We start from the raw sequence: 54,037 nt of genomic DNA on the forward strand, positions 1-54,037 counted from the left end.
CATCGCTGGTCTTGTTCCACGCCACGCCTCAAGACCGGCACCGCAAGGTGCGGCGGGGGCGTTCTCGCCTGTCATTGGGTGGTTGACCTTGCCCGCGTCAGTGGGCGAGCCGGAGAAGCCTTCGGGCGGGGATGCCGAGTCGGCTCCATCTCCTTTCGGAGCGGTTCGTCCCAAGGCGTCCTTGTCTCGTTGTGAATCCTGGCGGGGGCGCGGCTGCGCCTCGGGCTTCATGGCTGCAACCGTCCGGCGAAAACAATTTCCCCGCTGCTGCGCGGCTTCCTCGCGCAGCAAATTGTTTTCGCCTCCCGGCTCTCCACTGCGTTTCGACCGCAAGCGGTGCAGCCAGCCCGTCCCCCGCTGGCCGGATCACAACAAGGACGCGATGGGCGCGAACCTTGTTCCACCGAAAGGAGAAATCATCATGGCCAACATCGGCACCTTCACCGCAGACAAAGACGGCTTCACCGGCACGCTCCGCACCCTGACCCTCAACGTCAAGGTCAAGCTGGTTCCCAACGACAAGGGCAGCAGCGAGAACGCCCCCGACTTCCGCCTCCAGGCCGCCGGCCACGACATCGGCGCGGCGTGGAACAAGACCAGCGAGGCCGGGCGGGAATACAAGTCCGTGACCCTCGACGATCCTTCGTTCCCGGCTCCGGTCTATGCCCGCCTGATCGAAGGCGAGGACGGCACGCACGACCTGATCTGGTCGCGCAGCAAGCCCCAGGCGGCGTGACCGCCGCAGCGCCCCGTCCATTGCGGCGGGGCGCTGCGCTATCACTACGTCCCATACCAGACCGAGATAGGCAGTGGCCTTTTTCGGGTCGCATCTTCATGTTGGGAAGCCAGCACCAGCGGCTGCGATCAAAGCATGGCGTTTCGGCGCGTTGCGCCACCGGGCTTTGCGGGCTGCGCCCCGTGCCGTCTTTGCCGTCACGGCCATTCGACTCCAATCCCTCACGCCTTCGCGCCTGCGGCGCTGCGCGCTACGCTTGCCTCCAGGGGATCGGCGCAAGGCCCATCCCCGCCGCGCTGCACTTGGCGCCCCTTGAACACCGCCGAACCGGCCTGCGCCGGATCGACCCCGCCCAGCCTACGGCAGGGCTGCCGCTGCGAGCTGGCTTTCAGCCTCGCTCATCAGCACCGCCGTGCTGCATTCGAGCGCGCCGGCAATCTTGAAGATGATCGCCAGCGTTGGCATGTGCTCGCCGCGCTCGATCTTGCCCATGTGCGAACGTTCGACGCCAGCCAGGTGCGCCAGCGATTCTTGCGCGATACCGCGCTCTATCCGCAGCGCACGCACCGCAGCGCCGAAGGCGTGAGCCAACTCGGCGTCATGGGTGGTGGAGCCAGCCGGTCGGCCGGGCTGGACGGATCGCTTCTGCATGGACAGAAGCGTCGATTCGCCGCACAATTAAAACCACGTTATCTTTAACTCATTCATCAAAACCCCACCGTTTTACGCTTCTGCAGAAATCCGTATTTACGGACTCCGACAAAGGCGCAGACCCACGGAATCACAATCGTGTTCATGCCCAAATCCGCCGATACGGTTTTGCGCCTTCACGCTTTGGCGGATTCGTGCAGCCGACGGGAATCGCCATGAATCCGCTCATCACCGAGGACGACCGTGTGTGCCTGCTGGCCCACGGCCAGGCCCGCGCCGCTGGCCGGGCCATCGACCCGGTGCCCGTGGTCCGGTTGTTCACGCCGGACGCGCATGTGACTTGGCTGCTGGCCGCGCTCGATCCCGCCGATGGCGACACCGCCTGGGGACTTATCGACCTGGGGATCGGTATACCGGCGCAAGGCACCGTCAAGCTATCCGAGCTGGCCGGCATCGTCGGGCCGCGCCAGCAGCCCGTGATGCGTGACCTCTATTTCTGCCCAACGCGCACGCTGTCGGAATACACCCGGCTGGCCCAGCGCGACGGGGCTATCCCGGACTGAACAAGGCTGACTGTGATTTTTTCAGTCTGGTGTCATGCCGGTCAGGTCTCAATCGGCATTCTTGCGGCATACCCCGGCCAGTCTGATCGAAACAGTCATGATGCGTGGCGCGGGTTGCGGCAGGCTGGACAATGCAGCGCTCCAAGTTCGGAGTGCTGCCGCCGCCGCATTGAGACAAACACTGCTACGCATCGGAGCCATTCGGTCTTGACCCCTTCCACCTATCTTGAACCTCCAAATTTTCCAACGATGGCGATGTAGCGCGTAGTCCCTTCCGTGACGGCGAATCCTGTTCTCAGGGAGGAGGCGCCATGGTCAATCCCCATCACCTCGCGCACTGGTATCCCACTGCGGCGTACCTGTTTGTCCTGTGGCTCGATGCGCTCGCGCTGGCTTGGGAATACCTGCGCAGGAATCCCGACTACCGGCTTGACTGGCTGCGCCATCATCGCCGGCTGCAAGCTGCGCAGCAGGCGGCTCAACGCTGGGGCTTGCGCTTGCTGGAAGACCCAGCCCTGGATGCGCGCGACGCGCATCCGGCCTGGCTGCCCGGCTCCGATGCCGTGGTGCAGCTCTACCCGGATGCCGATCCACCACTGGACGCCGCCGCGTTCGCGTTCTGGCACATCCCCGGCCACAAGCACCTGCTGCATGATGGCAAGGGCCTGGCGCTGATCGCGCGCAGTCCTGGTCGCTGCCTGCGCTTCGCGCTGGCGCCCGGCCTGCAAGACGGCATGGCCGTGGTCCATGCCTATCGCGGCGGCACTACCGCGCCTGCGCGCGGCTATGCGCCGGGCGCAGCCATTGCCGATGCCAAGCCCAGGCCAACACCGGCCGCGCTGCTGGAACTGCATACCCTGCAAGCGCTCGACGCCACCCTGGCGGGCGCGTCCTTGCGCGAGGTCGGTGAAGGCTTGTTCGGCGTGGATGCCTTGGCCGATTGGTACAGCGACGGTGGCCTGCGCTCGAAGGTGCGCCGTCTGGTGCGGCGAGGCGATGCAATGATGCGCGGCGGCTATCGCCGGATAGCACAAATTTCGCCGCTTGAGAAGGGTCGTTCTGATGATGGCGCAAAACGACCCTGAGCAGAACAGCTTGGTTTTCTGAGACTGCCTCCATCCGGTTGCGCTGTGTGGCCGGAGCTTTGAAAGCTATGGAGGTTTACACCATGCGTCCCGCTCCCTTGCGGCCTGCCGCCACTGCTGTCGCTGCGTCCATGCAGCCTCAACGCTACCTGACCAACGACGAAGCTGCCGAGTACCTGCGCCTGTCGCCGCGCACCCTGGAGAAACAGCGCGTGATCGGTGGTGGCCCGCGCTTTCGCAAGTTCGGTCGCCGCGTCATGTACGCCGTGGCCGACCTCGACATATGGGCGGCCGACCGCAGCTTCGAGACGACTTCCGATCCCGAATACGCCGAGCATCATGCGGCGGACAGCCGTGCGCGCTGAACGCTGGCGCGCAGGTGGCCTTTGCCATGTCCAGCCCTGCGCTGCCGCACCGGCAGCAGCCGATGCAGGAACGCGAACAGCTCGACCTGTTCCGCGCCTTGCCCGGCGACATGGCGCCGCGCGACAGCCAGGATTTGATGGCCTATCCGTTCTTCTCGCTCGGCAAGTCCAAGCGGGTCAAGCCGATCGACTTCCGGGCGGGCAACATCACGATCCGCGTGGAAGGCACGCAGGAGCACGGTATCGCCACTATTTGGGATGCGGACGTGCTGATCTGGGCGGCCTCGCAGATCGTGGAGGCGAAGGACGCGGGCCTGCGGCCCTCGCGGCTGATGCGCGCCACGCCCTACGAGATCCTGCGCTTCATCGGGCGCGGCAAGTCGCTGCGCGACTACCAGCGCCTCAAGGCCGCGCTGGATCGCCTGCAATCGACCACGGTGGCCACGTCCATCCGCGAGACGACCGGGCGGCGCCTGAACCGCTTCTCGTGGATCAACGAATGGAAGGAACTGGCCGATGCCAATGGCACGCCGCTGGGCATCGAGCTGATCCTGCCGGACTGGTTCTATGCCGGCGTGCTCGACGCCGCCCTGGTGCTGACCATCGACCCGGCGTATTTCCGGCTGACGGGTGGCATCGAGCGGTGGCTTTATCGCCTGGTGCGCAAGCATGGCGGCAGGCAGGCGCACGGCTGGCAGTTCGACTTTCGCTACCTGCACCAGAAATCGGGCAGCACCGCGAAGCCTTACGACTTCGCCTGCGACCTGCGCGCGCTGGTCGCGCGGCAGTCGCTGCCCGGCTACGTGTTGGGAATCGAGCGGATGCCGGACGACGGAACGGAATTGCTGACCTTCCGGCCCGTGCCGCAAACGGCACGGGGATAACTCCGGGAGAGCCTGTGAATGGTGTCGTGCTATCAGGCGTGCGGGGTATCGTGCTATCGGGCGTGGGACTATCGTGCTATCAGGCGTGCCGATCGGCCGCAAACCCGCGCCAGCATTGGGTTTGCGCGCCCTCTAACTTCCCTAACTTAATCTCTCTAACTTTTAGTAGGGAAGCGCCGCTGCGGTGGACAACCGCCACGCGGCCAGAAACGGCAGGCAATCACGACCACCAGATAACAGGTTTTGCAAGCGAATGGAAGCAAGGCTTTCCAGCACGGAGGGCCGCGCCATGATCGTCGCTCTGCTCAACCAGAAAGGCGGCGTGGGCAAGACCACGCTCGCCACGCACATCGCTGGCGAGCTGGCGATGCGCGGCCAGCACGTCGTGCTGCTGGACGCCGATCCGCAGGGTTCATCGCTGGATTGGACGCAGCGCAGAAGCCAGCAAGGCTTGCCACGGCTGTTCAGCGCCGTGGGCCTCGCACGCGAAACGCTGCACCAGGAAGCGCCAGAACTGGCCCGTCGCGCCGATCACGTCGTCATCGACGGCCCGCCGCGCATCGCGGCGCTGGCGCGCTCCGCGCTGCTGGCGGCCGAGCGCGTGCTGATCCCCGTGCAGCCCAGCCCCTACGACCTGTGGGCCAGCGCCGAGATGGTGGCGCTGATCCGCGAGGCGCAGGTGTTTCGGCCTGCATTGCGCGCGGCCTTCGTCATCAACCGGCGCGTCAGTACCACCGTGATCGGGCGTGAAGCACGCCAGGCGCTCGCTGACCAGCCGCTTCCTGCGCTGCGCGCGGAAGTGCATCAACGCATCGTGTTCGCCGACAGCGTGGCCGCTGGTCGGCTTGCACGCGAGACAGCGCCGGACAGCGCCGCCGCGCGCGAAATCACTGCGCTGGTGGACGAACTGCTGCGGTGGACGCCATGAACGCGAAGCCGCCACCGAACGGCAAACGCACGGCCAAGCGCGTCGGCATCGGCGCGCGTCCGCCCGCGAATCCACACGCCGAGGCTTGGATTCGCCAAGGCGATGCCGATGCGCTGAGCAGGGGCGACCTCTACACGGCTCGCCTGACCCTCGACATCACGCCCGCGATGCGGGCGCGCATCAAGGTATCTGCCTTTACGCAAGGCGTGACTGTGGCCGACCTGCTGCGCGGTCTGCTGGAGCGCGAGTTTCCAGAACACCGCAGGGAGAACACCCCATGATTGCATTCGCTTCGTCTGCCGCTGTCGCGGTCACGGCTGCGCCGCTACCATCACCGGCCGCGCTTGCTGGCCAGCCTGCCAGCGCACCGCTGACGCGCGTGGCGCTGGCCTACATCGAGCCACGCTTCAAGCTCTATCTGCGCTTCGGCGAGCCGGCGCGCATCATCCGGCTCGACCGCTGGCGGCGCTGCGCCGTATTCCTGCCGAACGCGGTTCTGTGCCGTGTCCGCTGGCAGGCCAACGACTACGGCACCGTGCGCTGGCAGCTCATGATGATGCAGGCTTGCACGCCGCTCGATGCGGCGCAGCGCATTCCTGGCGTGCAGCCGGGTGCGCGCCTGCTGCTGCACGCCGAGGGCGAGAACCAGGTCCGTGCCGTGCTGGAACGCATCGACGCCATCGAGGCGCTGGGCATCGCGCTCGTCGCTGTCTCGCCCGCGTACTGGCGCACGCTCGCCAACCGGCTCGCTGCGCGCCTGCCACTGCCCGAATACACCGCAGAGCGGCACGCCGCCTGGCTCATAGGGAGGGCACTGCCATGACGCTTCCATCCGCCATTGCCGGTGCAGCGGGCATTCCGCCACGTCCTCGTTCGCGCCTGCGCGCTCGCCTCGTGCTGGCGGGCATATCCACCTGCGGCCTCGCTGCGCTGGCCTGGGCGTCCTTCGTGCATCCGCTGCCGCGCCTGATCTACAACCCGTCCGATAGCGTGGCGGTCGGCTGGTATAGCGTCGATCCGCTGGGCCACGGCACCGGCTCGCAGCCACGTTCCTTGTCCGTGGGCAGCATCGTCCTGACCGCGCTGCCGCCAGACGCCGCCGCGCTGGCCGCGCAGCGCGGCTACCTGCCGGCGAGCGTGCCGCTGCTCAAGCGCGTGGGCGCCGTTGCGCCGCAGGAGGTGTGCATCACTGGCCGCATCGTCCGCATCGACGGCGTGCCTTCGGCCGCCGTGCTGCCCGCCGACCGCTGGGGCCGGCCGCTGCTATCCTGGCAGCAATGCCGTCACCTCGAACCCGGCGAACTGTTCCTGCTCAGTGTGACCAATCCGGCGTCGTTCGATAGCAGGTATTTCGGGCCGGTCAGCGCATCCGTCGTGATCGGCGTCGCGCATCCGGTCTGGCTGGAGTCCCGCCCATGATGGCCGCCGACTCGCTGCACGTTGCCGTGCAGTTCATCGTGCCATAGGGCGTGTCGTTCTGCTGGCCGTCGCCGTGTCGTCGCGCGTGCAGTGCGGGTGCCAATACTTCGCATTGGGCACCGCACTTCGCGCTGCCTCCGGCGCAGCCGTCCAACGTGCAGGCGTCTTGCCACGAACACGGCTGGCCTACGGCCATCGCCGTGTTCGCCGGCGCGCTGGTTGCTCGCGCAACAGCGCTGCCTGGCCGCCGCTGCCCGGAGCGCCAGCGAGGGGCAAAGGCGGAAGGCAAGACAAAAGGACGCGGCACCGGGCCGCGTCGAAAGCCAGTCTGCACGTGGGGGTGGCGCGGCACGCATCGGCTTCGCCGCCGTGCCGCGTGGGGCGCGGGGCCCGCGCCGATGCAGGCATGTCCGCGTGCTTCGCACGCCCGGACACGCCATAGCTTGCAGGGAGAGCGGCCATGACCGACCGCCGCGACGACGATTTCCGGGTGCGTCCGAGCGCCCCAAAGAACCGAGGCAAGGGCCAGGGCCAGGGCTTCGTCTCCAAGGTGCTCAAGCAGGCGGGCAAGGCCAGCGGCGGCAAGTCTTCAGTGCGCCGTCCTGGCGGCAGTGGCAAGGGCTCCGGCCAGCGGCCCGGCTCGCGCCTGGGGCGCGGCCATACGGCGGCGCGCTTCGCCGGCGCGAAGCTGACGCCCATGTCGCGGCGCGTGACCATCAAGACGCTGCTGGTCAATCAGCGCAACGCCAGCCCCCAATCGCTGGCGAAACACCTGCGCTACATCGGGCGCGACGGCGCGGGCCGCGATGGTGAACCGGGCCGGGCCTACGGGCCGCAGACCGACGAAGCCGACCTTGACGCCTTCAAGGAGCGGGCCGCCGACGACCGGCACCATTTCCGCTTCATCGTCTCCCCGGAAGACGGCGCCGAGCTGGACGACCTGCGCACCTACACCCGGCATCTGGTGAACCGCATGGAAGCCGACCTGGGCACGCGGCTGGATTGGGTGGCAGTCGATCACTGGAATACCGACAACCCGCACACCCACCTGATCGTGCGTGGGCGCGACGATACCGGCAAAGACCTCATCATCGCGGGCGACTACATCGCCCACGGCTTCCGCCATCGGGCCGCCGAACTGGCGACCGAATGGTTGGGGCCGCGCACCGAGCTGGAGATCCAGCAGACCTTGACACGCGAGGTGAATCAGGAGCGATGGACGAGCCTGGATCGCACGCTGCAACGCGAGGTCGGCGAGGGTGGCCGAGTGCAGATCGAACACTTCAACGAACCCCGGCTGCAACGCCAGCGCCTGCTGCTGATCGGCCGCCTGCAACACTTGCAGTGCCTGGGCCTGGCCGACGAGACGCAGCCGGGCACTTGGGCTGTCCATGCCGATGCGGAGAAAACCTTGCGCGCCCTCGGCGAGCGTGGTGACATCATTCGCACCATGCAACGGGCCATGCGCGGCGAGCTGCGCGAGCTGGCGGTGTTCGAGCCGGGAGACGATGGCCGAACCATTCTCGGGCGCGTAGCCGCGAAAGGGCTGGCCGACGAGCTGCGCGACCGGGGCTATCTGGTCATCGACGGTGTGGACGGCAAGGCCCATTACGTCGCGCTCAACGCCCGCGACGAGCCGGCGAACTATCCGGCCGGCGCCGTGGTGGAAGTGAAGGGGGCGGCCGACGTGCGTGCGGCCGATCGCAACATCGCCGCGCTGGCAAGCGGTGGCCTATACCGCACCGACCATCACCTGGCCGTCGCGCAGGGTCAGGCCGTACCGGGCCGTGATCCGCAGGAGGTCGTGGCAGCCCACGTTCGCCGGCTGGAAGCCCTGCGCCGCGCCGGCATCGTGGAGCGTGTGGCCGAGGGGCTATGGAAGGTGCCTGGCGACCTGCCAGAACAGGGTCGCCGCTACGATGCGCAGCGCCTGGGCGGCGTGGCCGTGGAGCTGAAATCGCATCTGCCCATCGAGCGGCAGGCCCGTGTCATCGGCGCCACCTGGCTCGACCAGCAGTTGATCGGCGGCGGCTCGGGCTTGGGCGACCTGGGCTTTGGTGGCGAGGCCAAGCAGGCGATGCAGCAGCGTGCCGACTTCCTGTCCGAGCAGGGGTTGGCCGAGCGGCGAGGGCAGCGCGTGATCCTGGCGCGCAATCTGCTGGGCACGCTGCGCAATCGGGAACTGGCGCAGGCGGCCAAGGACATTGCTACCGAAACCGGCCTGGCGCATCGCCCGGTGGCTGATGGCCAGCGCGTAGCCGGCATCTATCGGCGCTCTGTCATGCTCGCCAGCGGGCGCTATGCGATGCTCAATGACGGCATGGGCTTCAGCCTCGTGCCGTGGAAACCCGTGATCGAGCAGCGGCTGGGCCAGCAGCTCGCCGCGACGGTACGTGGCGGCGGCGTGTCATGGGAGATTGGAAAACAGCGCAACCTCACTATTTGAAAAATTCTCTCGCCCTCGGATTCAGCGTGGCCCTTCTGCTTCAATCGGGCGTTTTCAGTACCTCAACGTATCCAATCAGCTCGGCCGAATAGCTGCCATCTCCATTGGCCGCGCCCTTGTGTTTCAACTCACGTTGCAACGTTGGCTCCACGGTGTGGGCAAACAACGCCAGCCGCTGCTCCGGTGTAAAACTCGGCGAGATCGCCGATGCTTGCAGATACCGTTCGCATTGCCGCTCAATAGTCGGCACCCGTGTCCCGTCCTGCTTGACTGCGATGGGCTGCACCACCACACGGCGCTCACCGTTGCCGGCAGATGCCTCCACCATCCACAAGGACAGCAGCACCGGCTCGTCAACATCCCCAGCCACCGCAAAGCCGATGTCTTCGGGCGTCACGCTGCGCCAGCGGCCCAGCTCTTCCTGTACCAAGGGGTGATCCAATCCAATCAGTTCCAGATCGTCCCTGCTGGTGGCGGTATCGCGGTTCAGTGTGAACCGTGCACGGCGCGTGCCATCCACTGTCACAAGGTCGTAGGTTTCTTCGTCCACCTTCAGCAGCTTCTGCTGGCGGTCTGCCACGGCCGCCGACAGAAAACGCACCAGCCGATCCAGGCTGGAGGACACATCCGAGAAGGGCTGGTAGTCATCGAGGCTGAAACCGTCAAGGTCTTGAAACAGGTCGAACACCACCTGCCGTGCCTCGCGGGAATTGGACAGTGCCGCTTCCAGCTCCACCTGTGTGCGTTTCAGTTCAGGGTCAGACAGCGCCTCCTGGTACAGGCGGTCGTAGTTCAACCGTTCGGAAAGCTGTCCCAGAATCTGCGCCCGAAGGTCTTCGGCCACATTGCCCTGGTCATCGACTTTGCCGACCGTGCGTGCAATTTCAGTCAACTTCTCGTCCAGCAGCAGGAAGATGCGCCCCTCGATGGTGTCCGACAGCACGAGGTTGTAGACCTGCGCCGTGTGGTTCTGTCCATAGCGGTGAATGCGCCCGATGCGCTGTTCCATGTCCATCGGGTTCCACGGCAGGTCGAAATTGAACAGAATGCGCGCAAATTGCAGATTCAAGCCCTCGCGGCCAGCCGCTGTACACACCAGCACACGTGGCCCGTCTTTCAGGCGGAACTTCCGCTCTGCTGCCAGCTTGGCACCGTGATCGCCGCCACGCAGCACCACCACGCCCTGGCCGGGATAAGCCTGTTCAATTTCGCGGGCAATCAGATCGACCGTGCCGAGGTAGGTGGCGAAGATCACGATCTTTTCATTGGCGTTCTGCCGCCACAGATGCCCCAAACCATCGAGCAGCTTTTGTGCCTTGTTCTCGCGCTGCTGCGGGAAGATGCGCAGCAATTCACCAATGCGCAGGCGCTCCTCGGGCAGATGCAAATCCACCACAGCAGACGCTGCCTCCTCGGCGTGCGTAGCCGAATACTCGCTGCCATAGGGGTCGGAGGCCATTTCCAGCGCCTCTTCATCCAGCTTCTTCACCAGCCGGTACTTTAGGTCCGCCAACACGCGATCCACCTCGCTGCGCCCAACGCTGTCGCGCGGCAAGCCAAATTCCTCGTGAATCAGCTCGCGTGCTTCCTCGGTCAGGCGTTCGCGGCCTTCGATGTCCAGCTCCTTGTCGCGCAGAAATGCCTCGTGCAGCGTCAGCATCAACAAGCGGCGCTTGAGCGTGCGGCGCACGGCAGCAAAGCTCGATGCCGCGATCTTCTGGAAGATCGCCATCAAGAAGCCCAGTGCGCGCCCCTGGTTGCCCTGGCGGCGGGCCAGATCGAACCCGTCTTCCAGGTATTCGCGCAGCTTCTCGTAAAACAGCCGCTCCTCCTGATTCATCAGGAAGGACTCGGTATGCACCCAGCGCCGGGCAAACAGCGGTGAGCCATCGGGCTGGCAGGCATCGGCCTTGGTACGGCGGAACATCACCGTGTTCAGGCGATGGCGATTTTCCAGCATGTCCTCGGGACTGCCAAACAGCGTGGGGTTCAAAAGCTGCGCCAGCATCCAGAACTGGAAGTGATTGCCTTGGTGCGGCGTAGCAGACAGAAGCAAGAGATCCCGCGCGTGATCCTTCAGCGCTTCGGCCAGCTTGTAGTTTTCCGTCTTGCGCACCTTGCCGCCCGTGCGGTGGGCAGTCAGGTGATGCGCTTCGTCAAACACCACCAGATCCCAGCGTGGCGCATCCAGCAGGCGCTTGATACGGGCAGGGCGCTTCAAGGTGTCGATGCTGGCAATCAGCCGGTCGTGTTTGGCGAAGGCATTGGTCTTGCGGTCGGTGACATCGCCTTCGGAGCCAAACACCTCGAAATCGAGGTTGAACACCTCGTTCAATTCGCGGTGCCAGTTGTTCACCAAGCCTGCGGGCACCACCATCAGCGCCCGGGTCAACTCGCCCCGGCTGGCCAGTTCACGCAGAATCAGCGCGGCCTCGATGGTTTTGCCCAAGCCCACCTCGTCGGCGATCAGGTAACGCCGTGGTGATGCAGTCGCAATGCGGTGCGTCAGCACCACCTGGTGCGGCAGCAGGTCAATGCGCGCCGAGGTGAGTGCCGAGGCGCTTTCCATCACCGGCAGTGCGTGCGCCTCGAAAGACAGCCAGGCCTTGCGTGCCCGGTCTGAGCCGCCTGCTACCGATTGCAGAATGCGCTCGGTGCGGGTGCGCTCACGGCGTACCGAACTGGCCGGCACGCGGCGCTCGCCCACCACCCCGAAGAACGCGCGCAGATAACCATCGTGCGCGGGTTCGAGCACCACGCCTGGACCGAATTCAGTGTGGGTGATGCGCTCGCCGGGCTGAAACGAATCCTGAAAATCGTCTGCTTGCACGCGCTGGCCTCAAGTAATCCGCAGGTGAAACAGGCCGGCCGCTTTCGCGCCCTCGCGCAGCAAAATTTCCTGCGGGTACTCGTTGGCCTCACCCCACAGAAGGCGCCCAAAGTCGAGTAGTTGCCCCCGATGCGGCGCTTCGCACAGCCAGGTCACTGCGTCGGTGGAAGCCTGCACGCGCAAACGGCCTTGGCCCTGCGGCAGCCAGAAAATCAAGGCGGCTTCGCCTGCGTATTCATCCTGAAATGACAGGATGGCGCGTTTGATCGTGTCGCCCAGCCAGATTTCGCCTTGATCGGGTGCCAGCAGGTCCAGGCTGCCTTCCAGCCCGGCCACCACCAACGTCTGCCCGCCGTTGCTGGGCAGATCATCCGGCCAGCCCTGCGCACCGGGGGCGGCGGCCTGCAAAAACTGCCGCAGGCTCCAAACCTCGCCCGCCGCGCACACCGTGTTGCGTGCCTCCTCATCCCACAGCCAGCTGGTGCCGCGCCGTTGCCATACCGTATCGAGCACCTGCCTCATTGCGTGTACTCCTCATCGTCATCGAACAGCGAAACCTGCTGCGGCTTGGGCGCCTGGCTGGCTTGCCAGGTGGAGAAGATCGCCACCGCGCGCGACGCCGCGTTGCGGGTGGTCTGATCCGAGCCGTTCTTTTGCAGCCATTCCAGCAGCGGCTTGAGCGCTATGTGCGGCTTGAAGTTGTCGTTCGTTAACGTGTCCGAGGCATTGATGCCGCTGCCATCGACACAGGCACCGATCAGCACCATCGCCTGATCGAGATCAGAGGTGAGCTTGCGCCTGTGCTTACCCGACCAATCGCGGGCGAAATCGAGCGGATTGGTGCGCGTAAACACCTTCTTCTCTTCGATGCACCAGCCACGCTGTACAAATTCATCCGGCGTGGTGATGGTGCCGCGCAGAAACTTCTGCAACTGGTCGCGCTTCATTTCAGTCGCAGCCCCGAAGGTGCGCAGGAACTGTCGTGACATCGGTTCGGCATTGACCGGCGGCGGTTCCTTGCCCTTGTCGGCGTCTTCGTCGATGAGTTGGTTGATACCGACCAGCGCGTCGCGGACGGAGATGGTGCGGCCTTCATCCACATAGACCTTGCCGTAGTGGCGAGAGAAGTATTCCAGAGCCTTGCCGCGCCGGATGACCTGAATGTCGGCGGCGGGCAGACCTTCCTTGGCGTGATTCTCCAGCATGGCTTGCAACTGGCGCACATCGGCCATCACCTCGCGGCGCATGCGACCCCAGCTCACCGGCTTGGGCTCCTCGGTGCGCTTGCGGCAGACGTGGATGATGTCGAATTCAATTGTTCTGGAACCGAACTCACCATCGCCCTTTGTTTCGTCGGAGCGGATGGGATAGGTTGCTTCGAGGTAGTACCCTGCGTCGAACAGCGACTCCAACACCGCCACCCAGGGCTCATCCTCGCTGTGGTGGAAGGTGAAAGCTAATATGCCACCGGGTTTAAGCGCGCGATGTGCCTCACGCCAGCACTGAGTCAACAACCGCTGATAAAAGCCATCCGGATCTTCGGGCTCGCGGGCGCGATTGGCGACGGCCTCCAGCGATTTTGGCGTGTATTCGGCGCTGAAATATTCCGGGTATTTACTCTTCAGCACCAAACGAAGCCAGACGTAGAAAAAATCAGACAGCTCCGAGTAATGGAGCAGTCCTCCGAAAGGAGGGTCAGTAATGACTAAATCAAGGCTGGATTCGGCGTACTGCTGGAGATCTGTTGAGGATCTGCACAATACATCTGCACCTGTAAGTACATCGCCAAGAGCCAGTTTTGTCGATTTCCCTGATGTTTGCGAACCAATGCTGGGAAAATTGATGTTAAGTCTCTCGTTGCTCACCAGTTCAGTCGGTGAGGCCAGCCAATTTAGTGCGTCCAGCAATGAATCGAGTGACGAATTCCAGTTACCTCGCCCGAGATGGGCGAAAACGCTGTTCTCTACAACCGTAGACTTTGGGTGGAAATTTTGATTGCTCAGGCTTGGGGCAACACAGTCTTGCTGAATGTCCCAAAAACACATCATATTCTGATGCTGGAGGTATCTGTGAAACGCACCGAGGACGAACTCCCGCACACCCCATTCGTGGTCTCCTGCTGTTGCGATAGCCTTTAACAGTAAGGCATGAACCAAACGCTGCCGTGGGCTGAACATCGTCCACCAGTGGGTGAAACCGTGGTTCGGCACACCTCCTTGCAGGTGATGGGTCATAAAACCGTAAGGAAGCTCGGATCGCGGCCAATAGTCCTTCAAATCAGCGTCCTTGCGCTCCTCCCATTCCGCTAAAACTGCGTCGTACTGTCGAGCATGTGTTCTATCGTAGGCTGCGAAAAAGCGACCACTGTAGGGCTTTCCTGCCGCATCGCGCTTCGGTGCGTAACCCTGTACTGCATAGGCCGCCATCGGCCCCGTCTTGCCAGTGGCCTTGATGGTGGTCAATACGTCCTGCACCGTGCCGCAAGCCGCGCAGGCGTAGTGCGATTTCTTAGGCACCGTGCCCCTCGACGGCGCGAAGGTGGCGCCCGTTTCCGGGTCGGTCACTTCATTAGGCAACGCGCCGCGCACTTCCAGTAGGCGAATATTCGCAGCGCGTGCCGCATCCCACCGTGTGGTCGCCGCCACGTCGTCCTGCGCCGAACCGCCGTAGGGCTGGCTATTCGCATCCTGCTTGGCTTCGCCCGCCAGCCATTGCGGATGCACCAGCAAGCTCAGTTCCACCTTCTTGTTCTTCCCCTTGCCCAGATTCGCAAGCTCAGCGTGCCCACAGTGCGGGCAGATCACACCGCGCCTTTTGTCGAGCACGGAGAAAGGGTATTCACTTGGAGCGACAACCAGCGGCGCATCCGGCGCCATCCGTGCGGCTTCCTCCTCAACGTGGAATTCACCGCCGCATTGGCCGCAGGTGTGTTCCCAGTGCTTCACACTGATGGTCTTCACCGCCATCACCGGACTGGTCATGATCGGCGTGCGGTGGCCACAACCGGTGACCTGGCAAGGGCCATGTTTGGCCCAAAAGGAGTAGATGACCTCCGGGCCTTCGTAGCGGTAGTCCTTGCGCTCGCCCTGCGGAATGGTCAGCGGGTCGAAATCGGCAGGCATTGCCTTGTTCGACGGCAGGTGCGTCCATGTGCCTTTCTCGCCTTCCGGGCCGTCGCAGTAGTAGTACGGCATGATCTGTGGCTTGACCTCAGCCTCGATGTCGGCGAGCAGCTTCTTGACTTGCTCAAGATCGACGTTGGCCAGCTCTTGCTTGACCACGAACCACGCGACCGGGTTGAGGTCGTTGCCGAACATCTGCATGCCCAGGCGCGATCCCTCCACCAAAGTGGTGCCGCCACTTTGAACCGCCCCGGGATTCCTGGAGGCTCCAACTCTTGAGAGGATGGAGTCATGAACAAGCCAGTGAAATATTCCCCGGAAGTTCGGGATCGGGCGGTGCGGATGGTGCTGGAGCACCAGGACGGTCACGGTTCGCAGTGGGCTGCGATCGAGTCGATTGCCGGGAAGATCGGGTGCACAGCCGAGACGCTGCGGTTGTGGGTGCGGCGTGCCGAGCGTGATCAGGGGAAGCTGCCGGGCCTGACGACCGATGAGCGGGCGCGGATGAAGGCGCTGGAGCGGGAGAACCGCGAGCTGCGGCAGGCCAACGAGATCCTGCGCAAGGCGTCAGCATATTTTGCCCAGGCGGAGCTCGACCGCCACTTCAAGCCATGACGAGGTTCGTGACCGAACACCGTCACGCCTACGGAGTCGAGCCGATCTGCCGTGTACTTCAGATCGCTCCGTCGACGTACTACAACCATGCGGTCCGTGAGGCCGATCCGGAGCGCAATCCGAACCGCTGGTGGCGGGACCAGGGACTGGAGGTGGCGGTCCGCCGGGTCTGGGACGAGAACCGTCAGGTCTACGGGGTGCGCAAGGTGTGGCGGCAGTTGCTGCGGGAAGGCTGGCAGGTGGCCCGGTGCACGGTGGAACGGCTGATGCGTCGGCTGGGCCTGCGTGGCGTGATCCGCGGCAAGGTGGTGAAGACCACGGTCAGCGACAAGGCGCAACCGTGCCCGCTGGACCGGGTGAACCGGCAGTTCCATGCCGATCGACCCAACGCGCTATGGGTGAGCGACTTCACCTATGTCTCGACCTGGCAGGGCATGGTGTACGTGGCGTTCGTGATCGACGCGTACGCACGTCGGATCGTGGGCTGGAAGGTGTCCAGTTCGATGACGACCGACTTCGTTCTGGACGCACTGGAGCAAGCCCTGCACGCCCGGCAACGGGAGGGCGAGTTGATCCATCACTCCGACCGCGGGTCGCAATACATGTCGATCCGCTACAGCGAGCGACTGGCCGAAGCCGGGGTCGAACCGTCGGTGGGCAGCGTGGGCGACAGCTATGACAACGCGCTGGCCGAGACGATCAACGGGCTGTACAAGGCCGAGGTGATCCATCGGCGGTCGTGGCGCAACCGCCAGCAGGTGGAACTGGCCACGCTGGACTGGGTGCACTGGTACAACCATCAACGACTGCTGGGGCCGATCGGATACATCCCGCCAGCAGAAGCCGAAGCAGCTTACTATCGGCAACAAGCCGGTCAGGCCAAAGCGGCCTGACTCAAACCAAATGGCCTCCAAGAAAGTCGGGGCGGTTCACCCATAAAAATGTCGGCCACCTTTAGGTGCTTGAATGCGCCTTTCTTCTGGTGGTTGGCGTAGTAGTTGTCCCAGACTAATTTTGCCGATTCCGATGGATCGTCCGGGGCTTTCGTCGCTGCTGCGATCAGCAAGCTCCGAAACACGCTTGATGGACGTCGCGCCCACCACTTCGTCATCGTGTATATCGGTTTTCTGCCTGCTCCTGATGCAGTCTCGACCTTCGCAATCTCATTGATTGGGAGGACAGGGAAATCCACCTCAAGGCAGGTCTTGGGGCGGTTGGGGTCGTTGAAATCGACGGTTTCCAGCGCGACTGCCTTTCCTGCACCGACGGCTTTGGCGACTTGCTGTGCAAGTAGTTCTTTTTTGGTGGCCATTCAAGCGTCCTTAATCTTCTTGTGCGCGCGACTGCCTGCGCATGTTTTCTACCGCAGCAACCAAATCAACTTCTGCTTTGGGCGTGGCCCAGCGCGACCAAAAGGGAATCGTTGCACTGCGTGGTTCGTGTTTGGGCTTGGACATCTTGATGCGGGTCGGAAGCAAGGTGGCGTCGCCCACCACTACAGCCTCGCCCACGTCCAGCGTCGGCAGCACCTCCATCAGCCCCTCCAGACTTTCAGGCAGGAGCTGCCTGACCACTGCCTGATCGGTTTTGTTGGCCAGGCGCAAGCTGATGATGTTGCTGCACTGGCTGAGGATAGTTGTACTGACGTCCGAGGGGCGTTGGCTGACTACCATCAACCCAACACCGTACTTGCGTCCCTCTTTGGCGATGCGCTCGAAGTTTTCCAGGGCGCGCTTTTCCATTGGGCCAATGGAGGCAGCACCGCTTGGCAAGTAGAGATGTGCCTCATCACAGACGAGCACGATAGGATGGCGGGCATCACCATCCGTCCCTGGTGAGCTCCAGAACTGGATTTGGTAGACGATTCGCGCAACCAGACCAACGACGACCGGTAGGATGTCCGAGGGCACCTCCGAAAAATCGACAATCTTGATGCCGGGGTTGATGCCATCTTGCTGGATGCCGGTGCCGAGCAGCTTTTCGGCTAGCTGGTGCAGCGCCTCGTAAGTCTCGTATTCTGCTGGAGCTTGATACATGAAGGCATAGCGACGGTCTTTCGTTTTGACACTGATCCTGTTCAGAAATCGCGTCAGTTTTCCGAAAAGCGGCCCCTGCTTTTCTCCCTTGCTTCCTTGCACCATCTCCTTGTCTTTTTCTGCGATAGCCTCAATAAGATCGGCCAACCGATAGGGCACCGGAGTATCCACTGTGAATCCATCGAGCAGATCATGCTTCCCCAGCCCTTCGATGGATTTCTTCTTCAGCTCCACGACCTGCTTCATCAGTTCACTGGCCTGATTGGGGGCGCTCTCTTCAGACCGATCCACGAACAGTGATTGCATTTCGTCGTAATTCAGCAGCCAGAAGGGCAGGAAGATGGCGCCGTCCTTCTTCGCTTTCAGATCGCCGATGCCTGCGATGCGGTAGTGGCTGGCGAATTTCATGCTCGAATATTCGCCGTGAAGATCGAACACGACGATATTCGCGTGCGGCAGTTGTGCAGACTGCTCAAGAATGGAGGCGACGGTGAAGGATTTGCCCGAGCCCGTACTGCCCAGCAACGCGGCATGGCGCTGGAAAAGCTTGTCGCCATCAATGTAGGCGCTGGCCTTGCCATCCAGGGTATAGGTGCCGACCTTGAGCGGTGCAGCCGCGTCCGCCTTGGATGACGCGCTCAAGATGCCCATGAAGTCTTCGAGAGATTTCTCCTCGATAGGGAACACAGGCCGGTTGATTTCCGGCAGGATGAAAACGGCGCGCGTGAAAGTGTCCTTGCGCTGCCCATCCCGGGCGCGATAGGTGCCGACCAGGCTGATCGACACGCCGTTTTCCTCTTGAGGCACGGCAGCCAGATCCGCTGACGGGTCAGCTTCGGGCAGCGTCGGCAGCTCCACTGGATGCCGCCACACCCGCTCGATGATGCCGATCAGCCATTCATCGCCCATCAACTGGATGGCGACCAATCGACCGACGCGCGCCTTTTGCAGGCGTTGACCGTCCGTCACCCGCACGGTGATCCGTGAGGTTTCAACACTGCGGACTTCGCCCAATGACTGCTCGTCGGTGAAATTGAAAATGCTCATCCTCGCCTCACTCCACAAATTTTTTCAGAAAGTCATCCAACTGCCAGAGCGGCTCTGGTGACCGCAGTGCATTCCCGTTCCAGCGACAGACTGCCCCATCCCCATCTTTGAACACGGCAATCACATGGGGGTGTTCGCCGAGGAGTTTTTCAATGTTCGGGGTCGGATCGCGCGTGACAATGATGGCCGGCATGCCTGCGGCCAGACGATGCTTGATGACGCCTTGCAAATGGTCGTCGTTGAAGCCAAATCCGATACACAACAGTGCCTGGGCATCGGTGAGTACCGCATTCATCGCGGTACGCATTTCGTCGAACAACCTATTGACCAGTGCGTCTTGGTACTTTGACGGGCCGGGGACGACAATGGCTCGTTCCGCGATGGAAACATCGTTGAGGGCTTCCACTGGCCCATCGTCCGTTGTCAACCAACTGATTGAGCCATGAGGCTTATATAGACGAACTGTTTTGCAGATGCGGTGATCGACCTGCTGCTGGCGCTTTTCGGCCACCAGAACACGGCTGTACTGCGTTTGGAAGAGCGGCCTGGCACGCGGCTTACGCCGACGGAACCCCGTAAATCCTGTGTCTAGGGGAATTTCTGCCAGATCACAAAACAACTCCAACAACGTGTCGTAGTTGGTTGTAATGACATGGATGCTGTCCGTGTTCTGCGGAGAGCCACTAAACAAGCGGTTCAAGAGGCGTGACGGCGCATGGCCACCGGCGACCTTTTCGCCAAGAATTTCCGTCTCTGCGGCGATGGCTCTATCAAGAATCAGCTTCGCGGTTTCTCCGCGTATGGCTGATACGATCTCTGTCCACTCCGCCATGCCAAGCGGAATGCCGTTCAGGCCAGCTTCCAGATTTGTCTTGATTGCTTCGACTGATTGCGCCCAGGCGTTCCTTGCCCCATCGGTGGACAGGGCATCGTGCACAGCGGTTGCCAAGTGCTCCGCCAAAGCGCCCATACCGGGCAGGCCATAGCCACAGGAGAAGCCAGAGCCGACGAGCAGCACCGGGGTTTTGCGAAAAATCCCTTGGATGTCTGCGAAGAAATCTTCTGGCAATTCGGCCGCTGTCATATCGGCCTACTTCGATAGTTCAACGAAGGGCGACAGCACTTCCAGCAGCGAGAGACCGCCATGCGTCAAGGTTGGGTAGCCGCCTTGGCTGCGCCACTTTCTGCGCCCCAGCGCCAGCAGGTGTGCGCCATGCGGGCTGTCGATTTGCAAGGCGACGGGAGGAACGAAGGGGCCTGCGTCGCCATTGCCTGCCTTGCTGCGACCGCTTGAAAAAGTCTGCTTGAGGTGCGAGGCAACCTCACCATCGGCATCGGGGAAGTAGCCCGTGGCGGCGTAGCCGTGATCGGATGTGATGACCAAGCGCCGCCCAGTGGCGAGGCGCTCAATAAAGCTCCAAAAGTCGTCACTGGAAAGTTGCTGCGCGGCATCTCTGGTCAGCAGTTCCAGACCTTGGCCCGCGCCGTAGTCGTGCAGCTTGGCGTCTGGCCAGTGGTGCCAGAACACCCAATTCTTCGCACCCGAGGCGTTGTCCACCAAGCCCTCGCAGTCCTTCCACGGCAGGTCGATGGTTTCGGTCTGCGCCGGTTGCAGCTTGTGGGCAAAACCGCCGCCATTGGCTTGTAGCTGGCTGCGGCTGGTCAGCCCCAATGCGCGGGCGAACGGGTTGGTTTCACTGGGCAGTTCGGATGCTGTGGCGCCTACTGTGTGCAGGGTGAATCCACGCTCTTTGGCCCCTTGCAGCAGCCAGGGCAGTTCGCGCAGCGAGAGGGCATCCAGAATCAGCACGGCGCGCGCGACGCTGTGGCCATAGCCGGGTTCGCTCCACCAACGCGCAAGCCGGTCTGAGGTACGTTCCACACCACAGATTTCGGGTTGGCCAAAGACCCGCCACAGATCCCAGCCGCTGGAGGCCAGGAACAAATCGAGCTCGGCAATTTCGCGGTCTCGCTTGACCACCTCGCTGGGGGCATTGCTTTCGGCCAGCGGTTTCGAGGCAATCTCCAACACCCGATCGGTAATGATGCGCCACGCTTCTTTGGGACTGTCCTGGGTCAGGCGCTGCAAGATTTGAGCATCCAACGCCATCAGTTGTCCTCCTTCTCAAGACTCAGCTCAAAAGTCATGCCATCAGGCAGCTTCTTGAGCAGTTCCTTGAGTTGCGCGCCCGTAATCTGCGTGTTTTGGCCAGCAGACACCTTGATCGAGACTTCTGCCACAGGCGTGGCCGGGCCAATGCCCCAGCCTTCGAGCTTGCCGATTAGGTTGAGCGGTGAGGTTGGCGGGTTAGAGAGCGGGGTGCGTGATTTGGCGGTGGTACTTGTGCCACCACCAAAGATGTCGCCGCCATTCGGCGATGTGCCACCGCCGGGAGTGTTGTCGCCACCGGAAGGGGTGACGGGCGGAGTGGTAGTGCCGCCACCAAAAGTATCGCCGCCCGATCCACCGTTGCCGCCTGCAGGCGGCTGCGGCGCGGGTGGCGGGGTGCCTCCGGTCGCGAGCACCGCCGAGGGTTCCATCAGGAACACTTCATCAAGCTGACGCCCCGTGTAGGAGAGTTTGGGGCGCAAGCGCCGCCATGCAGTTTCCTCGTCCTCGCCCGCGTGGGTTTGAAGGTGCTCCAGATTGCGCAGGTTGATGGCGATCTTGCCGCGCGCGCACAAGCGCAGGATGCGTTCCTTCATCGCGGTTTCCCCCAGCCAGGGGATGCAATCCTGACCCGCAGGGCGAGGCTCTTGCAGTTCACGCAGCAGCTTGCCGAGGGGGGCGTTCTCCGAGGCGGCTTCTAGAACAAGGTCTTCGAAATCCTCGGGAACAAAGAGGTCGTTGGTCAGGGTTTCTTCGATGCCCTCGGGGATTTGAGCACCTTGCTTTTTCAGGTGCTCGACACTGAACAGGGATTGCTGCGGGTTCTGGTGGTCATAGCGGTGCAGGATGGCAAACCGATCGAAGCGCTTCTTCAGGTTCTCGCGCAGCGTGCCTTCAAATTCCTTATGAAGTTTCTTGTATTCGGGGTTCTGCCCACTCCATTCCTGCGCCTTCATTTCGGCGCGGGCAAGGATGAGGAGGTCGCGGTCCTGAAAGGCGTTGGTGGAGCCGGCACGGGGCAACAAGAAGCGAATGGTGTTGCGGCGCTTTTGCAGGTGGTCCTTGAGCCAGCGGCCCAGTGTCTGATCCATTTTTTCCGGCTCTTCTGGCAGCACCAAAATGGGCAGCCGGTCATCCCAGCGCTCCGGCTGCTCGGCTTCGTCGAGCGATGTCCACGGATCGTTCTGCCACGATTTTGGCAGGGCAATCACTCGGAAGGTTTTAGCGACCTCATCGCTGCCTCCGATGACGTAGCGCACCTGCTTGGCAAGCTGCACCTGATCGGAACCATCGGTGAACAGTTTGTCATTGCGCGCGCAGGCCATCAACTTGGCGCGGGGGTTTTCTTCCTCGCGGAAGACCAACCTCGGGCCATCCTGGTGAATGTTGAAGCTGTTCTCGACAATGGTCGCCAGTTCGACCTGAAAGGCATTGACATCTACCGGCTTGCTGCGGGTGATGTCCACCTGCAACGTGGCCGGATCGGCCCCGGCAAGATTGCCGACGGCGATGGAGCGCAGCCACAGTGCGCTCAGGATTTCTTGCAGGTGTGGGGCAAGGTTGCCGTGGTCGTACACCGCCTCCGTCACCGAAATGATGTTGTGCTGCGCTTTTTCGCGCAGGGTGCGGTGGTGTTCGTTGGACACTGAATCCAGCAGTGCTCCAATGCCCGAGGCATCGTCATCCAGCCGGAAATCAGCCGCAGTGAGCACAGGCACCGCTTCGCCCCGGCTCTTGTAGAGGTTGGCCAGGATGCGAATCATGTCGCGCGTTTCTTGCGCATCCGTGGCGATCAGCACCTGTTCCTCAAGCAGGCGCAGCAAGTGCGGTGCGTAAGGCCAGGACTCGGTGAATTCACGGCGCTTGCGATCCTGCTCGGCGGGCGGCACATCCAGCAGGCGGAAGTATTCGGAGACGTGTTGTGCAACCAGCGATTCGATGGTGCCGTCTGCAATCTGCAGACGGTTGTCGAACAGGCGATGCAACAGCATCCGCCGCCGATCCTGCTGGATACGCTCGGCATTGCCTCCCGCCTTGAAGTCGATAGCCACTGGGTTGACGCGGTGCACCTGCTGGTAAGCATCGCTGCCGCCATTGCGCACGGAGATCACCAACACCAGTAGGTCGGGGCGCTCTTTGGCGATCTCCGACAGGATCTGGATGAAGTTGAACGCCCATTGCTTCCAGGGGTACTGCTTGGTATTGGTCAGGCCGTCGTACCAAGTCTGGAATTCGTCGAGGAGGAGCATCGCAGGCCGATGCTCAAGCAGCTCGATGATGAGCTTGTCCGAGGGGATGTCGGTCTTGGCCGCTCCCATGCCTTCCCACTTGCCTTTGATGAATTCGCCGCGCGGATGGCGCTCGAACAGCAGGTCCCACAGGAATTTATAGCGTTGCCTGTGCAGGCTCTCGCCAATGACCAACATGCCATCGCGCAGTGCGATCTTGCCGATGCTGGGGTCACCCAACGTGCTTGACCAGGAGTTGAGCCATGCGCCCGTCGATGCGGCATCGTTGACTGCGTGGTAGAGCGCTGCCATCAAGTGCGACTTACCCAGGCCGCGCTCGCCGATCACGACCACTGGCCGCCCTTGGTTGGGGCCAACGGCTTCGATGCCCTCCAGTAGATCGTGGGTGGGATAGGTGATCTCCAAGAATGCCTGTGCGGCGATCTGGGTAGCACCCGTGTTCGAGTCGTTGGAAAGCTCAATGGCCGTCCCTTTGAGGCGCTTGCCCCGAAACTCATCCCGAAGAGTCAATCCAAGCATTACTTACGCACTCCATCGTTGGTTTGGCCATTGGCCGCGTGGACACCCTCGCGCGCAGCGTCGAGTCCTTCCAAGGACTGCTGCTTGATCCAGTTGTCAATGTCCGCGCGCGAAAACCGCCACGTCCCTCCAACCTTGAAGGCTGGGATTTTTTTGGCCCCGGCCAACCTGTAGATCGTCCGTTCCGTGACCTTCAGGTAGTCGGCTACCTGCCTGATGGTGAGGATTTCGCCTTCGTTGTTGTCGGTGGGCATCGTGGGTGCCTTGGAGGTCAAACAATGGCAGGATTGTACAAAATTTTCATGTTTGGGTGATAATTACGCATCTCATGCGAATTTTTCAAGATTGCTGCCGGTCATAAGGCATACGTGAAGATCGGGCAGGAGGCGTTGGCAAGAGGTAAAGCAATGGAGCTCAGACATCTACGCTGTTTCCTCGCTGTTGCAGAAGAACTGCACTTTGCCCGTGCAGCCGAGCGGCTGCATATGGAGCAGTCGCCACTGTCGCGCGCCATCAAGGAGTTGGAAGAAGAACTGGGCGTGTTGCTGTTTGCCCGTACCACGCGCAGCACGCGGCTGACCCGTGCCGGAACATTGTTTTTGGAGCATGTGCGCCGTGTCTTCGCTGCCTTGGAACAAGCGCGTGAAAGCGTGAAAGCAGCAGCAAACGGTTTTCATGGGCAGTTGCGCGTGGCCTTGTCGGATGGCATCACGCCGTCGCGCTTGCCGACCTTGCTGGCGTTGTGTCGCCTAGAAGAACCCGAGGTCGAAATCCGCTTCTTCGAGGTGCCGCTGTCGCAGCAGATCAAAGGGTTGCATGACGATCTGTACGACGTAGGGTTTGCCCAATCCGACGAAGTGGGCGACGGCATCGTTGCCATGCCTGCGTGGAGGGACACGCTCATAGTGGCGGTGCCAGCCCGGCACCCGCTGCTTGCATACAAGCGCATTCCTTTGGAGGAACTTCTGCGCTATCCGCTGGTTCTATGCGATCCACAAGTGTGCGAAGGCCATGCCAAATTCGTTGATCGAGTGCTGCGTCGGGCTGACATGGAGCCACTGGTTGCGGAGCGGGTCGCATCGTGTGATCTGATGATGGCTCTGGTATCGGCTGGCCTCGCACTTGGGTTTACGGGCGCCGCGCGCATCGCCGCCCATCCTGACTCGGGCGTGGTGGCCCGACCGCTGGCTTTGCGTGTGCCGCCGCTGACGACCTACCTGTTGCACGCCGAAGGTCAGCCGTTCGATGTGCTTGCACGGTTCATTGAGCGTGCGCAGGCCATCGAGTCACCGGAAGCCCCAAGGCCCAAGCCGGGCCATTATTCCGATTCCCTGGAGGAACCTGCGCCATGAAAAGGATCATCCCGCTCTTGCTTGCGGCCGCGCTGGCTGCCTGCGGCCAGTCCGAAACGCCTCACAAGGCCAACACATCGGAAGCGAATATCCCGACGGTGGAAGAACTGGCGGCCAACCCCGACCGGCTCAAGGAACTGCGCCAGCAATGCAAGACAGATCGCCCCAAGCTGGGCGACGTGCTGTGCAATCGGGTAGCCGAGGCCACGCGCAAGCGGTTCTATGGCGACGGCGAAACCCCATACACGCCACCGAAGGAATCCCCCAAGTTCTGATTGTTGGCGGTTCGTCGCATCGTTTTTTTCTTTCTGCTCGACACGCCGCGATGCGCCTGCACTTGCGGCGCTTTTCCTTGGTGCGCCGTCGCGCGCATTCTGTCTTTTTACTCGACTTTTCTGCCCAAAACGGTCTTTGACCGGCACTGACCCGGCACCGATCCTGACGCCTGCGGCACGCCCTTGTGCCGCTTTTCCCATGAGGAATCGGCGCAGGAGAAATCGGAGGCCAGGTCATGCAAGGGACGAACGTGCTGTTCGGTCAGATCGCCGTGGTGTTCGGCATCGTCATCGCCGGAGTGTGGGGCGCCACACAATGGACAGCAGCAGCCCTTGGCTATCAGCTACGCCTTGGCTCGCCCTGGTTCGACTTTCTTGGCACGTCTATCTACCACCCGTGGAAGCTGTTTGAGTGGTGGTTCTTCTTCGGCGCGTATGCACCGGAGGTGTTCGACACTGGCGGCGCGATTGCCGGCGCCAGTGGCATGGTCGCCGTGTGCGTTGCCATTGCCATGTCGGTCTGGCGCTCGCGCCAAGCGCGCCTCGTCACCACCTACGGCTCTGCGCGCTGGGCTAACGCGCAGGACATTCGCAAGGCGGGCCTCACGCAACCGGCCGGCGTGTTCCTCGGCCAGCACGACCGCCAGTACCTACGGCATGAAGGCCCGGAACACGTCCTGAGCTTCGCGCCCACCCGCTCGGGCAAGGGCGTGGGCCTGGTGGTGCCCACCTTGTTGAGCTGGCCTGCATCGGCCGTCATCCACGACATCAAGGGCGAGAACTGGCAGATCACCGCCGGCTGGCGATCACGCTTCTCACATTGCCTGCTGTTCAACCCGACCGATGCGAAGTCGGCGGCCTACAACCCGCTGCTGGAGGTACGGCGCGGCGCGCATGAAGTGCGCGACGTGCAGAACATCGCGGACATTCTGGTTGATCCCGAAGGTGCGTTGGAGAAGCGCAACCATTGGGAGAAGACCAGCCACGCGCTGCTGGTCGGCGCCATCCTGCATGTGCTCTACGCCGGCAAGGACAAGACGCTGCGCGGCGTCGCCAACTTCCTCTCCGATCCGGCCAGCCCGTTCGAGCTGACCTTGCACCGGATGATGACCACGCCGCACCTCGTGAATGCGGAAGGTGGTGGCCCGCATCCTGTCGTCGCATCGGCGGCGCGCGAAGTGCTCAACAAGTCGGACAACGAGCGTTCCGGCGTGTTGAGCACCGCTATGTCGTTCCTCGGCCTGTACCGCGATCCCACGGTGGCCGAAGTCACCTCGCGTTGCGATTGGCGCATCGCTGACCTGATCGCTGCCGAGCATCCGGTATCGCTGTACCTCGTGGTGCCGCCTTCGGACATTTCGCGGACGAAGCCGCTCATTCGCCTGATCCTCAATCAGATCGGGCGGCGGCTGACCGAATCGCTCGATGGCTCCGACGGCATCGAGCGCCGCCACAAGCTGCTGCTGATGCTCGACGAGTTTCCGGCGCTGGGGCGCCTGGACTTCTTCGAGACGGCGCTGGCCTTCATGGCCGGCTACGGCATCCGCAGCTTCCTCATCGCGCAGTCGCTCAATCAGATCGACAAAGCCTACGGCCAGAACCATTCGATCCTCGACAACTGCCATGTGCGCGTGACGTTCGCCACCAACGACGAGCGCACCGCCAAGCGGATTTCCGAGACGCTGGGCACGGCCACCGAGCTGCGCGCCCAGCGCAACTACGCGGGCCACCGGCTCGCGCCGTGGCTGGGCCACCTGATGGTGTCGCGCCAAGAAACCGCGCGCCCGCTGCTGACGCCGGGCGAAGTCATGCAGCTTCCGCCTGACGAGGCCGTGGTGATGGTGTCCAGCGTGGCGCCGATCAAGGCGAAGAAGCTGCGCTACTACGCGGACGCCAATTTCAAGCGTCGCGTGCTGCCACCGCCCGTGCTGGCGGACGGGCAGTACGCCGACGCGCCGCCATTGCGGCCCGACGACTGGAGCGGTTTGGCGATTCCCGCCGTGCCCACCGCACCGGCCGCGGCATCCGCTGATGGCCTGGAGACCTTGGGTTCGGTCGACGACGGCGGCCCGCGCCGCCAGCCCGAGCTTTCCGAAACCGTTGCCTACGACCCCGAACTGGCCGCGCCTGCGGCCGACCTTGGGCTGCTCGATGACGACGACCTGCCGCTTCTCCTTCCTCGCCAGCTCGATCCAGCCATGCAGCGCACGGCCCGGCTGGCTTCCCTCGACCCCAACGACGGAATCGAGCTATGAGCCACTACCGCCTCAACCTGTTCATCCAGCCGGAGCACGCCAAGCGCCTGGACGAACTGGCCGCCAAGAAAGGCGTGTCCAAGTCGTCCATCGTCGCGGCGGCGCTCGCATCGTGGCTGTCGCCCGATGCCGCCGACCAGCGCGAGGCGGCCATCGCCAAGCGACTTGATCGCCTGTCGCGGCAGGCCGAGCGCATGGAGCGCGACCAGAACATTCAGATCGAAACGCTGGCGCTGTTCATCCGCTACTACCTGACCGTCAGCACGCCAGTTCCCGAAGCGCACCAAGAGGCCGCGCGCGCCCAAGGCAAGGCGCGCTTCGAGCAATTCGTGGAGCAGTTGGGCCGCCACCTGCTGCGTGGGCGCAGCCTGGTGCGCGACGTGGTGGAGGAACTGCATCCCGATCCGATGCGGATGGAGGACGCGGCGGCAGCCGCGCAAGCGCAGGAGCGTGCGTCATGAGCGCCGTTCCGCAGTCCATGAGCGCCACGTCGCTCGACCGCCGCATCCAGATGCTGCGCACAGCGATGGGGCCGCTGATCGCCGCCGCGCTTGAAGACCCGGATGTGGTGGAAATCATGCTCAACCCGGATCGCACCCTGTGGATCGACCGGCTTTCTTCGGGCCGCGCGCCGATGGGCGTGGAGATGCCCGAAGCCGATGGGGAACGGATCATCCGCCTCGTGGCCGCCCACGTCGGCGCGGAGGTGCATCGCGGCCAGCCGCTGCTGTCCGCCGAGCTGCCCGAAACCGGCGAACGCTTCGAGGGCATCTTGCCCCCGGCGGCACCGGGGCCGGCCTTCGCGCTGCGCAAGCGCGCTATCGGCGTGATCCCGCTGGACCGGTACGTCGTGGACGGAATGATGTCCGCCGCCCAAGCGGGCTTTCTGGTGCGCGCAGTGCGCGAGCGGCAGAACGTCCTGATCGCGGGGGCCACTAGCAGCGGCAAGACCACGCTCGCCAATGCTTTGCTCGCCGAAATCGCTGCCACGGGCGACCGCGTGCTGGTGCTCGAAGACACGGTGGAACTGCAATGCGCGGCCCGCGACCACGTTCCGTTGCGCACGCGCGCGGGAGTGGTGTCCATGACCGAGCTGGTGCGCTCGTCCATGCGCCTGCGGCCTGATCGCGTCGTCGTTGGCGAGGTGCGCGGTGCCGAGGCGCTGGATCTCATCAAGGTGTGGGGCACCGGCCATCCGGGCGGCATCGCCACCATCCACGCCGGCTCTGCGCTCGGCGCGCTGCTGCGCCTGGAGCAACTGATTCTCGAAGTGGCGGTGAATCCGCCCCGTGCGCTGATCGCCGAGGCGGTCAACGTGGTGATTCACATCGCCGGGCGTGGACGTAAGCGCCGCATCGAGAGCATCGCCCGCGTCGTTGGCTTCGACGGCGTGGGCTACCAACTAGCGGATGCGCTGGAAACGCCGTTTCCCGAGCTGCCGCCACTTTCCGATGCCGCACCCGCTGCGGCGACTTCCCCATCCCCTCACTCACTTGGAGAACTGCCATGACGCAGATAACCATTCCTGCTTTCCGTTTTTCTGCAAATCCGGCATTGCGTCTTGGGCGGCTGCGCTGCCTGGCCCGTCCTGCGGGGCAAGGGCTGTTGCTGGCCGCGCCGCTGCTGTTCCTGGCCGGAACCGCGCAGGCCGCCGGTTCCTCAATGCCATGGGAAGGCCCGCTGCAATCCATCCTCGAATCCATCCAGGGGCCGGTGGCGCGCATCGTCGCGGTCATCATCATCATCGCCACTGGCCTCGCGCTCGCGTTTGGCGACACGTCGGGCGGCTTTCGCAAGCTGATTCAGATCGTGTTCGGCTTGTCCATCGCCTTCGCCGCGTCCTCGTTCTTCCTGTCGTTCTTTTCGTTCTCGGGCGGGGCTGTCGTATGAGCGGCCCGGACATTTTCGCGGATGGCTTCGAGGTGCCACTGCATCGCTCGCTGACCGAGCCAATTCTGCTGGGCGGTGCGCCGCGCACCGTGGCGATCGCCAACGGCACGCTGGCAGCCGCCGTCGGTCTGGGCCTGCAACTGTGGATTCCCGGTGTGGTGCTCTGGATCGTCGGCCATTCGCTGGCGGTGTGGGGTGCGCGCGTCGATCCGCAGTTCATGGCCGTGTTCGCCCGGCACATCAAGCACCGCCCGCTGCTGGATGTGTGAGGGGATGCCACGATGCTGAACCTCGCCGAATACCGCCAGCGCCCGGCCTTGCTGGCCGACTGGCTGCCCTGGGCCGGGCTGGTGGCGTCGGGCGTCGTCTTGAACAAGGACGGCAGCTTCCAGCGCACGGCCCGGTTTCGCGGGCCTGACCTCGACAGCGCCACGCAAGGCGAGCTGATCGCCACCTCGGCACGATTGAACAACGCACTGCGCCGCATGGGATCGGGCTGGGCGCTGTTCATTGAAGCCGAGCGCCGCGCCGCCGCCGACTATCCGCGCTCGGAGTTCCCCGAACCGCTTTCGTGGCTGGTGGAAGAAGAACGCCGCGCCGCCTTTGAGGAATCAGGCCATCACTTCGAGAGCGGCTATCACCTGACGCTGGTGTACCTGCCGCCCCAGGAATCGCGCGCCCGCGCAGCCAAGATGCTCTACGAGAACACGCCAACGAATGGCGTGGATTGGCGCGAGCGGCTGCAAGCCTTCGTCGCGGAAACGGATCGGGTCTTTGACCTGCTCGATGGCGTGATGCCGGAGATCGCTTGGCTGGACGACGCACAGACGTTGACCTACCTGCACGCAACCATCTCGACGCGGCGCTACCGCGTGGGCGTGCCCGAGGTGCCGTTCTACATCGACGCGCTGCTGACCGACTCGCCGCTGGTCGGCGGCCTGGCGCCCATGCTGGGCGACCAGCACCTGCGCGTGGTGTCGGTGCGGGGCTTCCCGACCTCGACCTGGCCGGGGATTCTGGACGACCTCAACCGCCTCGGTTTTGCCTACCGCTGGAGTACGCGCTTTCTCTGCCTGGACAAAGCCGAGGCGGAAAGGGAACTCGCCCGCCTACGCCGGCAGTGGTTCGCCAAACGCAAGAACGTCATCGCGCTGCTGCGCGAAACCATCTTCCAGCAGGAATCGCCGCTGGTCGATACCGACGCGAGCAACAAGGCGGCCGACGCCGATGCCGCCTTGCAGGAGCTGGGCAGCGATCAAGTCGCCTTCGGCTACCTCACTGCCACGGTGACGGTACTCGATGCCGACCCGGCCGTGGCCGACGAAAAGCTGCGCATGGTGGAGCGTGTCATCCAGGGTCGCGGCTTCGTCACCATCCCCGAAACGCTCAACGCCGTGGATGCGTGGCTGTCGTCCATTCCGGGCAACGCCTACGCCAACGTGCGCCAGCCCATCGTCTCGACACTGAACCTGGCTCACATGATGCCGGTGTCGGCGGTATGGGCTGGGCCGGAGAAGAACGATCACCTCGACGGCCCGCCGCTGATCGTCACGCGCACCGATGGCGCCACGCCGTTCCGGCTGGTGACGCACATCGGCGACGTGGGCCACACGCTGGTCGCGGGGCCGACTGGCATGGGCAAGTCGGTCTTGCTCGCCACGCTGGCGATGCAATTCCGCCGCTATCGCGGCTCGCGCATCTTCGCCTTCGACATGGGCCGCTCCATGCGAGCCACGATCCTTGGGCTGGGCGGCGAACACTACGACTTGGGCACGGACGGAGAAATCGCCTTCCAGCCCTTGGCACGCATCGACCGCGAGGGCTACCGCACCTGGGCCGCCGAGTGGATCGAAGGCCGCTTGCTGCACGAAGGCGTGGCGGGCGGCCCCGACGAGAAAGCGGCTATCTGGTCGGCGCTGGGAAGCCTCGCCGGTGCGCCGGTGGAGCAGCGCACGATGACGGGGCTTTCCGTGCTGCTGCAATCGAACACGCTGCGGCAGGCGCTGTCGCCTTATGTGCTCGGCGGTACCCACGGCAAGCTGCTGGACGCCGACCGCGACCGGCTGGGCATGGCCGACGTGCAGTGCTTCGAGATGGAGGAACTGATGCACAGCAAGGCCGCCGTCATGGCCGTGCTGCATTACCTCTTTGCGCGTTTCGATGAACGCTTCGACGGAGCGCCCACGCTGCTGATCCTCGATGAAGCGTGGCTGTTCCTCGATGACCCGGTGTTTGCCGCGCGTATCCGCCAGTGGCTCAAGACGCTACGCAAGAAGAACGTCAGCGTCATCTTCGCTACGCAGAGCCTGGCCGACATCAAGGATTCGAGCATCGCGCCCGCGATCATCGAGAGCTGCGCGAGTCGGATTTTCTTGCCCAACCCGCAGGCGACCGAGCCGCAGATTCGCACGATCTACGAGGGCTTCGGCCTCAACAGGCGGCAGATCGAAATCGTCGCCACCGCGCAGCCCAAGCGCGACTACTACTACCAATCCCGTCTCGGCAACCGCCTGTTCGACCTCGACCTGGGGCTGGCAGCGCTGGCGTTTGCGGGCGCGTCCACGCCGCAAGACCAGCGCGACATAGACCGCGTGCTGCTGGACGCCGGCGTGCCCGGCTTCGCGGGCGCCTGGCTGCGCCATCGCGGCCTCGATTGGGCGGCCGACCTGCTGCCCTCGTTCCCCGGCCTTGCGCCGGGTTCCCTCGCTGACCAACCCCTGGAGAACCTGCCATGAAGAAGCGTCTTATCGCCGCCGCCATCGCGGCCATGCTTTGCACCGCCACCGCCCATGCGCAATGGGTCGTGGTCGATCCCACCAACCTCGTGCAGAACACGCTGACCGCGATCCGCACGCTGGAGCAGATCAACAACCAGATCCAGCAGCTCCAGAACGAAGCGCAGATGCTGATGAACCAGGCGCGCAACCTCGCCAGCCTGCCGTCCAGCGTGGTGAATCAGTTGCGCGCCAATCTGGCGACGACCGAGCGGCTGATCGCCCAGGCTCGCGGCTTGGCCTACGACGTGACGAATCTGGATCGGGAGTTCCAGCGCCTGTACCCGGAGCAGTACGCCGCCACCGTGAGCGGCGACCAGATGTACCGCGACGCGCAGGAGCGTTGGAGGAACACGCTCAATGGCCTGCAAACCACCATGCGGATGCAGGCCCAGGTGTCGCAGAACCTGGGTGAAGACGAAAGCGTGCTGGCCGACCTCGTGGGAAAGAGCCAGTCGGCCGAAGGTGCGTTGCAGGCGATGCAGGCCATGAATCAGTTGCTGGCCTTGCAGGCCAAGCAGTCGATCCAGTCGCAGCGGCTCCAGATCACGCAAGACCGGGCGGCGTCGCTGGAGCTGGCGCGGCAGGCGGCGGCCACGGAGCGCGCCCGCGAAGTACGGCGGCGTTTCCTGGGCGAAGGCACGCCGTACACGCCGCAGTCCGTGAACTTCTACGGCAACTGACGGGAGGCCGCCATGCGATGCGTCCTCGCCCTGTCGGTTTCGCTGCTTGTGGCGCTGCTGGCCGCTTGCAGCGAGCAGCCGGCCGCCCCCCTTGCCGAAGCCCTGGTCGCCGATCCCGTGCGGCTCAACGCATTGCGCGCGCAATGCGCAACCGACCGGCAGGCCACGGGCGAGGACGCCTGCCGCGCCGCCGCCGAAGCCTTCCGGCGGCGCTTCTTTTCCGGCGAGGCCGGGCCGGATGAATACCAGACGCTGGCCGACCTGCCGCCGATCCCACCCAGCTTCGAGGAACCGGCCGATGGCATGGCGCCGGCCGTTCCCGCCGAACCGGAGGACACGCCATGAATGATGTGACCATCATCGACCAATTCCTCAACACCTTTGCCGCTTATATCGACTCGGGTTTCGGGCTGCTGCGGGGCGAAGTGGCGTTCCTCACGGCCACGCTGATCGTCATCGACATGACGATCGCCGGCCTGTATTGGGCCATGAGCCATGCCACCGGCCAGGGCGAGGACGTGATCGCCAAGCTGCTGCGCAAGGTGCTCTACGTCGGTGCCTTCGCCTACATCATCAATAACTTCAACTGGCTGGCCAGCATCGTGTTCCGCTCGTTTGCGGGATTGGGCATCACCGCCACCGGCTCGGCCATCACGATGGAGAACTTCTTGCAGCCGGGCCGGCTGGCGAAAACCGGTATCGACGCTGGGGCGCCGATTCTGGAGCAGATCGGCGAGATGGCGGGCTTTCCCGAAGTGTTCGTGAACCTCGACCCCATCGTGGTGATGTTCCTCGCGTGGCTGGTCGTGGTCTTGTGCTTCTTCGTGCTGGCGATCCAACTGTTCATCACGTTGATCGAGTTCAAGCTGACCACGCTCGCCGGATTCGTGCTGGTGCCATTCGCGCTCTGGAACAAGACCGCGTTCCTCGCCGAAAAGGTCTTGGGCAACGTAGTGGCCTCCGGCGTCAAGGTTCTGGTGCTGGCCGTGATCGTCGGTATCGGCTCGGGCTTGTTCGCTCAGTTCCAAGTCCATCCCGCCGAGCCGTCTATCGACCACGCGCTGGTCATCATGCTGGCCTCGCTCACCTTGCTGGCGCTCGGGATCTTCGGCCCCGGCATCGCCACGGGCCTCGTGTCCGGTGCGCCGCAGCTCGGCGCTGGCGCAATGGCCGGTGCTGCTGTCGGCGCTGCCGGCACGGCTGTCGCCATCGGCGCCGCCGCGACGGGCGTGGGTAGCGCCGTGGCTGCTGGTGCGCGCATGGCCCCGGCTGCCGCCAAGCTGGCCGGTAGCGGTGCGCGCGCCGCCACGTCGGCGGCCAGCAGTGCGAAGTCGGCGTTCCAGGCCGGTTCCGCCGCCGCTGGCGGCGGCGCAAAGGGCGCGATGGCGGGCCTGGGCAACGTCGCTAAGACCGGCGCGCAGGCAGCCGGGCGAGGCGCTGCATCCCGCGCTTCCGCTGCCGGGCAACGCATGGCCGCTCCCTTCCGCGCTGGCTGGAATGGCGCTGCTGCCGATGGCGGCGCGGGTGCGGCATCCGGTCAGGGTGCCGCAGGCGAGGCCGCATCCGGCGCCGCTACGGCGCAGACACAGGAACAGCCCGCTTGGGCCAAGCGCCTGCATCGCCGCCAGCAACTCACCCACGCCGCGACCACCACCGCCCACGCGCTGCGCGGTGGCGATGGCGGCGGCTCCGGCCAGGGGCCGAGCCTGCGCGATTCCGATTCATAAGGAGAACTGACCATGCGATTCAAGAAACCGCAGGTGCGCTACGCCGACACGCCGCAACCTGCCACGCCGTACCAAGCTGCCGGCCAAGTGTGGGACGAGCGCATCGGCTCGCCGCGCGTGCAGGCGAAGAACTGGCGCCTGATGGCCTTCGGCTGCCTGACGCTTGCGCTGCTGATGGCCGGCGGCCTGGTGTGGCGCTCGGCGCAATCCATCGTGACGCCCTACGTCGTGGAGGTGGACAACGCGGGCCAGGTACGCGCCGTGGGTGAAGCCGCCACGCCATACCGGCCCAACGATGCGCAGACCGCGCACCACATCGCGCGCTTCGTGACGCTGGTGCGCTCGCTGTCCATCGACCCCATCGTCGTCCGCCAGAACTGGCTGGACGCCTACGACTACACGACCGACAAGGGCGCGGCCGTGCTCAACGACTACGCACGGGTCAACGACCCGTTCGCGCGCATCGGCAAGGAGTCGGTGACGGTGCAGATCACCAGCGTCGTGCGCGCCAGCGACACGTCTTTCAACGTGCGCTGGACGGAACGCCGCTACGTCAACGGCGCCGCGGCGGGCTTGGAGCGGTGGACGGCCGTGGTGTCCATCGTGCTCCAGCCGCCGCGCACCGAAGAACGCCTGCGCCAGAACCCCCTGGGCATCTACGTCAACGGCCTGTCATGGAGCCGCGAACTGGATTCTTCCGAAGGAGCCAAGCCATGAATGATCTTTTCCGTAAATCCGCCTTGCCGGTGATCTTGCTTGCCCTGGCGGGCTGCGCTACGCAGGGCAAGCCACCGCCGACCATCTCGCTCGATGAGCCGGTGCAGGCCCAGCCGCTACCCGAGCCACCCACGCCGGTGGAGGTGGTGGCGGTGCCCGAGGTGCTGCCGATGCCGGCGCAGTTGAAGCCATTGCCCGAAGCCGAGGACGCCAAGCCCACGCCGGAGCCAGCCGACGAGAAGGTGCGCGTCTCACGGGCCAATGCCGAGGCGCGCGTCGCACCCACGCGCGAGGGCTACGTCAACGCGATTCAGGTGTGGCCCTTCACCGATGGCGCGCTCTACCAAGTCTATGCGGCCGTGGGCCGCGTGACCGTGGTTTCACTCCAGCCGGGCGAGGAACTGGTGACGGTGGCGGCGGGCGATACCGTGCGCTGGATCGTGGGCGATACGTCGAGCGGCAGCGGTGCTGACCTGCGCGTCAATGTGCTGGTCAAGCCGATCCGCTCGGGCCTCAAGACCAATCTCGTCATCACCACCAGCCGCAGGACGTACCTGCTGGAGTTGGCTTCGACGGAAAAGACGTGGATGGCCTCGGCTTCTTGGGAGTATCCGCGTGACCGGATGCTGGCCTTGCAGCGCCAGGCGCAGGCGGCCAGCGCCGCCGCGCCGGTGGACTCCGGCTTGTCGCTGGAAAACCTGCGCTTCCGCTACGCGGTCAGCGGTAGCAACCCGCCGTGGAAGCCGCTGCGCGCCTTCGACGACGGGCAGAAGGTCTATATCCAGTTCCCCGCCGGCATCGCGCAAGGCGAGCTGCCGCCGCTGTTCGTAATCGGGCCGGAAGGCGACGGGCAACTGGTCAACTACCGCTTCCGCTCGCCGTACTACATCGTGGATCGGCTGTTCGGTGCCGCCGAACTGCGCCTGGGCGGGGACAAGGGCGACGTGGTGCGAATTGAGCGCACGGACGGCGTTGCGCGGAGGAACTGACCATGAGCCAGGACGACACCCCCGACCTCGCCACGCCGCAGGCAGGCAAGGTCGCGCCGGAAGCGGTGGCGCTGCGCGCCCAGCCGCGCCCGGTCACTCGCTTGAACCGGCGCACGCTGGCCATCCTCGTCGGCGGCCTGTCGGTCGCCGTCCTTGGGGCCACGATCTGGTCGCTGCAACCGCAGCGGCGCGGTACGGGCGAGCAAACCGAGCTTTACAACGTCGATCGCGTCTCGAAGTCCGAAGGGCTGGATGCGCTACCGACGGACTACTCGAAGCTGCCGCCAGCCTTGCCGCCCGATGTGCCCGAGCTGGGGCCGCCGTTGCCCGGCGACCTTGGCCCGGCCATCGTCGCTTCGCAGCAGCCGGTGACGCCAGGCTATTCGCCGCCAGGCCATGATCCCGAAGATGCCTTGCGCAAGGAGGCGGACGCGGCGGCGGCCTCGTCGGTGTTCTTCCGCTCGGGCGGCCAAGCGCAGACCGACGCCACGGTCGCGCAGGCGGCGCCGGGGGCTGCAAGCACGCTTGCGGCCTTTGATCCGCTCGCTGCTGGACCTGCCTCGACGGTGGCCCAGCCCGCCGACCCGACCGCCGTGCAGAACCGGCAAGACCAGAAAGAGGCGTTCCTGAAAGCCGGTTCTACGGAAACCCGCAATTCCGGCAATCTGGCGCTGCCCGCGTCGCCGTATCAGGTGATGGCCGGAACGGTGATCGCCGGTGCGCTGGTGACAGGCATCAAGTCGGACTTGCCGGGCGACGTGATCGCCACGGTGACAGAGCCAGTCTTTGACACAGCCACGGGCAAGTTCCTGCTGATTCCGCAGGGGGCGCGCATCCTTGGGCGCTACAACAGCCAGGTCAGCTACGGGCAGAGCCGCGTGCAAGTAGTGTGGAACCGGATCATCTTGCCCGACACGTCTTCGCTGACGCTCGACAACCTAGTGGGCACCGATCCGGCCGGCTACGCTGGCCTGGAGGATGACGTGAACTGGCACTGGAATCGCATCGTTGCGGGCGCGGTGTTGACGACGCTGCTGGGCGTGGGCGCCGAACTGGCCGCGCCGGAGAACCGGCAGGACGGCAACCGCATTGTGATTGCCGGGCGCGACAGCGCGCAGGACAGCATCAATCAGGTCGGCCAAGAGATCACCCGGCGCAACATGAATATCCAGCCGACGCTGACCACGCGGCCGGGCCTGCCGGTGCGCATCATCGTCAACCGCGATTTGGTGTTGCGGCCTTACCAGCCGATGTTCTTCCAACGGGGGGCGATGCAATGAGCACAACCAAGAAGCTGCGGCTCGGGCCGCTGCCCAAGACCGAGAGCATCAAGCTGACCTTTGCGTGCCCGGTCAGCTTGAAAGCCGACCTTGACCGCTACGCCGCGCTGCACGCGCAGGCGTATGGCGAGACGGTCGATGCCATGACGCTGATCCCGCATATGCTGGAGGCGTTTATCGCTGGGGATCGAGGATTCCGGCGGGGCAGGGGAGATGACACCCGACCTTCTTCCCGCACGGCTATGCCGAAAGGGTGATTGTTTGGATTAGATTCCATTGTCGTATCCAGCCTACGATTGGTGGTTCCATATCAAATTGACGTTTTCTTGGAAAAGATATATATATCGTAGTATGGCTACGACTAATTCAAGCAGACTAAATGTGCTCTACACCCGGTTGGCACCGGGAACGCCGCTGACCTCGCTGGACTTGGCGGCGTTGGGCATCTCTGCTGACCTGGCTGTTCACTACGTCCGGGCAGGGTGGCTCAAGCGCCTGGCGCGGGGGGTGTTCTGCCGCCCCAACGATCCCCCGGCGCTTCATCCCAGCCTGCTGCTGTTGCAGCGCCAGTTCGAGGGGCTGCACGTCGGCGGCAAGTCGGCGCTGGACTGGTACGGTGTGCGGCAGTACGTAGCGCAGCAGCCGGTGCTGCATCTGTATGGCTGGAAGGCCGCACGCTTGCCGGAATGGTTCACGGAACGATTCCCAGCTGAATACCACCGCAAACGGCTGTTCGACGAGCAGCCGGCCGCCTTGTTGCACGTTGGCGCGTTCGAGAAGCGCAGCGGGGCGCCGCAGGTGTCCGCGCCGGAGCGCGCCTTGCTGGAACTGTTGAGTGAGGTTGGCGTGCGCCAGCCCTTACAGGAAGCCCGCGAACTGGTGGAGAGCGCCTATAGCCTGCGCCCCGACGTGTTACGCGAGCTGTTGCAACACTGCACAAACGTCAAGACCGTGCGGCTGTGCCTGCAACTCGGCCGCGAGGCGTCATTGCCCTGGGCGGCCAAGCTCGATCCGGCCGCGCTGCCGACGGGTAGCGACCGTCCCTGGGTGTCTCGATCGGCCGATGGCCTGCTGGTACTCAAGCCATGAACCAGACCTATCTCGATACCGCGCGCCTGCTGACGCAGGTCGCGCCGCTGGTGTTTGTTGACGATACCTTTGCCCTGAAGGGCGGTACGGCGATCAACCTGTTCGTGCGCGACATGCCGCGCTTGTCGGTCGATCTCGATCTGGTTTTTCCCGATCACACCTTGCCGCGCGACGAGGCACTGGCGCGCATCAACGAGGCCATCCGGCAAGCTGCGGAGCGGTTGAAGAAGCGAGGATTCCACACACACGCGCCAGCGGCAGCAGCAGGGGAAACCAAGTTGCTGGTGCGTCGCGGCTCGATTCAGGTCAAGGTCGAAGTCAACTTCGTCATGCGCGGCACGGTGCAGCCGGTGCGCCGCGCCTCGCTGACGCCGATGGCCCGTGACGTGTTGATGGCCGATCTGGAGATTCCGGTGGTGTCGCTGGAAGAAGTGTACGGCGGCAAGCTGGTGGCGGCGCTGGATCGGCAGCATCCGCGTGATCTGTTCGACGTGATGCAGCTCTTTGCGCACGAGGGCATCACGCCCGGCATCCGGCGCGCCTTCGTGGTCTATCTGGCCAGCAGCAACCGGCCGATCCATGAAGTGTTGTTCACGCCGCTGCGAGACATCCGGCACGACTACGAGCACAACTTCCAAGGCATGACGACCGAGCCGGTGCCGCTTGATGCGCTGCTCGACGCGCGAGAACGCATGGTGCGCGAAATCCAGCAGGGTTTGGACGACGACGAGCGGCGCTTCCTGCTGTCGCTGGCCGCTGGCACGCCGGAGTGGTCATTGCTGGACATCGCACACCTCGAACAACTGCCGGGCATCCGCTGGAAGCTGCACAACCTGGCGCAGTTGCAGAAGGCCGATGCGAAGAAGTTTGCCGAGCAAGCAGATGCGCTGGCCGCAAGGTTGGGGTAGGGGGATTCCTCAACACAAGCCGGCCTGACCCGCTAAAAAATGGACACGAAACCCAGTGACTTCTCCCCGCATTGCCGACCGATTTGCGTTCCATCGTTCTACGCCACAGATCACGGTCGATGAGTATGAGCGACGCCGCGTGATCGAACTCGGTGAGTGGGTGGCTGCGCGGGGCCGCATCTACCTCGACAAGTGCTTCTGGATTCACCTGCGCGCCGCACGCACGCTCGCGTCGAGTCCACCGGGAGCGGCGGATCTTTTGGATGCCCTCGTAGCTGGTGTCTCCAACGGGCAGTTGGTGTGTCCCATCAGCGATGTACTGTTTCTTGAACTAGGGCCTGTTAACACATTCTCAGTCCATCTGCGACAAGCACGAAGCTGATGAAGCCGAGGAACATGAGATCGAGTTTCTCGAAGCGCGAGAAGATGCGCCGGTAACCCTTGAGGCGACGAAACAGTCGCTCGACCTCATTGCGGCGCTTGTACATGGCCCGGTCGTATTCCCAAGGATCAAGGCGTTTGCTGGTCGGGGGCACGACCGGAATGAATCCCAGGTCCAGAGCAAGTTGGCGGGTTTCATTGCCTTCGTATGCCCGGTCCATGAGCAAATGAACGGGTCGGCTTGTCGCCCCGAGGCTGCTGAGCAAACGCCTGCCTTCAGGTGCGTCGTGCGCTTGTCCTGGCGAGAGGCAGAACGTCACGGCCGTTCGAGCATCCGCGGCAACCATATGAATCTTGGTGTTCCATCCGCCTCGGGACTTGCCGATGGACTGAGGGCCGTTTTTTTTAACGCTCCGGTGCCGTCTGGGTGGACCTTGATGCTGGTGGAGTCCAGCGAGACCGCCTCGATCTTGATGCGCACGACCTGGGCCCGCTGCAATTCCTCGAACATGCGATCGAGTACACCGGCCTTGGTCCAGCGGTTCATGCGCGTGTAGATCGTGTGCCAGTTGCCGAACCGTTTGGGCAGTCCACGCCACTTGCAGCCATGCTCGGCCACATAGAGGATGGCGTTGACTACCTGCAGGTTGCTCAGGCTGACATTGCCGCGCTGCTTGGGCAGACAGTGCTCGATGGTGGCGAATTGCTCGGGTGTGATCTCCATGCCAGAGATTGTCCCGCGCAGTCGCAGAAATCGCCATTAGTGTTAACACGCCCTAACTCCAGGAGCTTCACGATGCACCATCTTCATTCCCACCGCGCCCGGCAGCAACGTGCCACCACCATCGCCATCACGCCATCGGTCACCCGCTGGCACCCCGCGGCGCGAGCCGCTGGTTGGACACTGCTGGCCATGACGCTGACCGTCTTCGTGGTGTTCAGGCTCGGCTGACCACCGCCATCCACCGCTCTCCATAGCCCCTTAAGGCGGACCAAGCCAATGAACCACCCAGTTTTCCGGCACTACCCCCGCAACAGCCCTCAGGCCGCCGGGCGCATCCTGGCCACCGCCTTGCTGGCCAACGGCGACATCAAGGATGTCGAATGGCAGCGACTGGCCGACACGCAGGCCTTCGAACGGCTCGATCTGCATGGCCTGCAATGGCATGTCGTTCTGGACGAGTTGTGCCAGGACCTGATGACCGGTGTTCGCCCAGGGCGGGATATCCTGATCGACGGTCCGACGCTCGCCGCCTGGCTGGACGAGATCGATAACGTCGCGTTGCAGGCGCTGGTGATCAAGCTTTGCGCTCAAGTCATCGAGGCCGACGGCGAGGTGCACCCGGGCGAGTCGATGTTGTTGCGCGCGGCACTTGAGCGGTGGGTGCTGCCGATGGAAGACCAGGAGTGTGTCGAACCACTGGTCTACGGCCTCGACTTTCAGGTGGTGCCGCGCCCTGGCATCTCGATGCCGGGCTAACGTTCGATCAAGCATCAGGCGATTCCCCTTCCCCCATTCTCCATTCCCGAGGCCGGCCGCGCTGCAGCGCTGTCGGCCTTGTTGTTTGTCGAGCTGACCAACAAAGGTATAATTCCCGCAACAGCTTGTCTGCTGTGCGAAGAGAGAACAACATGAAATATGTCTACTTGGCCCTGCTGCTCGCCATGACGGCTGTCGTTTTTCTATTCAAGTTCCAGAACCTCGACACTGTGACCGTGCAGTTCCTGTCTGCGAGCTTGACGCTACCGCTGTCGTTGCTGCTGCTGGCGGTGTACGTGCTGGGCATGCTGACGGGAGGCACGCTCCTGTCCATGGTTCGCAGCTGGGTGCGCGGCGCCACCTCGAAACCTCCCTTGAGCAACTGAGCCATGGCGACTTTGCGGCAATGACTTTTCTTCTGTTCGCGGGGGGGCTCCTGGCCTTGGTTGCCGGCGCCTTCATCCTCGTGCGCGGTGCGTCGCTCCTGGCATTGCGCCTGGGTCTGTCGCCGCTGGCGGTGGGTCTCACGGTGGTGGCTTTTGGCACCAGTGCACCGGAGTTGGCCGTGACAACCGGCGCAGTGCTGGCCGGGCAGGGCGGGCTGGCGTTGGGCAACGCCGTGGGTAGTAACATCTTCAACGTCCTGTTCATCTTGGGCGTGGCCGCGCTCATCACGCCACTGGCGGTGCACAGGCAAGTCATTCGGCAGGAAGCGCCGATCATGATCGGCGGCGCGGTGTTGCTCATCGTCCTGGGCCTGGACGGTTCGCTGGGGCTGTTCGACGGATCGCTGTTGCTCGGCCTGCTGATGGCCTACACCGCGTTCCTGGTCCGGCAGTCGCGCGCGGAGCCGGCCGCGACCGGTCCCGACGAGTACGCCGACACACTGCAGCCGGCCAAGGCGGGGCGGTGGGACGCCCGGCTGCCGGCACAGCTCGGTCTGATCGTCGCCGGGCTGGTGCTGCTCGTGCTGGGATCGGATTGGCTGGTGCAGGCGGCAGTCATCTTCGCGCGTGCACTCGGTCTGTCGGAGGTGATCATCGGCCTGACCATCGTCGCCTCGGGCACTTCGCTGCCGGAGGTGGCGGCATCGGTAGTGGCCAGCCTCAAGGGCGAACGCGACATCGCCGTGGGCAACGTGGTGGGCAGTTGCGTGTTCAACCTCTTTGGCGTCGTTGGCCTGGGGGCCGTCGTGGCGGCTGTGGGCACCGGTGCCGCGCTGCCGCTGCCGCCGGACGTGGCCCGGTTCGATCTGTGGGTCATGCTCGCCGCACTGGTGGCTTGCCTGCCGGTCTTCCTGACCGGTCGCGAGATCGCCCGTTGGGAGGGCGGCCTGTTCCTGGGCTACTACGTCGCGTATGTGGCCTACCTGGTGCTGGCGGCGCAGCGCCATGACGGCGTCCAGGCCTTCGGCGACGCGATGCTGGGGTTCGTGGTGCCGCTGACCATCGTCACGCTGGGCGTGACGATGTTGCGGCGGGCGGGGCGCTGAGCGTGGGCACGCCGCTTCTGAGCTCGGCGGCCGATGGCGGCATGGGGCTGGCCTCTCGTGCCGCCTTCACGGTGCTGCCTCTGGCTGCGCTGGGTGTCGTGGTGGGCATGTTGTTGTGGCTGCCGCTGCCTCTGGGGGGTGCGCTCGATTGGATACCGGCGCTGGGCATCTCGCTGGCCTGGCGCATTGACGGCCTGGCGGTGCTGATGCTGCTGATGATCACGGGTGTGGGCAGCGCGGTGTTCGTCTACGCAGGCGGCTACTTCGCAAGCCACCCGGGGCAACGGCGGCTGTTCGTGCAGCTCACGCTGTTCATGGTGGCGATGATCGGCTGCGTCACTGCTGACAATCTGTTCACGCTCTTCCTGTTCTGGGAAGCCACCAGCGTGCTGTCCTTCCTGCTCGTCGGCTTCCACCATGAACGCGCGGTCAGCCGCAAGGCGGCGCAGCAGGCGCTGCTGGTGACAGGCACCGGCGGCCTGGCGCTGCTGGCGGGCTTGATCCTGATCGGGCAGGTGATGGGCACCAGCACCATCAGCGTGATCGTCGAACGCCTGCCGGCCACCGCGCCCACCCCGCTGCTGACGGCGGGTGTCCTGTTGGTGATCGTGGGCGCCTTCACCAAGAGCGCGCAGTTCCCGTTCCACTTCTGGCTTCCCAACGCGATGGCCGCGCCAACACCGGTGTCGGCCTACCTGCATTCGGCCACGATGGTGAAGCTGGGTGTGTACCTGCTGGCGCGGCTGGACGCCGGCCTCGACGACTGGCTGCTGTGGCAGGTGCTGCTGCAGGGCGCGGGTTCGATCACCGCCGCCTGGGGCATGGTGCTGGCGCTGCGCGAGCGCGACCTCAAGCGCATCCTGGCCTGGTCGACGGTGGCCACGCTGGGCACCTTGGTGGCGCTGGTGGGCATGCCAGGCGAAGGTGCTGCGGTGGCTGTGGGCGCGCTGCTGCTGGCGCATGCGCTGTACAAGGCGCCGCTGTTCTTCGTCGCTGGCAATGTCGATCATGGCACCGGCACCCGCATCATCGACCGACTGGGCAACCTGCGCCACGCCATGCCGTGGACCGCGGCGGCGGCGGCGCTGGCCGGCATGTCGATGGCCGGCATCCCCTTGTCGTTCGGCTTCGTGGTGAAGGACCTGATCGGCGACGCCAAGGCGGCCGACAACGTGCTGGCTTTCGCGCCGCTGGCCAACACGGTGTTCTCGGCCATCGCGGTGGCCGTGGCCGGTGTCGCCGCCGTGCGCGTGTTCTGGCACCGCGCGCCCGAGCCCGCGCTCACCGGCGTGCATGAGGCCGGTCCCGCGCTGGTGCTGCCGCCCATGGTGCTGGCCGGCTTCGGCGTCGCGCTGGGGCTGTTCCCGGCCTGGGCCCAGCCGATGGTAGAAGCTGCGGGGGTGGCCATGACCGCCGGCGACGGCCCTGTGCTGGCGCCGCTGGCGCGGGCACTGCTGGCAGAGTCGCTGACCTTTGCCACCACGCTGGCGCTGGGTGCGATCGTCTATCTGCTGTGGGACGTGCTGCACCGCATGGTGGATGCGGTTGCCCCGCGGCTAGCCACCTTCGGCCTTGCCAGGCTCTACGAACGTTCCCTGGACTGGATTCCGCGTCTCGCTGCGTTCAGTACGCGGGCGTTGCAGCACGGACGCTCGCCAGGTTACATGGCCGTGGCGGCGGCCGCGGCGGTGCTGGCCATCGGGCTCCCGCTGGTGGCAGCCGCGCCCACGCTGGCCTGGCCGGCCTGGTCTGCGCCGCCATTGGGCGTGGCCGGTGCCGTGCTACTGATCGCTGTCGGCGCCATGGCGGCCGCCACGCTGAAGGACCGCCTGGTGCTGCTGCTGGGTGCCGGTCTCGTGGGCTACGGCAGCGCAGTGCTGTTTCTCTTTGCGGGGGCGCCGGACGTCGCCTTCACACAGGTGGTCGTTGAGACGGTGTTCGTCATCGTCGTTGCGGCGGTGCTGTTGGCGTTGAAACGCCAAGGCAAGGCCATGAGCGTGCCCGAGCCGGTCTGGCGTCCGATGGCGCTCGTGCTGTCGCTGGCCTTCGCCACCGTGCTGACCGCGCTGCTGCTGGCCGCCGTGGCGCTGCCCTTCGACGACACGCTGTCGCGCTGGTTCGGCGAGCACAGTGTGCCGGCCGCGCAGGGCCGCAACGTGGTAAACGTGATTCTGGTCGACTTCCGAGCGCTGGACACGCTGGGCGAGATCACGGTCGTGATGCTGTCGCTGCTGGCGGCGGTGCCGCTGCTGCGTGCTGTGCGCACCCGGCGCGACACGGAGGCCGGACGATGAACCGCCGGCTGGTCATCCTGGAGGTAGTGGCTAAGCCCCTGTACGTGGTGATCCTGGCCGCGTCGCTGGTGGTCCTGCTGCGCGGCCACAACGAGCCCGGCGGCGGCTTCATCGGCGGCCTGCTGGCGGTGACCGCCAGCGTGCTGTGGGCCGTCGCGCACGGACCCGATGCCGCCACGCAGCGCCTGCCGCTGCGCTCGCCGGTGCGGCTTGCGGCGCTGGGCGTGCTGGTCGGCGCGCTGTCGGGCCTGCCGGCCTGGCTGATGGGCAAGGCCTACCTTACGCACCTGTGGGCCGGTGTGCCGCTGGGCTTCACGACGCTGCCGGTGTCCACGGTGCTGGTGTTTGATCTCGGCGTCTACCTGTGCGTGTGGGGTGCGCTGGGGGGTTATGCCATCGCACTGCTCGACAGCGACGAGGCGGAGGAGGGCGCGCAATGATCTGGGCCGTCGCCTTCGCGCTCTGGATCACGTTGACCGCAGGGCTGTACCTGGCGCTGTCGCGCGACGTGCTGCGCTGCGTGGTGGGCCTGGCGCTGCTGGGCAGCGCGGTGAACCTGCTGCTGCTGGCCGCGGGCCGCCTGGGGTCGGCGCAGCCGGCGGTGATCGAGGCGGGCGGCCGGGTGCTGCAGGAGGCGGCCAACCCGCTGCCGCAGGCGCTGGTGCTGACCGCCATCGTGATCGGGTTCGCGCTGATGTGCTTTGCGCTCGTGCTGGTCATGCAGTTGGTGCGGCGCGTCGGCACCGACGATGCGCTGGCGCTGCGGCTGGTGGAGCCCGAGCCGGCGGACCCCGTGAAGCCGCCGCTGGCCTTCGATGCCGTCCATGCCGACGACGATGCGCGGCCGCAGAGGGCCGACACGTGAGCATCGTCGCCACCGCACCCGTGCTCGTGCCGCTGGCCACCGCGGGCCTGACGGCGCTGTTCTCGGGCCGGTCCCGCACGCAGCAGGCCATCAGCTTCGTCGGCGTCCTGGGCTTCCTGGGGGCGGCGGTGACGCTGCTGGCGCAGGTCAGCGCCAGCGGCCCGGTCGGCGTCAGCTTCGGCGATTGGCCCGCGCCCTACGGCATTCAGTTCCGCTTCGACGGCCTGTCCACCGCCTTGCTGCTGTTGACGGCGCTGATGGGCCTGGTCACGCTGATCTTCCTGGGCAGCGACGCCGACCCCGGTCCGCGCCACCGGCTGCTGCTGCCGCTGCTGCACGGCACGCTGGCCGGCGTGGCCGGTGCCTTCAGCACCGCCGACCTGTTCAACCTCTATGTCTGGTTCGAGGTGATGCTGATCTGCGCCCTGGGCCTGATCGCGCTGGGCGGCCGGCGCGACCAGCTCGATGCCGCCTTCAAGTACCTGGGCCTGAACCTGTTCGGCACGCTCCTGCTGCTGGCCGCCATCGGGCTGCTCTATGCCGCCACAGGGCAGCTCAACTACGGCGGGCTGGCACTGGCGGCGCGCCAGCTCGACCCGGCCCTGCTGCACACGTTGCTGGCGGCGCTGACGGTGGGGCTGCTGCTGAAGGCCGGGGCTTTTCCGCTGTATGCCTGGCTGCCGGCGTCCTACCCCACGCTGCCCGCGCCGGTGCTGGCCCTGTTCGCCGCGCTGCTGGGCAAGGTGGCGGCCTACGCCGTGCTGCGCATGCTGGGCGACGTGTTCATGCCCGAAGGTGCGGCGCTGTACGAGGTGCTGGGCTGGGTGGCGGTGGCCACCATGGTGGCTGGTGTGCTGGGCGCGGCGCACCACTGGGACATACGGCGCATCCTGGCCTTCCACAGCGTCAGCCAGATCGGTTACGTGCTGCTGGCGGTGGCACTGGGCGGCCCGGCCGGCCATGCCGCGGCGCTGTTCTACACGCTGCACCACAGCCTGGTGAAGGCCAGTCTGTACCTGACCGCCGGCATGGTGGCCAGCGTGGCCGGCAGCTACGACCTGCGGCGCATCGGTGGCCTGGCCGCCGCACGGCCGATGCTGGCGCTGCTGTTCGCGGTGATGGCCTTGTCGCTGGTAGGCATTCCGCCGCTGTCGGGCTTCTGGGCCAAGCTGCTGGTGCTGCAGGAGGCCTTTGCACAGGGGCGCTACACGTGGGCCGCGCTGGCCCTGCTGGTGAGCGTGCTGACGCTCTACTCGATGATGAAGATCTGGACCGAGGCCTTCTGGAAGCCCCATCCCTTGGCCGATGCGGAAGGTGTATGGCCAGCGCGGCGCGTGGCGCTCGCACCGGCCTGGGCGGCGACGGTCAGCCTGGCGGCCGTGACGCTTGCGATCGGATTTGCACCCCAGACACTGATCGAGTTCGCGCAGGCCGCGGCCGCGACGCTGGGCCGGAAATGAACCGCAGGAGCCGCCACATGAATTGCCGTGCCGCATGAACAAGCTCACCGCCGCCGTCCTTTTGCCACTGCGCTTTGGCTGGGCGATGCTCGCCTCGGGCGTGCAAACGGTTGCCGCGATCATTCGGCGCGGCCTGGTGATCGGCACGCCGCCTGTGGCGACCTTCGTGCGCATCGGCTTCGCGCCGATGAGTCCACAGGGCGCTGCGCTGCTGGGCTGCATGATCTCGCTGACGCCGGGGACGACGGTGATCGACATCGACCTGGTGCGCCGGGAGATGGTGCTGCACGTGCTCGACGCGAACAACGCGGCGGCTGAGGTCGACGCCATCCGGCGCGACTTCGAGCCGCCGCTGCTGGCCTGGTTTGGAGAGTCGGCATGAACGGGCTGCTGAACGCGGCCTCGGTGGGCTGGGCCACAGCGGTGCTCACCTTGCTGGCGCTGTGCGCGACCCTGATCGCCACCGTGCGCATCGTGCGCGGGCCTCGGCATGCGGATCGCGTGGTGGCCCTCGACATCTTCCTGGCGGCCGCCGTGGCGCTGTGCGTTGCGGCCTCGCTGGCCACCCGCCGCACCGTGTTCCTCGACGTGGCCATCGGCCTTGCGCTGGTCGGCTTCGTGGGGACGGTGGGGTGGGCACGCTTGATCGAGCGGTCGGCGCCGTCCGATACGCAGGAGGAGCGGCGATGATGACGACCCTGGGCGGGCTGCTGCTTGCTGCTGGCGCGGTGTTGCTGGTGATCGCAGCCTGGGGCGTGATCGTGTTGCCCGATGCACTGGCCCGCCAGCACGCGGCGACGAAGGCGGGCACGTTGGCGCTGACACTCGTGTGCGTGGGCGCCTTGCTCGTGGCCCAGGACACGGCCTGGACCTGGCGGCTGCTGCTGATCCTGGGTTTTCTGCTGGCGACCTTGCCGGTGGCTTCTCACCTACTGGCACGGGCTGCAGTGCGCGAAGGGGGTCTGGCTCAAGCGGTCGACGCGGCGGAGTTCGTCTCCAACACGGACTGGGACGGAACGCCTGACTGAAACAGGTGTTCCGTCAGCGCCTGATTAAACTCAGCCAAGAGCGTTGAATTGCTGCCGTTCAAATCAAGCTGCCAGTTATTCTGAACAACGAGCATGCATACACCGAAGTCGCGGGGGTTTCGGTGACGAGACTGACGAACTGGTTGTCGGTATAGAAGTCCCCGGCAATATGGGGTCTGGTGTAGGCGGCTACGAGGGAAACCTTGGTCGAGCGCATGGCTGGCGCCACCTGTACGTACTGTGCTTTGGCCCGCTGGGTCGAGGTGTATTCATTGCTTTCGTTTGTAGCTTGTTCTTTGACATCGGTGGTTCTCGCAGAACTTGATGTTGTTTGGTGCGAGAGATTGGCGTTCGCGTCTCGGCGTACCTCCGTCGGGCTCTGCGGGCTGCGCCCCGCGCCCCTGCGGGTCGCAGCCATTCGGCTCCGATCTCTGACGCGCTCCGGCCGTCGGTGGGCCCCCGGCCTGCGCGCTGCGCTTGCCTGTTTCGTGCCTGCTTGTGTGGTGGGGCTGGCTTGCTGATCCCTTCATCCTTGCACACCGTTCTCGCTGTCAAGGTCTGCGCGTCCTGTGGTCGCTGGCGGCCGTTCGGCCGTCTTCGAACCTGTGACCGCTGCGCTGCGGCGTGCCGTTTCCGGTCTCGGGCAATCCCGCCCGATCACCGGAGTTGGTCATGGACGACAAATCACACGTTTCGCTGGAGCAGCAGCTTTGTCTGGTGTGCGGCACTGCTTTTGATACCGGCAACATCTTGCTCGACCGGCGCCTGCGCGCGAGCATGAAGCACCACACGACGACGGGCTGGGGGCTGTGTCCCAAGCACCAGCGCCTGTTTTCGGAGGGCTTCGTGGCCTTGGTCGAATGCGATCCGCAGCGCAGCGGAACGCCGTCGGGTTCGGGCCTGATGAAGCCTGATCAGGCGTACCGCACCGGGCGGCTGGCGCATTTGAAGCGGGATGCCTTCGCCCGGGTGTTCAACGTTCCGGTCGCGGCCGAGCAGCCGTGTGTCTTTGTCGAGCTTGGCGTGATCGAACAACTGCAGGCGATGGTGCCTGCGACAGATTGACGCTGCGTTGAGGCCTTGTGGCGCCGCCCCGTACATCGCGGGAGCGGCGCTTTTCTGATGCTGTGCTGCGCTGTTGGGGTTGACCCTCAACCCAATGGGCCGACCCCTTTCTCTCCGGCAGTGCTGCGCGATTCGCACCCCCTGCGCGCCGGTTTCACCGGCTTGCCTGGCCTTTGCGGGCGCTCCCCCCGTCAAGGGCCGCTGCGGCGCCCGTGTCCTCGGCTGCGCCTGCGGGCCGCGCCAGCGCCTTCGCTTCCTCCCTTGACGGCGCACCCGCGCCGGCCCCAGCTGCTGCCCATGGCCGCGAAGGGCTTCGCGGCCCCTGCGGAGCCCAACACCCAAGGAGAGCGCCCATGCACAGCAACGACTGACTTCCCAACCTTTTCACTATGTCTTCCATTGTTTGAACAAGGTCCCCTTGTGGGACAGGAGATTTCACATGAACACCGTTACCGAGGGTTGGCCGTTAATTCGGGAAAAGTCCGACAATCTTCGGTAACCGATTGTCGCTGCAGCAATTTCGCCACCGCAGATCAGTGAGACGTTGTGTTCCTTCGCCGCGCCGCTGGCGCCCATTACTTCAGAGGAAGGTCTTGGGTCGCCTCTTCGGCTGCAGGCGGACGCACGCGACGCTTGCCGGTGCGCTCGACGGGCTCCGTCGCCGGCGTCAATGTCGCATCACGCTGAGCCCACGCGGCCTGCATGCCTTCAAACCGAGCCTGGGTTCGCTCGCGTTCGAGTTCGGAATCGCGTAGCTCTCGGCGCGTTTGCTCAAGTTGCGATCTCGCCTGGTCCAGGTGGGACTGCAGCACCTCTGCGTCTGTGATCGCCTTTGCCGTTCGCTGTTCGAGGGATGTCACTTGTGCCGGAAGCGGTCGCAAGGATTCCAGTTCTTCACGAGCTTTGCGGACCTCGCGTTCGGCCTCCGTCAACGCCTTCTGCTGGTGCGTGGTCTGTTCAAGCAGGCGGCCGTTATCACGATTGAGTCTCAGCAGCTCCGCGTTCTTGGCGGTGACCTGGTCCGCGGCCTGGCGGAGTTCGACCTGCAACGCCTGAAGGGCCTGTTCGTGCTGACGTTGCTCGCGTGCCCTTTGCTCCTGCGCCTGGGCCCGGAAGTGGTCAACGTCAGCGCCCACGACGAGCCGCGCAGCCCCGAGCAGAAGCGCCGTGCGATGAGCTGGGCGCAACGGCTCAAGCGGGTCTTTTCCATCGACATCACCACCTGCGCCCACTGCGGCGGCGCGGTACGGATCGTCGCCAGCATCGAAGAACCCACCGCCATCCGCGCCATCCTCGCCCACTTCGAGAAACACGGCGCGCTGGAGCAAGCGCACTACCGGCCCGCACCGCGCGCCCCGCCGCCGGCCGCGTGATGAGGTGCCGGCCACACAGCCGGCAGCCAAGCCAGAGTCCGATCCGATGCGGCCACGACCCCGCAGGGCTGCGCTCGGCCCTGTGCCGGGATTCGGTGAGAAATGGCTACGCACTGAGCCGCTGCGTGGCCCCGCGATGTCGAAAACCCACGCATGAACCCCCGATCTGTGCCCGATCTGTGCCCAAAGCGGCGCTTGCGCGGCCGCTTCCTACCCGCCAGACTCGCAAAAAAGGGCGGTTGAACTTCCTATACCCGCTTCCGCATCGCCGGCCGGCTGAACTACGCCGACACCGACGACCATCGCGACCGCCTGGCGAACGCGCGCTTCATCGAAGGCAACGCCGGCTTCGCCTGGCGGCCGTGGGATAGCGCGCGCTGGGAAATGTTCGGCCGCTACACCTACCTGTACGACCTCTCCAGCCTGGGCCAGCGCGAGCAGGACTACGACCAGAAAACCCAGGTGCTGTCGGTGGAAGGCGTCTACCGCCACGACCAGCATTGGGAAGTGGCCGGCAAGCTCGCCCGGCGCGAGGGCGAGGTGCGCTACGGACGCGGCAGCGGGCCGTGGTTCGACTCGGCCACCGACTTCGCCGCGCTACAGCTGCGCTACGAGGTGGTCTACGCCTGGCACGCGCTGGCCGAATACCGCTGGCTGGACGTGCAGGCCGGCGGCACGCGGCAGGGCTGGCTGGTCGGACTGGACCGCGACATCGGCAAGAACTTCCGCATCGGCGCCGGCTACAACTTCACCGAGTTCAGCGACGACCTGACCGACTTCGACTACGACCACGAGGGCTGGTTCCTCAACATGGTCGGGATGTACTGAGGGTGCCGGTCCACGCAAGACCGTCGACGTTCAGCCGTCCACGGTCTCCTCGCCGCCATCCTTGGACAGCTCTTCGGCCCGGCGCTCATCCAGGTGGCGCTGCAGGCGGGCCACGTCTTCGGGCGACCAGTCGTCGATGCCGGTGACTTCCAGCCAGGCGTTGATGTAGTGCGATGGCGCGTAGACGTGGCCGAAACCCATTGGTGCGCTCATCGACAGCGAAGTATCCATTGCCATCTGCATCATCGTCACGACCGGATACCAGCGCATCGCCGGGGATACGTCCGGCGGGCGCGGGGCATCGAGCAATTCCGGTTCGCGGAAGAAGCTGTGACGGTCGAAGAACGTCACCGCGTCGCTGCCGTACTGCAGGTAGACCACGCGCATCGGGCCCCACGGCGTGCCGGGCGGGGTGGAGCTGCCGTCCTGGTTCATGAAGCGGACGAACGAGCCGTCCTGGAACTGCGGCAGCCACACCGGCGAACCGGGATTGCGCGAGCGGGTCAGCCCGGCCCACTTGCTGGCGGCGAACGGAGGTCCGCTCCAGACCGCGCCATCGAATGGTTCGCCGAGCAGCTCGAACATCTCGAACGAGCGTTCCGAATTGAGCGCGCCCAGGCTCAGGCCGTGCAGGTACAGCTTCGGCCGCCGCTCGGGCGGCAGCGTGCGCCAGTAGCCGTAGACCTCGCGGAACAGTGCGCGCGCGGTGACCCCGCCTGTATCCGGATCCAGGAACAGCGTCAGCGGACTGGACAGGTACGAGTACTGCACCGCGACGCTGGCCACATCGCCGCGGTAGAGATATTCGATGCCGTCGATGCCGGACGGGTCGACCCAACCGGTGCCGGTCGGAGTGATGATGATCAGCGCCTTGCGCTCGAAGCCGCCGACGCGCTTGAGTTCTTCCAGCGCCAGCTGGGCGCGCTCTTCGGGCGTGTCGCCGGTGGGCAGGCCCGCGTACACGCGCAGCGGCGCCTTGGCGCCGGGACCGGCGTAGGCGGCGAGTTCGTCGGCGGTGGGGCGGGCATCGACGTAGCGCCGGCCCATGCGCCCGAGCTGGTTCCAGGCCACTAGCGACTGCGCGCTGCCGGGGCTGTCCCATTCGGTCGGCGGCGGCATGTCGGGCGGGATCAGTGCATCGGCCTGGCGATAGGAGGCGTCCAGGGTGTCCAGCAACGAGGACAGGATCACGCCGTTGACCAGGCCCACCAGCAGCAGCACGCCGGCGATCGCACCGACCACGTGCGCGATCCGTCGCGGCACCTTGCGGGTGACCAGGCGCATCACCGCCTTGATGATCATCAGCGCGATGCGGCCCAGCACGACCAGCAGCAGCGCCACGACCGCCGCACCCGCGAGTACGCCCAGGATGCGCGATGGACCGGCGGGAGCCAGGTGCATCAGTTCGCGGACGATGTTTTCCCAATGCTGGCTGCGCCAAAGCGCGAGCGCGGCGATGACCGCGCAGGCGACGACCGCGATACGGCGGCGACGCGGCTGTCCCGCCGGCCCGGGGAGCGGCAGCTCCAGGTATCCCCACAGCCAGCGCAGCAGCACGCCCAGGCCGTAGCCGGCGGCCAGGCACATGCCCGACAGCACCGCCTGCGCGACCGTGATCCGTGGCGTGAGGCTGGGCGTGAGCGAGGCGGCGAAGAACAACGTCCCCAGCACGAGCCCGGTATTGCCAAGGCGCGCCAGCAGCGAACGCCGGAGCCGGGTGAACCAGCCATCGGATGTAGTACCGGAAGCGAGTGCAGCGTCGTCGTCCTGTTGCATCAAGTATCCCCTGCGAGTGGTCCCCTTGGGCCAATATACGGACACGGATAGGCGTTTTAACCGCATGAGGCCAAGTATCGCACCGCGGAAGCGCCATCAAGCCGGCTGAGACACTCGATTTTCCCGCCCAGGTGTCAGGTTCACCACCAGGGTTTGGCGTTCAGGAGAGTGATTTGCGGCGCTCGGCGTGTACCGGACGCAGAGCCAGTTCGCGGCAAGTCAAAATCGCCGCTTTGTTCATTCACCAACTGATGCGCTGATCGACCTCAAAGTCCGGTGCCGGTTGCGCCGCCAGGTCCCAGTCTGCTGGCTCGGTTTGCGCCCCGTCATCCATCTGCGCATCACTACAGTCATCCCACAGCGGTGGCCCGCGCGCCGGGGAGATGCGGGGTGGCTCTGAATCTGCCCCGATGTGGTCCAGGATGTGCCGGATGTCAGCGCTGTGCGTAAT

At 64.8% G+C, this 54,037-nt stretch carries 55 protein-coding genes, 2 pseudogenes and 1 other annotated feature; of the genes and pseudogenes, 42 read left to right on the plus strand and 15 right to left on the minus strand.

The genetic code is table 11. The features are described 5' to 3' along the window. The first annotated feature begins 421 nt into the window (after positions 1–421). The gene (locus tag HGB51_RS15635; RefSeq protein ID WP_023103964.1) at positions 422–736 is read left to right on the plus strand and encodes a DUF736 domain-containing protein; all 315 of its coding nucleotides are present in this window, start codon (positions 422–424) and stop codon (positions 734–736) included. 357 nt (positions 737–1,093) lie between these two features. On the opposite strand, the gene HGB51_RS15640 is transcribed toward HGB51_RS15635, so the two are convergent. Next, entirely contained in the window at positions 1,094–1,387 is a 294-nt protein-coding gene (locus tag HGB51_RS15640) for a helix-turn-helix domain-containing protein (protein WP_053506350.1), read from the minus strand. Between the two features lie 215 nt (positions 1,388–1,602). Between HGB51_RS15640 and HGB51_RS15645 the strand changes: the two genes are divergently transcribed. From HGB51_RS15645 to HGB51_RS15685, 9 genes are all read left to right on the plus strand, one after another. Then, positions 1,603–1,950: a DUF2958 domain-containing protein gene (locus HGB51_RS15645; RefSeq protein WP_053506340.1), complete on the plus strand. Its 348-nt coding sequence runs from the start codon at positions 1,603–1,605 to the stop codon at positions 1,948–1,950. A gap of 311 nt (positions 1,951–2,261) precedes the next feature. After that, positions 2,262–3,035, plus strand: coding sequence for a DUF2285 domain-containing protein (locus HGB51_RS15650; RefSeq protein ID WP_047289076.1), 774 nt, complete (start codon positions 2,262–2,264; stop codon positions 3,033–3,035). 83 nt (positions 3,036–3,118) lie between these two features. Beyond that, positions 3,119–3,400: a helix-turn-helix transcriptional regulator gene (locus HGB51_RS15655; protein WP_023127562.1), complete on the plus strand. Its 282-nt coding sequence runs from the start codon at positions 3,119–3,121 to the stop codon at positions 3,398–3,400. A 26-nt stretch (positions 3,401–3,426) separates the two neighbouring features. Further along, positions 3,427–4,284, plus strand: coding sequence for a replication initiator protein A (locus tag HGB51_RS15660; protein ID WP_053506341.1), 858 nt, complete (start codon positions 3,427–3,429; stop codon positions 4,282–4,284). Positions 4,285–4,573: 289 nt separating this feature from the next. Further along, positions 4,574–5,212, plus strand: coding sequence for a ParA family partition ATPase (gene parA / locus HGB51_RS15665; RefSeq protein WP_013517157.1), 639 nt, complete (start codon positions 4,574–4,576; stop codon positions 5,210–5,212). Then, a complete protein-coding gene (locus HGB51_RS15670) occupies positions 5,209–5,493 on the plus strand; it encodes a hypothetical protein (protein ID WP_023127560.1) in 285 nt (94 codons plus the stop codon). The genes parA and HGB51_RS15670 overlap by 4 nt, the downstream gene beginning before the upstream one ends. Continuing rightward, the gene (locus HGB51_RS15675) at positions 5,490–6,035 is read left to right on the plus strand and encodes a DUF2840 domain-containing protein (protein ID WP_023127559.1); all 546 of its coding nucleotides are present in this window, start codon (positions 5,490–5,492) and stop codon (positions 6,033–6,035) included. The genes HGB51_RS15670 and HGB51_RS15675 overlap by 4 nt, the downstream gene beginning before the upstream one ends. Next, the gene (locus HGB51_RS15680) at positions 6,032–6,631 is read left to right on the plus strand and encodes a S26 family signal peptidase (RefSeq protein WP_023127558.1); all 600 of its coding nucleotides are present in this window, start codon (positions 6,032–6,034) and stop codon (positions 6,629–6,631) included. The genes HGB51_RS15675 and HGB51_RS15680 overlap by 4 nt, the downstream gene beginning before the upstream one ends. Positions 6,632–7,091: 460 nt before the next feature. Further along, positions 7,092–9,077 carry a relaxase/mobilization nuclease domain-containing protein gene (locus HGB51_RS15685; RefSeq protein ID WP_053506342.1) on the plus strand — a complete coding sequence of 662 codons (1,986 nt, stop codon included), beginning with the start codon at positions 7,092–7,094 and terminating at the stop codon, positions 9,075–9,077. A gap of 40 nt (positions 9,078–9,117) precedes the next feature. Here the strand turns inward: HGB51_RS15685 and HGB51_RS15690 are convergent, their stop codons facing one another. Genes HGB51_RS15690 through HGB51_RS15700 form a run of 3 tightly spaced genes read right to left on the minus strand, consistent with a single transcriptional unit; the run spans position 9,118 to position 15,230 of the window. Then, entirely contained in the window at positions 9,118–11,907 is a 2,790-nt protein-coding gene (locus tag HGB51_RS15690; protein ID WP_070207187.1) for a DEAD/DEAH box helicase, read from the minus strand. Between the two features lie 9 nt (positions 11,908–11,916). Next, positions 11,917–12,429, minus strand: a complete 513-nt coding sequence (locus HGB51_RS15695; protein WP_053506344.1) for a hypothetical protein — start codon at positions 12,427–12,429, stop codon at positions 11,917–11,919. Further along, positions 12,426–15,230, minus strand: coding sequence for a DUF1156 domain-containing protein (locus HGB51_RS15700; RefSeq protein WP_216666848.1), 2,805 nt, complete (start codon positions 15,228–15,230; stop codon positions 12,426–12,428). The genes HGB51_RS15695 and HGB51_RS15700 overlap by 4 nt, the downstream gene beginning before the upstream one ends. A 90-nt stretch (positions 15,231–15,320) precedes the next feature. Between HGB51_RS15700 and HGB51_RS15705 the strand changes: the two genes are divergently transcribed. After that, positions 15,321–16,537, plus strand: a protein-coding gene (locus HGB51_RS15705) for an IS3 family transposase (protein WP_425505389.1) whose coding sequence is annotated in 2 segments (ribosomal slippage) — positions 15,321–15,606 and positions 15,606–16,537 — 1,218 coding nt in all. Because the reading frame shifts where the segments join, the coding sequence is not laid out codon by codon here. After that, positions 15,599–15,715, plus strand: a sequence feature (AL1L pseudoknot). It overlaps the preceding gene by 117 nt. On the opposite strand, the gene HGB51_RS15710 is transcribed toward HGB51_RS15705, so the two are convergent. From HGB51_RS15710 to HGB51_RS15735, 6 genes are read right to left on the minus strand one after another with little or no spacing between them, the layout of a single operon-like run. Then, complete coding sequence (locus tag HGB51_RS15710; RefSeq protein ID WP_084738887.1) at positions 16,519–16,956, minus strand: DUF1156 domain-containing protein; 438 nt, start codon at positions 16,954–16,956, stop codon at positions 16,519–16,521. The two genes, HGB51_RS15705 and HGB51_RS15710, sit on opposite strands and share 19 nt — an antisense overlap. Positions 16,957–16,966: 10 nt before the next feature. Next, on the minus strand, positions 16,967–18,727 hold the full coding sequence (locus HGB51_RS15715) for an ATP-binding protein (protein WP_053506349.1): 1,761 nt from the start codon (positions 18,725–18,727) through the stop codon (positions 16,967–16,969). Positions 18,728–18,734: 7 nt separating this feature from the next. Further along, complete coding sequence (locus HGB51_RS15720) at positions 18,735–19,811, minus strand: SIR2 family protein (protein WP_070207186.1); 1,077 nt, start codon at positions 19,809–19,811, stop codon at positions 18,735–18,737. 6 nt (positions 19,812–19,817) lie between these two features. Then, positions 19,818–20,837, minus strand: a complete 1,020-nt coding sequence (locus HGB51_RS15725) for a hypothetical protein (RefSeq protein ID WP_053506169.1) — start codon at positions 20,835–20,837, stop codon at positions 19,818–19,820. After that, positions 20,837–23,605: a DUF499 domain-containing protein gene (locus HGB51_RS15730; RefSeq protein WP_053506168.1), complete on the minus strand. Its 2,769-nt coding sequence runs from the start codon at positions 23,603–23,605 to the stop codon at positions 20,837–20,839. The genes HGB51_RS15725 and HGB51_RS15730 overlap by 1 nt, the downstream gene beginning before the upstream one ends. Continuing rightward, complete coding sequence (locus tag HGB51_RS15735; RefSeq protein WP_023127549.1) at positions 23,605–23,859, minus strand: helix-turn-helix domain-containing protein; 255 nt, start codon at positions 23,857–23,859, stop codon at positions 23,605–23,607. The genes HGB51_RS15730 and HGB51_RS15735 overlap by 1 nt, the downstream gene beginning before the upstream one ends. Positions 23,860–24,012: 153 nt before the next feature. On the opposite strand from HGB51_RS15735, the gene HGB51_RS15740 reads away from it, so the two are divergent. The 17 genes from HGB51_RS15740 (at position 24,013) to HGB51_RS15820 (ending at position 39,544) form a co-directional block, all read left to right on the plus strand. Beyond that, entirely contained in the window at positions 24,013–24,957 is a 945-nt protein-coding gene (locus tag HGB51_RS15740) for a LysR family transcriptional regulator (RefSeq protein ID WP_023127548.1), read from the plus strand. Continuing rightward, positions 24,954–25,232 (plus strand): EexN family lipoprotein, encoded by a 279-nt coding sequence (locus tag HGB51_RS15745; RefSeq protein WP_023127547.1) that lies wholly within the window; start codon positions 24,954–24,956, stop codon positions 25,230–25,232. Before HGB51_RS15740 ends, HGB51_RS15745 begins: the two co-directional genes overlap by 4 nt. Before the next feature lie 236 nt (positions 25,233–25,468). Continuing rightward, the gene (locus tag HGB51_RS15750) at positions 25,469–27,487 is read left to right on the plus strand and encodes a conjugal transfer protein TraG (RefSeq protein ID WP_053506167.1); all 2,019 of its coding nucleotides are present in this window, start codon (positions 25,469–25,471) and stop codon (positions 27,485–27,487) included. Next, positions 27,484–27,948 carry a ribbon-helix-helix protein, CopG family gene (locus tag HGB51_RS15755; RefSeq protein WP_053506166.1) on the plus strand — a complete coding sequence of 155 codons (465 nt, stop codon included), beginning with the start codon at positions 27,484–27,486 and terminating at the stop codon, positions 27,946–27,948. Before HGB51_RS15750 ends, HGB51_RS15755 begins: the two co-directional genes overlap by 4 nt. Beyond that, positions 27,945–28,997, plus strand: coding sequence for a P-type conjugative transfer ATPase TrbB (trbB, locus tag HGB51_RS15760; RefSeq protein WP_053506165.1), 1,053 nt, complete (start codon positions 27,945–27,947; stop codon positions 28,995–28,997). Before HGB51_RS15755 ends, trbB begins: the two co-directional genes overlap by 4 nt. Further along, on the plus strand, positions 28,994–29,377 hold the full coding sequence (locus HGB51_RS15765; RefSeq protein WP_053506164.1) for a TrbC/VirB2 family type IV secretion system protein: 384 nt from the start codon (positions 28,994–28,996) through the stop codon (positions 29,375–29,377). The genes trbB and HGB51_RS15765 overlap by 4 nt, the downstream gene beginning before the upstream one ends. After that, positions 29,374–29,646 carry a VirB3 family type IV secretion system protein gene (locus tag HGB51_RS15770; RefSeq protein WP_033979866.1) on the plus strand — a complete coding sequence of 91 codons (273 nt, stop codon included), beginning with the start codon at positions 29,374–29,376 and terminating at the stop codon, positions 29,644–29,646. Before HGB51_RS15765 ends, HGB51_RS15770 begins: the two co-directional genes overlap by 4 nt. A 12-nt stretch (positions 29,647–29,658) precedes the next feature. Beyond that, a complete protein-coding gene (gene trbE, locus HGB51_RS15775; protein ID WP_053506163.1) occupies positions 29,659–32,112 on the plus strand; it encodes a conjugal transfer protein TrbE in 2,454 nt (817 codons plus the stop codon). Beyond that, positions 32,109–32,834 (plus strand): P-type conjugative transfer protein TrbJ, encoded by a 726-nt coding sequence (gene trbJ / locus HGB51_RS15780; RefSeq protein WP_033979862.1) that lies wholly within the window; start codon positions 32,109–32,111, stop codon positions 32,832–32,834. Before trbE ends, trbJ begins: the two co-directional genes overlap by 4 nt. Positions 32,835–32,846: 12 nt before the next feature. Beyond that, positions 32,847–33,179: a hypothetical protein gene (locus HGB51_RS15785; RefSeq protein ID WP_033979861.1), complete on the plus strand. Its 333-nt coding sequence runs from the start codon at positions 32,847–32,849 to the stop codon at positions 33,177–33,179. Then, positions 33,176–34,561 (plus strand): P-type conjugative transfer protein TrbL, encoded by a 1,386-nt coding sequence (gene trbL, locus HGB51_RS15790; RefSeq protein ID WP_033979860.1) that lies wholly within the window; start codon positions 33,176–33,178, stop codon positions 34,559–34,561. The genes HGB51_RS15785 and trbL overlap by 4 nt, the downstream gene beginning before the upstream one ends. A gap of 12 nt (positions 34,562–34,573) precedes the next feature. Continuing rightward, the gene (gene trbF / locus HGB51_RS15795) at positions 34,574–35,278 is read left to right on the plus strand and encodes a conjugal transfer protein TrbF (protein ID WP_012076301.1); all 705 of its coding nucleotides are present in this window, start codon (positions 34,574–34,576) and stop codon (positions 35,276–35,278) included. After that, positions 35,275–36,267 (plus strand): P-type conjugative transfer protein TrbG, encoded by a 993-nt coding sequence (trbG, locus tag HGB51_RS15800; RefSeq protein WP_033979859.1) that lies wholly within the window; start codon positions 35,275–35,277, stop codon positions 36,265–36,267. The genes trbF and trbG overlap by 4 nt, the downstream gene beginning before the upstream one ends. A gap of 2 nt (positions 36,268–36,269) precedes the next feature. After that, the gene (locus HGB51_RS15805) at positions 36,270–37,547 is read left to right on the plus strand and encodes a TraB/TrbI/VirB10 family type IV secretion system protein (protein ID WP_047290279.1); all 1,278 of its coding nucleotides are present in this window, start codon (positions 36,270–36,272) and stop codon (positions 37,545–37,547) included. Beyond that, complete coding sequence (locus HGB51_RS15810; protein ID WP_047290280.1) at positions 37,544–37,804, plus strand: DUF2274 domain-containing protein; 261 nt, start codon at positions 37,544–37,546, stop codon at positions 37,802–37,804. The genes HGB51_RS15805 and HGB51_RS15810 overlap by 4 nt, the downstream gene beginning before the upstream one ends. A gap of 94 nt (positions 37,805–37,898) precedes the next feature. Continuing rightward, positions 37,899–38,636 carry a type IV toxin-antitoxin system AbiEi family antitoxin gene (locus HGB51_RS15815; RefSeq protein ID WP_047290281.1) on the plus strand — a complete coding sequence of 246 codons (738 nt, stop codon included), beginning with the start codon at positions 37,899–37,901 and terminating at the stop codon, positions 38,634–38,636. After that, complete coding sequence (locus tag HGB51_RS15820; protein WP_053506162.1) at positions 38,633–39,544, plus strand: nucleotidyl transferase AbiEii/AbiGii toxin family protein; 912 nt, start codon at positions 38,633–38,635, stop codon at positions 39,542–39,544. Before HGB51_RS15815 ends, HGB51_RS15820 begins: the two co-directional genes overlap by 4 nt. Positions 39,545–39,885: 341 nt before the next feature. Here HGB51_RS15820 and HGB51_RS15825 read toward each other — a convergent pair. Beyond that, positions 39,886–40,649 (minus strand): IS5 family transposase gene (locus HGB51_RS15825; RefSeq protein ID WP_121335901.1). Its coding sequence is split into 2 segments (ribosomal slippage): positions 39,886–40,334 and positions 40,334–40,649, totalling 765 coding nucleotides; the frame shifts between segments, so codons are not numbered across the junction. 72 nt (positions 40,650–40,721) lie between these two features. Between HGB51_RS15825 and HGB51_RS15830 the strand changes: the two genes are divergently transcribed. The 11 genes from HGB51_RS15830 to HGB51_RS15880 all read left to right on the plus strand — a co-directional run bounded on the left by HGB51_RS15830 (position 40,722) and on the right by HGB51_RS15880 (position 48,544). After that, positions 40,722–40,877: a hypothetical protein gene (locus tag HGB51_RS15830; protein WP_154583166.1), complete on the plus strand. Its 156-nt coding sequence runs from the start codon at positions 40,722–40,724 to the stop codon at positions 40,875–40,877. Between the two features lie 48 nt (positions 40,878–40,925). After that, on the plus strand, positions 40,926–41,405 hold the full coding sequence (locus tag HGB51_RS15835) for a tellurite resistance TerB family protein (RefSeq protein WP_047290285.1): 480 nt from the start codon (positions 40,926–40,928) through the stop codon (positions 41,403–41,405). Between the two features lie 152 nt (positions 41,406–41,557). Continuing rightward, on the plus strand, positions 41,558–41,791 hold the full coding sequence (locus HGB51_RS15840) for a lipopolysaccharide assembly protein LapA domain-containing protein (protein ID WP_053506161.1): 234 nt from the start codon (positions 41,558–41,560) through the stop codon (positions 41,789–41,791). A gap of 20 nt (positions 41,792–41,811) precedes the next feature. Continuing rightward, positions 41,812–42,897, plus strand: coding sequence for a calcium/sodium antiporter (locus HGB51_RS15845; protein WP_053506160.1), 1,086 nt, complete (start codon positions 41,812–41,814; stop codon positions 42,895–42,897). A 2-nt stretch (positions 42,898–42,899) separates the two neighbouring features. Beyond that, entirely contained in the window at positions 42,900–45,191 is a 2,292-nt protein-coding gene (gene mbhE / locus HGB51_RS15850) for a hydrogen gas-evolving membrane-bound hydrogenase subunit E (protein ID WP_070208641.1), read from the plus strand. Beyond that, positions 45,188–45,631, plus strand: a complete 444-nt coding sequence (locus tag HGB51_RS15855; protein WP_047290288.1) for an MnhB domain-containing protein — start codon at positions 45,188–45,190, stop codon at positions 45,629–45,631. Before mbhE ends, HGB51_RS15855 begins: the two co-directional genes overlap by 4 nt. Further along, complete coding sequence (locus HGB51_RS15860) at positions 45,628–46,056, plus strand: NADH-quinone oxidoreductase subunit K (protein ID WP_047290289.1); 429 nt, start codon at positions 45,628–45,630, stop codon at positions 46,054–46,056. The genes HGB51_RS15855 and HGB51_RS15860 overlap by 4 nt, the downstream gene beginning before the upstream one ends. Next, positions 46,053–47,516, plus strand: coding sequence for a complex I subunit 5 family protein (locus tag HGB51_RS15865; RefSeq protein ID WP_053506158.1), 1,464 nt, complete (start codon positions 46,053–46,055; stop codon positions 47,514–47,516). Before HGB51_RS15860 ends, HGB51_RS15865 begins: the two co-directional genes overlap by 4 nt. A gap of 34 nt (positions 47,517–47,550) precedes the next feature. Then, on the plus strand, positions 47,551–47,898 hold the full coding sequence (locus HGB51_RS15870; protein ID WP_053506157.1) for a Na+/H+ antiporter subunit E: 348 nt from the start codon (positions 47,551–47,553) through the stop codon (positions 47,896–47,898). Then, positions 47,895–48,206, plus strand: a complete 312-nt coding sequence (locus tag HGB51_RS15875) for an MrpF/PhaF family protein (RefSeq protein ID WP_047290292.1) — start codon at positions 47,895–47,897, stop codon at positions 48,204–48,206. Before HGB51_RS15870 ends, HGB51_RS15875 begins: the two co-directional genes overlap by 4 nt. Next, positions 48,203–48,544: a cation:proton antiporter gene (locus HGB51_RS15880; RefSeq protein ID WP_047290293.1), complete on the plus strand. Its 342-nt coding sequence runs from the start codon at positions 48,203–48,205 to the stop codon at positions 48,542–48,544. The genes HGB51_RS15875 and HGB51_RS15880 overlap by 4 nt, the downstream gene beginning before the upstream one ends. A 58-nt stretch (positions 48,545–48,602) precedes the next feature. Here HGB51_RS15880 and HGB51_RS15885 read toward each other — a convergent pair whose 3' ends face one another. After that, positions 48,603–48,962 carry a hypothetical protein gene (locus HGB51_RS15885; protein ID WP_141739189.1) on the minus strand — a complete coding sequence of 120 codons (360 nt, stop codon included), beginning with the start codon at positions 48,960–48,962 and terminating at the stop codon, positions 48,603–48,605. 254 nt (positions 48,963–49,216) lie between these two features. Here HGB51_RS15885 and HGB51_RS15890 point away from each other — a divergent pair, with 254 nt between their 5' ends. Then, complete coding sequence (locus HGB51_RS15890; protein WP_047290294.1) at positions 49,217–49,609, plus strand: hypothetical protein; 393 nt, start codon at positions 49,217–49,219, stop codon at positions 49,607–49,609. 575 nt (positions 49,610–50,184) lie between these two features. Here HGB51_RS15890 and HGB51_RS15895 read toward each other — a convergent pair. Beyond that, entirely contained in the window at positions 50,185–50,658 is a 474-nt protein-coding gene (locus tag HGB51_RS15895) for a hypothetical protein (protein ID WP_127005324.1), read from the minus strand. A gap of 69 nt (positions 50,659–50,727) precedes the next feature. On the opposite strand from HGB51_RS15895, the pseudogene HGB51_RS15900 reads away from it, so the two are divergent. Together HGB51_RS15900 and HGB51_RS15905 are read left to right on the plus strand one after the other, a co-directional pair. Then, a pseudogene (locus HGB51_RS15900) lies at positions 50,728–50,982 on the plus strand (IS91 family transposase); the annotation flags it as partial. Between the two features lie 384 nt (positions 50,983–51,366). Beyond that, complete coding sequence (locus HGB51_RS15905) at positions 51,367–51,810, plus strand: hypothetical protein (protein WP_047290313.1); 444 nt, start codon at positions 51,367–51,369, stop codon at positions 51,808–51,810. A 30-nt stretch (positions 51,811–51,840) separates the two neighbouring features. On the opposite strand, the gene HGB51_RS15910 is transcribed toward HGB51_RS15905, so the two are convergent. Both HGB51_RS15910 and HGB51_RS15915 read right to left on the minus strand, forming a co-directional pair. Beyond that, positions 51,841–53,586 carry an alpha/beta hydrolase gene (locus HGB51_RS15910; protein WP_080376634.1) on the minus strand — a complete coding sequence of 582 codons (1,746 nt, stop codon included), beginning with the start codon at positions 53,584–53,586 and terminating at the stop codon, positions 51,841–51,843. Between the two features lie 241 nt (positions 53,587–53,827). Next, positions 53,828–54,037 (minus strand): annotated as a pseudogene (locus HGB51_RS15915) (IS91 family transposase); the annotation flags it as partial.

The sequence above is a fragment of the Stenotrophomonas bentonitica genome, assembly GCF_013185915.1.
Classification (GTDB): Bacteria; Pseudomonadota; Gammaproteobacteria; order Xanthomonadales; family Xanthomonadaceae; genus Stenotrophomonas; species Stenotrophomonas bentonitica.

What these genes read in the sequence shown, in the direction of transcription:
- HGB51_RS15635 (WP_023103964.1), top strand. Translation starts at nt 422, where the DNA reads ATGGCCAACATCGGCACCTTCACCGCAGACAAAGACGGCTTCACCGGC.
- HGB51_RS15640 (WP_053506350.1), bottom strand. Translation starts at nt 1,387, where the DNA reads ATGCAGAAGCGATCCGTCCAGCCCGGCCGACCGGCTGGCTCCACCACC.
- HGB51_RS15645 (WP_053506340.1), top strand. Translation starts at nt 1,603, where the DNA reads ATGAATCCGCTCATCACCGAGGACGACCGTGTGTGCCTGCTGGCCCAC.
- HGB51_RS15650 (WP_047289076.1), top strand. Translation starts at nt 2,262, where the DNA reads ATGGTCAATCCCCATCACCTCGCGCACTGGTATCCCACTGCGGCGTAC.
- HGB51_RS15655 (WP_023127562.1), top strand. Translation starts at nt 3,119, where the DNA reads ATGCGTCCCGCTCCCTTGCGGCCTGCCGCCACTGCTGTCGCTGCGTCC.
- HGB51_RS15660 (WP_053506341.1), top strand. Translation starts at nt 3,427, where the DNA reads ATGTCCAGCCCTGCGCTGCCGCACCGGCAGCAGCCGATGCAGGAACGC.
- parA (WP_013517157.1), top strand. Translation starts at nt 4,574, where the DNA reads ATGATCGTCGCTCTGCTCAACCAGAAAGGCGGCGTGGGCAAGACCACG.
- HGB51_RS15670 (WP_023127560.1), top strand. Translation starts at nt 5,209, where the DNA reads ATGAACGCGAAGCCGCCACCGAACGGCAAACGCACGGCCAAGCGCGTC.
- HGB51_RS15675 (WP_023127559.1), top strand. Translation starts at nt 5,490, where the DNA reads ATGATTGCATTCGCTTCGTCTGCCGCTGTCGCGGTCACGGCTGCGCCG.
- HGB51_RS15680 (WP_023127558.1), top strand. Translation starts at nt 6,032, where the DNA reads ATGACGCTTCCATCCGCCATTGCCGGTGCAGCGGGCATTCCGCCACGT.
- HGB51_RS15685 (WP_053506342.1), top strand. Translation starts at nt 7,092, where the DNA reads ATGACCGACCGCCGCGACGACGATTTCCGGGTGCGTCCGAGCGCCCCA.
- HGB51_RS15695 (WP_053506344.1), bottom strand. Translation starts at nt 12,429, where the DNA reads ATGAGGCAGGTGCTCGATACGGTATGGCAACGGCGCGGCACCAGCTGG.
- HGB51_RS15700 (WP_216666848.1), bottom strand. Translation starts at nt 15,230, where the DNA reads ATGCAGATGTTCGGCAACGACCTCAACCCGGTCGCGTGGTTCGTGGTC.
- HGB51_RS15710 (WP_084738887.1), bottom strand. Translation starts at nt 16,956, where the DNA reads ATGGCCACCAAAAAAGAACTACTTGCACAGCAAGTCGCCAAAGCCGTC.
- HGB51_RS15715 (WP_053506349.1), bottom strand. Translation starts at nt 18,727, where the DNA reads ATGAGCATTTTCAATTTCACCGACGAGCAGTCATTGGGCGAAGTCCGC.
- HGB51_RS15720 (WP_070207186.1), bottom strand. Translation starts at nt 19,811, where the DNA reads ATGACAGCGGCCGAATTGCCAGAAGATTTCTTCGCAGACATCCAAGGG.
- HGB51_RS15725 (WP_053506169.1), bottom strand. Translation starts at nt 20,837, where the DNA reads ATGGCGTTGGATGCTCAAATCTTGCAGCGCCTGACCCAGGACAGTCCC.
- HGB51_RS15730 (WP_053506168.1), bottom strand. Translation starts at nt 23,605, where the DNA reads ATGCTTGGATTGACTCTTCGGGATGAGTTTCGGGGCAAGCGCCTCAAA.
- HGB51_RS15735 (WP_023127549.1), bottom strand. Translation starts at nt 23,859, where the DNA reads ATGCCCACCGACAACAACGAAGGCGAAATCCTCACCATCAGGCAGGTA.
- HGB51_RS15740 (WP_023127548.1), top strand. Translation starts at nt 24,013, where the DNA reads ATGGAGCTCAGACATCTACGCTGTTTCCTCGCTGTTGCAGAAGAACTG.
- HGB51_RS15745 (WP_023127547.1), top strand. Translation starts at nt 24,954, where the DNA reads ATGAAAAGGATCATCCCGCTCTTGCTTGCGGCCGCGCTGGCTGCCTGC.
- HGB51_RS15750 (WP_053506167.1), top strand. Translation starts at nt 25,469, where the DNA reads ATGCAAGGGACGAACGTGCTGTTCGGTCAGATCGCCGTGGTGTTCGGC.
- HGB51_RS15755 (WP_053506166.1), top strand. Translation starts at nt 27,484, where the DNA reads ATGAGCCACTACCGCCTCAACCTGTTCATCCAGCCGGAGCACGCCAAG.
- trbB (WP_053506165.1), top strand. Translation starts at nt 27,945, where the DNA reads ATGAGCGCCGTTCCGCAGTCCATGAGCGCCACGTCGCTCGACCGCCGC.
- HGB51_RS15765 (WP_053506164.1), top strand. Translation starts at nt 28,994, where the DNA reads ATGACGCAGATAACCATTCCTGCTTTCCGTTTTTCTGCAAATCCGGCA.
- HGB51_RS15770 (WP_033979866.1), top strand. Translation starts at nt 29,374, where the DNA reads ATGAGCGGCCCGGACATTTTCGCGGATGGCTTCGAGGTGCCACTGCAT.
- trbE (WP_053506163.1), top strand. Translation starts at nt 29,659, where the DNA reads ATGCTGAACCTCGCCGAATACCGCCAGCGCCCGGCCTTGCTGGCCGAC.
- trbJ (WP_033979862.1), top strand. Translation starts at nt 32,109, where the DNA reads ATGAAGAAGCGTCTTATCGCCGCCGCCATCGCGGCCATGCTTTGCACC.
- HGB51_RS15785 (WP_033979861.1), top strand. Translation starts at nt 32,847, where the DNA reads ATGCGATGCGTCCTCGCCCTGTCGGTTTCGCTGCTTGTGGCGCTGCTG.
- trbL (WP_033979860.1), top strand. Translation starts at nt 33,176, where the DNA reads ATGAATGATGTGACCATCATCGACCAATTCCTCAACACCTTTGCCGCT.
- trbF (WP_012076301.1), top strand. Translation starts at nt 34,574, where the DNA reads ATGCGATTCAAGAAACCGCAGGTGCGCTACGCCGACACGCCGCAACCT.
- trbG (WP_033979859.1), top strand. Translation starts at nt 35,275, where the DNA reads ATGAATGATCTTTTCCGTAAATCCGCCTTGCCGGTGATCTTGCTTGCC.
- HGB51_RS15805 (WP_047290279.1), top strand. Translation starts at nt 36,270, where the DNA reads ATGAGCCAGGACGACACCCCCGACCTCGCCACGCCGCAGGCAGGCAAG.
- HGB51_RS15810 (WP_047290280.1), top strand. Translation starts at nt 37,544, where the DNA reads ATGAGCACAACCAAGAAGCTGCGGCTCGGGCCGCTGCCCAAGACCGAG.
- HGB51_RS15815 (WP_047290281.1), top strand. Translation starts at nt 37,899, where the DNA reads ATGGCTACGACTAATTCAAGCAGACTAAATGTGCTCTACACCCGGTTG.
- HGB51_RS15820 (WP_053506162.1), top strand. Translation starts at nt 38,633, where the DNA reads ATGAACCAGACCTATCTCGATACCGCGCGCCTGCTGACGCAGGTCGCG.
- HGB51_RS15830 (WP_154583166.1), top strand. Translation starts at nt 40,722, where the DNA reads ATGCACCATCTTCATTCCCACCGCGCCCGGCAGCAACGTGCCACCACC.
- HGB51_RS15835 (WP_047290285.1), top strand. Translation starts at nt 40,926, where the DNA reads ATGAACCACCCAGTTTTCCGGCACTACCCCCGCAACAGCCCTCAGGCC.
- HGB51_RS15840 (WP_053506161.1), top strand. Translation starts at nt 41,558, where the DNA reads ATGAAATATGTCTACTTGGCCCTGCTGCTCGCCATGACGGCTGTCGTT.
- HGB51_RS15845 (WP_053506160.1), top strand. Translation starts at nt 41,812, where the DNA reads ATGACTTTTCTTCTGTTCGCGGGGGGGCTCCTGGCCTTGGTTGCCGGC.
- HGB51_RS15855 (WP_047290288.1), top strand. Translation starts at nt 45,188, where the DNA reads ATGAACCGCCGGCTGGTCATCCTGGAGGTAGTGGCTAAGCCCCTGTAC.
- HGB51_RS15860 (WP_047290289.1), top strand. Translation starts at nt 45,628, where the DNA reads ATGATCTGGGCCGTCGCCTTCGCGCTCTGGATCACGTTGACCGCAGGG.
- HGB51_RS15870 (WP_053506157.1), top strand. Translation starts at nt 47,551, where the DNA reads ATGAACAAGCTCACCGCCGCCGTCCTTTTGCCACTGCGCTTTGGCTGG.
- HGB51_RS15875 (WP_047290292.1), top strand. Translation starts at nt 47,895, where the DNA reads ATGAACGGGCTGCTGAACGCGGCCTCGGTGGGCTGGGCCACAGCGGTG.
- HGB51_RS15880 (WP_047290293.1), top strand. Translation starts at nt 48,203, where the DNA reads ATGATGACGACCCTGGGCGGGCTGCTGCTTGCTGCTGGCGCGGTGTTG.
- HGB51_RS15885 (WP_141739189.1), bottom strand. Translation starts at nt 48,962, where the DNA reads ATGGCTGCGACCCGCAGGGGCGCGGGGCGCAGCCCGCAGAGCCCGACG.
- HGB51_RS15890 (WP_047290294.1), top strand. Translation starts at nt 49,217, where the DNA reads ATGGACGACAAATCACACGTTTCGCTGGAGCAGCAGCTTTGTCTGGTG.
- HGB51_RS15905 (WP_047290313.1), top strand. Translation starts at nt 51,367, where the DNA reads ATGTTCGGCCGCTACACCTACCTGTACGACCTCTCCAGCCTGGGCCAG.
- HGB51_RS15910 (WP_080376634.1), bottom strand. Translation starts at nt 53,586, where the DNA reads ATGCAACAGGACGACGACGCTGCACTCGCTTCCGGTACTACATCCGAT.